Origin of the sequence: Faecalibacterium prausnitzii, assembly GCF_003324185.1 — a bacterium.
Taxonomy (GTDB): domain Bacteria; phylum Bacillota; class Clostridia; order Oscillospirales; family Ruminococcaceae; genus Faecalibacterium; species Faecalibacterium prausnitzii.
The window spans coordinates 1-56,841 of the sequence record NZ_PXUP01000012.1; the positions used below are offsets into that span (position 1 = coordinate 1).

53 protein-coding genes, 3 tRNA genes and 1 riboswitch (1 of these 57 only partly in view) are annotated in these 56,841 nt (G+C 59.3%); of the genes, 28 read left to right on the forward strand and 28 right to left on the reverse strand.

Annotation, left to right across the window (positions count from 1 at the left end):
- From C7J97_RS09170 to C7J97_RS09220, 12 genes are all read right to left on the reverse strand, one after another.
- On the reverse strand, positions 1-1,277 hold a 1,277-nt coding region (locus C7J97_RS09170; protein ID WP_113998222.1), incomplete at its 3' end, for a VirD4-like conjugal transfer protein, CD1115 family.
- Positions 1,274-1,732, reverse strand: a complete 459-nt coding sequence (locus C7J97_RS09175; protein WP_113992840.1) for a PcfB family protein — start codon at positions 1,730-1,732, stop codon at positions 1,274-1,276. The genes C7J97_RS09170 and C7J97_RS09175, both read right to left, overlap by 4 nt.
- A 29-nt stretch (positions 1,733-1,761) precedes the next feature.
- A complete protein-coding gene (locus C7J97_RS09180; RefSeq protein WP_113992841.1) occupies positions 1,762-2,208 on the reverse strand; it encodes a DUF3846 domain-containing protein in 447 nt (148 codons plus the stop codon).
- Complete coding sequence (locus C7J97_RS09185; RefSeq protein WP_113992842.1) at positions 2,132-2,332, reverse strand: hypothetical protein; 201 nt, start codon at positions 2,330-2,332, stop codon at positions 2,132-2,134. Before C7J97_RS09185 ends, C7J97_RS09180 begins: the two co-directional genes overlap by 77 nt.
- Positions 2,333-2,373: 41 nt before the next feature.
- Entirely contained in the window at positions 2,374-2,538 is a 165-nt protein-coding gene (locus C7J97_RS09190) for a hypothetical protein (protein WP_242983485.1), read from the reverse strand.
- A gap of 85 nt (positions 2,539-2,623) precedes the next feature.
- Complete coding sequence (locus C7J97_RS09195) at positions 2,624-3,094, reverse strand: hypothetical protein (protein ID WP_113992844.1); 471 nt, start codon at positions 3,092-3,094, stop codon at positions 2,624-2,626.
- A gap of 66 nt (positions 3,095-3,160) precedes the next feature.
- Positions 3,161-4,090 (reverse strand): ParB/RepB/Spo0J family partition protein, encoded by a 930-nt coding sequence (locus C7J97_RS09200; protein WP_113992845.1) that lies wholly within the window; start codon positions 4,088-4,090, stop codon positions 3,161-3,163.
- Positions 4,047-4,880, reverse strand: coding sequence for a ParA family protein (locus C7J97_RS09205; protein WP_113992846.1), 834 nt, complete (start codon positions 4,878-4,880; stop codon positions 4,047-4,049). The genes C7J97_RS09200 and C7J97_RS09205 overlap by 44 nt, the downstream gene beginning before the upstream one ends.
- Positions 4,880-5,776, reverse strand: a complete 897-nt coding sequence (locus tag C7J97_RS09210) for a DUF6017 domain-containing protein (protein WP_113992899.1) — start codon at positions 5,774-5,776, stop codon at positions 4,880-4,882. Before C7J97_RS09210 ends, C7J97_RS09205 begins: the two co-directional genes overlap by 1 nt.
- On the reverse strand, positions 5,739-5,993 hold the full coding sequence (locus tag C7J97_RS14855; RefSeq protein WP_005924919.1) for a hypothetical protein: 255 nt from the start codon (positions 5,991-5,993) through the stop codon (positions 5,739-5,741). Before C7J97_RS14855 ends, C7J97_RS09210 begins: the two co-directional genes overlap by 38 nt.
- Positions 5,990-6,250 carry a hypothetical protein gene (locus C7J97_RS09215; protein ID WP_113992847.1) on the reverse strand — a complete coding sequence of 87 codons (261 nt, stop codon included), beginning with the start codon at positions 6,248-6,250 and terminating at the stop codon, positions 5,990-5,992. The genes C7J97_RS14855 and C7J97_RS09215 overlap by 4 nt, the downstream gene beginning before the upstream one ends.
- Before the next feature lie 396 nt (positions 6,251-6,646).
- Positions 6,647-6,720 (reverse strand) — tRNA-Arg (locus tag C7J97_RS09220).
- A gap of 627 nt (positions 6,721-7,347) precedes the next feature.
- On the opposite strand from C7J97_RS09220, the gene C7J97_RS09225 reads away from it, so the two are divergent.
- Complete coding sequence (locus C7J97_RS09225; RefSeq protein ID WP_113992848.1) at positions 7,348-8,745, forward strand: TrkH family potassium uptake protein; 1,398 nt, start codon at positions 7,348-7,350, stop codon at positions 8,743-8,745.
- A gap of 105 nt (positions 8,746-8,850) precedes the next feature.
- Here the strand turns inward: C7J97_RS09225 and pepT are convergent, their stop codons facing one another.
- Entirely contained in the window at positions 8,851-10,068 is a 1,218-nt protein-coding gene (gene pepT / locus C7J97_RS09230) for a peptidase T (RefSeq protein ID WP_113992849.1), read from the reverse strand.
- Positions 10,069-10,322: 254 nt separating this feature from the next.
- Entirely contained in the window at positions 10,323-11,402 is a 1,080-nt protein-coding gene (locus tag C7J97_RS09235) for a 6-phosphofructokinase (protein WP_113992850.1), read from the reverse strand.
- A gap of 272 nt (positions 11,403-11,674) precedes the next feature.
- On the opposite strand from C7J97_RS09235, the gene C7J97_RS09240 reads away from it, so the two are divergent.
- Both C7J97_RS09240 and C7J97_RS09245 read left to right on the forward strand, forming a co-directional pair.
- Positions 11,675-11,748: transfer RNA gene (locus tag C7J97_RS09240), tRNA-Gln, on the forward strand.
- 31 nt (positions 11,749-11,779) lie between these two features.
- Positions 11,780-11,855, forward strand: a tRNA-Pro gene (locus C7J97_RS09245).
- 105 nt (positions 11,856-11,960) lie between these two features.
- On the opposite strand, the gene C7J97_RS09250 is transcribed toward C7J97_RS09245, so the two are convergent.
- From C7J97_RS09250 to C7J97_RS09270, 5 genes are all read right to left on the reverse strand, one after another.
- On the reverse strand, positions 11,961-12,611 hold the full coding sequence (locus C7J97_RS09250) for an HAD family hydrolase (protein ID WP_015536844.1): 651 nt from the start codon (positions 12,609-12,611) through the stop codon (positions 11,961-11,963).
- Between the two features lie 15 nt (positions 12,612-12,626).
- Complete coding sequence (locus C7J97_RS09255) at positions 12,627-13,154, reverse strand: QueT transporter family protein (protein WP_005924938.1); 528 nt, start codon at positions 13,152-13,154, stop codon at positions 12,627-12,629.
- A 7-nt stretch (positions 13,155-13,161) separates the two neighbouring features.
- Positions 13,162-13,263, reverse strand: a riboswitch (PreQ1-III riboswitch).
- A gap of 232 nt (positions 13,264-13,495) precedes the next feature.
- On the reverse strand, positions 13,496-14,083 hold the full coding sequence (locus tag C7J97_RS09260) for a flavin reductase family protein (protein WP_113992851.1): 588 nt from the start codon (positions 14,081-14,083) through the stop codon (positions 13,496-13,498).
- Complete coding sequence (locus C7J97_RS09265; RefSeq protein WP_055186158.1) at positions 14,080-15,060, reverse strand: glycosyltransferase family 2 protein; 981 nt, start codon at positions 15,058-15,060, stop codon at positions 14,080-14,082. The genes C7J97_RS09260 and C7J97_RS09265 overlap by 4 nt, the downstream gene beginning before the upstream one ends.
- Before the next feature lie 38 nt (positions 15,061-15,098).
- Complete coding sequence (locus C7J97_RS09270) at positions 15,099-15,779, reverse strand: Crp/Fnr family transcriptional regulator (RefSeq protein ID WP_015536843.1); 681 nt, start codon at positions 15,777-15,779, stop codon at positions 15,099-15,101.
- 187 nt (positions 15,780-15,966) lie between these two features.
- Here C7J97_RS09270 and C7J97_RS09275 point away from each other — a divergent pair, with 187 nt between their 5' ends.
- The 22 genes from C7J97_RS09275 to C7J97_RS09380 all read left to right on the forward strand — a co-directional run bounded on the left by C7J97_RS09275 (position 15,967) and on the right by C7J97_RS09380 (position 41,809).
- On the forward strand, positions 15,967-17,019 hold the full coding sequence (locus tag C7J97_RS09275; RefSeq protein ID WP_113992852.1) for an ABC transporter substrate-binding protein: 1,053 nt from the start codon (positions 15,967-15,969) through the stop codon (positions 17,017-17,019).
- Between the two features lie 133 nt (positions 17,020-17,152).
- The gene (locus tag C7J97_RS09280) at positions 17,153-18,637 is read left to right on the forward strand and encodes a C69 family dipeptidase (protein WP_113992853.1); all 1,485 of its coding nucleotides are present in this window, start codon (positions 17,153-17,155) and stop codon (positions 18,635-18,637) included.
- Between the two features lie 283 nt (positions 18,638-18,920).
- The gene (locus C7J97_RS09285; protein ID WP_015536840.1) at positions 18,921-19,676 is read left to right on the forward strand and encodes a DeoR/GlpR family DNA-binding transcription regulator; all 756 of its coding nucleotides are present in this window, start codon (positions 18,921-18,923) and stop codon (positions 19,674-19,676) included.
- Positions 19,673-20,578 (forward strand): 1-phosphofructokinase, encoded by a 906-nt coding sequence (gene pfkB / locus C7J97_RS09290; RefSeq protein WP_097782447.1) that lies wholly within the window; start codon positions 19,673-19,675, stop codon positions 20,576-20,578. The genes C7J97_RS09285 and pfkB overlap by 4 nt, the downstream gene beginning before the upstream one ends.
- A gap of 30 nt (positions 20,579-20,608) precedes the next feature.
- On the forward strand, positions 20,609-22,537 hold the full coding sequence (locus C7J97_RS09295; protein ID WP_113992854.1) for a PTS fructose transporter subunit IIABC: 1,929 nt from the start codon (positions 20,609-20,611) through the stop codon (positions 22,535-22,537).
- A gap of 262 nt (positions 22,538-22,799) precedes the next feature.
- Complete coding sequence (locus tag C7J97_RS09300) at positions 22,800-24,293, forward strand: DUF1846 domain-containing protein (protein ID WP_015536838.1); 1,494 nt, start codon at positions 22,800-22,802, stop codon at positions 24,291-24,293.
- A gap of 139 nt (positions 24,294-24,432) precedes the next feature.
- Complete coding sequence (locus C7J97_RS09305) at positions 24,433-25,803, forward strand: sodium-dependent transporter (RefSeq protein ID WP_113992855.1); 1,371 nt, start codon at positions 24,433-24,435, stop codon at positions 25,801-25,803.
- A 64-nt stretch (positions 25,804-25,867) separates the two neighbouring features.
- A complete protein-coding gene (gene ade / locus C7J97_RS09310) occupies positions 25,868-27,607 on the forward strand; it encodes an adenine deaminase (protein WP_113992856.1) in 1,740 nt (579 codons plus the stop codon).
- Between the two features lie 181 nt (positions 27,608-27,788).
- A complete protein-coding gene (locus C7J97_RS09315) occupies positions 27,789-28,559 on the forward strand; it encodes a formate dehydrogenase accessory sulfurtransferase FdhD (protein ID WP_097782443.1) in 771 nt (256 codons plus the stop codon).
- Between the two features lie 178 nt (positions 28,560-28,737).
- Complete coding sequence (locus tag C7J97_RS09320; protein ID WP_097782442.1) at positions 28,738-29,655, forward strand: FMN-binding protein; 918 nt, start codon at positions 28,738-28,740, stop codon at positions 29,653-29,655.
- Positions 29,656-29,677: 22 nt separating this feature from the next.
- On the forward strand, positions 29,678-30,322 hold the full coding sequence (locus tag C7J97_RS09325; protein ID WP_055186098.1) for a ferredoxin-like protein: 645 nt from the start codon (positions 29,678-29,680) through the stop codon (positions 30,320-30,322).
- A gap of 12 nt (positions 30,323-30,334) precedes the next feature.
- Complete coding sequence (locus C7J97_RS09330) at positions 30,335-32,491, forward strand: aldehyde ferredoxin oxidoreductase N-terminal domain-containing protein (RefSeq protein ID WP_113992857.1); 2,157 nt, start codon at positions 30,335-30,337, stop codon at positions 32,489-32,491.
- Between the two features lie 26 nt (positions 32,492-32,517).
- On the forward strand, positions 32,518-33,435 hold the full coding sequence (locus C7J97_RS09335; RefSeq protein ID WP_113992858.1) for a hypothetical protein: 918 nt from the start codon (positions 32,518-32,520) through the stop codon (positions 33,433-33,435).
- A 425-nt stretch (positions 33,436-33,860) separates the two neighbouring features.
- The gene (locus C7J97_RS09340) at positions 33,861-35,114 is read left to right on the forward strand and encodes a molybdopterin molybdotransferase MoeA (RefSeq protein ID WP_242983486.1); all 1,254 of its coding nucleotides are present in this window, start codon (positions 33,861-33,863) and stop codon (positions 35,112-35,114) included.
- Positions 35,104-35,622, forward strand: coding sequence for a molybdopterin-guanine dinucleotide biosynthesis protein B (mobB, locus tag C7J97_RS09345; RefSeq protein WP_113992859.1), 519 nt, complete (start codon positions 35,104-35,106; stop codon positions 35,620-35,622). Before C7J97_RS09340 ends, mobB begins: the two co-directional genes overlap by 11 nt.
- A gap of 13 nt (positions 35,623-35,635) precedes the next feature.
- Positions 35,636-36,655 (forward strand): molybdopterin-binding protein, encoded by a 1,020-nt coding sequence (locus C7J97_RS09350; RefSeq protein WP_097782439.1) that lies wholly within the window; start codon positions 35,636-35,638, stop codon positions 36,653-36,655.
- 60 nt (positions 36,656-36,715) lie between these two features.
- Positions 36,716-37,213, forward strand: coding sequence for a cyclic pyranopterin monophosphate synthase MoaC (moaC, locus tag C7J97_RS09355; RefSeq protein WP_112121872.1), 498 nt, complete (start codon positions 36,716-36,718; stop codon positions 37,211-37,213).
- Complete coding sequence (gene moaA, locus C7J97_RS09360) at positions 37,206-38,183, forward strand: GTP 3',8-cyclase MoaA (protein WP_015536829.1); 978 nt, start codon at positions 37,206-37,208, stop codon at positions 38,181-38,183. Before moaC ends, moaA begins: the two co-directional genes overlap by 8 nt.
- A 6-nt stretch (positions 38,184-38,189) precedes the next feature.
- On the forward strand, positions 38,190-39,122 hold the full coding sequence (locus tag C7J97_RS09365) for an MOSC domain-containing protein (RefSeq protein ID WP_015536828.1): 933 nt from the start codon (positions 38,190-38,192) through the stop codon (positions 39,120-39,122).
- 74 nt (positions 39,123-39,196) lie between these two features.
- Positions 39,197-40,081, forward strand: a complete 885-nt coding sequence (gene modA / locus C7J97_RS09370) for a molybdate ABC transporter substrate-binding protein (protein ID WP_015536827.1) — start codon at positions 39,197-39,199, stop codon at positions 40,079-40,081.
- Between the two features lie 10 nt (positions 40,082-40,091).
- Positions 40,092-40,763: a molybdate ABC transporter permease subunit gene (gene modB / locus C7J97_RS09375; RefSeq protein ID WP_113992860.1), complete on the forward strand. Its 672-nt coding sequence runs from the start codon at positions 40,092-40,094 to the stop codon at positions 40,761-40,763.
- Positions 40,760-41,809 (forward strand): sulfate/molybdate ABC transporter ATP-binding protein, encoded by a 1,050-nt coding sequence (locus C7J97_RS09380; RefSeq protein ID WP_113992861.1) that lies wholly within the window; start codon positions 40,760-40,762, stop codon positions 41,807-41,809. The genes modB and C7J97_RS09380 overlap by 4 nt, the downstream gene beginning before the upstream one ends.
- 143 nt (positions 41,810-41,952) lie before the next feature.
- Here C7J97_RS09380 and C7J97_RS09385 read toward each other — a convergent pair whose 3' ends face one another.
- The 6 genes from C7J97_RS09385 to secA all read right to left on the reverse strand — a co-directional run bounded on the left by C7J97_RS09385 (position 41,953) and on the right by secA (position 49,971).
- Entirely contained in the window at positions 41,953-42,300 is a 348-nt protein-coding gene (locus tag C7J97_RS09385; protein ID WP_113992862.1) for a DUF1667 domain-containing protein, read from the reverse strand.
- 5 nt (positions 42,301-42,305) lie between these two features.
- Positions 42,306-43,559: an NAD(P)/FAD-dependent oxidoreductase gene (locus C7J97_RS09390; RefSeq protein ID WP_113992863.1), complete on the reverse strand. Its 1,254-nt coding sequence runs from the start codon at positions 43,557-43,559 to the stop codon at positions 42,306-42,308.
- The gene (locus C7J97_RS09395; protein WP_113992864.1) at positions 43,552-44,997 is read right to left on the reverse strand and encodes an NAD(P)/FAD-dependent oxidoreductase; all 1,446 of its coding nucleotides are present in this window, start codon (positions 44,995-44,997) and stop codon (positions 43,552-43,554) included. The genes C7J97_RS09390 and C7J97_RS09395 overlap by 8 nt, the downstream gene beginning before the upstream one ends.
- A 241-nt stretch (positions 44,998-45,238) precedes the next feature.
- Complete coding sequence (locus C7J97_RS09400; RefSeq protein ID WP_113992865.1) at positions 45,239-45,805, reverse strand: glycerol-3-phosphate responsive antiterminator; 567 nt, start codon at positions 45,803-45,805, stop codon at positions 45,239-45,241.
- Positions 45,806-45,840: 35 nt separating this feature from the next.
- The gene (locus tag C7J97_RS09405; protein ID WP_113992866.1) at positions 45,841-47,058 is read right to left on the reverse strand and encodes a M20 metallopeptidase family protein; all 1,218 of its coding nucleotides are present in this window, start codon (positions 47,056-47,058) and stop codon (positions 45,841-45,843) included.
- 72 nt (positions 47,059-47,130) lie between these two features.
- Positions 47,131-49,971, reverse strand: coding sequence for a preprotein translocase subunit SecA (gene secA, locus C7J97_RS09410; protein WP_113992867.1), 2,841 nt, complete (start codon positions 49,969-49,971; stop codon positions 47,131-47,133).
- A gap of 265 nt (positions 49,972-50,236) precedes the next feature.
- Here secA and C7J97_RS09415 point away from each other — a divergent pair, with 265 nt between their 5' ends.
- The 3 genes from C7J97_RS09415 to C7J97_RS09425 all read left to right on the forward strand — a co-directional run bounded on the left by C7J97_RS09415 (position 50,237) and on the right by C7J97_RS09425 (position 53,836).
- On the forward strand, positions 50,237-51,073 hold the full coding sequence (locus tag C7J97_RS09415) for a CPBP family intramembrane glutamic endopeptidase (RefSeq protein ID WP_113992868.1): 837 nt from the start codon (positions 50,237-50,239) through the stop codon (positions 51,071-51,073).
- Between the two features lie 156 nt (positions 51,074-51,229).
- Complete coding sequence (gene rpsO, locus C7J97_RS09420; protein WP_005925047.1) at positions 51,230-51,484, forward strand: 30S ribosomal protein S15; 255 nt, start codon at positions 51,230-51,232, stop codon at positions 51,482-51,484.
- A 210-nt stretch (positions 51,485-51,694) separates the two neighbouring features.
- The gene (locus C7J97_RS09425; RefSeq protein ID WP_005925050.1) at positions 51,695-53,836 is read left to right on the forward strand and encodes a polyribonucleotide nucleotidyltransferase; all 2,142 of its coding nucleotides are present in this window, start codon (positions 51,695-51,697) and stop codon (positions 53,834-53,836) included.
- Between the two features lie 387 nt (positions 53,837-54,223).
- Here the strand turns inward: C7J97_RS09425 and C7J97_RS15010 are convergent, their stop codons facing one another.
- From C7J97_RS15010 to C7J97_RS09445, 3 genes are all read right to left on the reverse strand, one after another.
- Positions 54,224-55,078, reverse strand: coding sequence for an isopeptide-forming domain-containing protein (locus tag C7J97_RS15010; protein ID WP_113992870.1), 855 nt, complete (start codon positions 55,076-55,078; stop codon positions 54,224-54,226).
- A complete protein-coding gene (locus C7J97_RS09440) occupies positions 55,065-55,910 on the reverse strand; it encodes a class C sortase (protein WP_113992871.1) in 846 nt (281 codons plus the stop codon). Before C7J97_RS09440 ends, C7J97_RS15010 begins: the two co-directional genes overlap by 14 nt.
- A 79-nt stretch (positions 55,911-55,989) precedes the next feature.
- A protein-coding gene (locus C7J97_RS09445; protein ID WP_113992872.1) for an isopeptide-forming domain-containing fimbrial protein crosses the window boundary here: on the reverse strand, positions 55,990-56,841 show its 3' portion. Its footprint extends 747 nt past the window's final position; the window shows 852 of its 1,599 coding nt (coding positions 748-1,599); the start codon falls outside the window, past its right edge — the gene reads right to left on this strand; it ends in the stop codon at positions 55,990-55,992.

Genomic DNA, 56,841 nt, shown 5'->3' on the forward strand with positions numbered 1-56,841 from the left:
ATGGTAGCCACCAGCTTTTCCAGCTGCGGAATCTGACCGATGTTAGCACACTCATCGATCAGGCACCGCACATGGACTGGCAGTTTGCCGCCGTATTGGTCATCTGCCTTATCACAGAGCAGATTGAAAAGCTGTGTGTAGATCATGGAGATCAGGAAGTTAAATGTACTGTCCGTATCGCTCATGATAAGGAACAGCGCCGTTTTCCGGTCACCCAGCTTGTCCAGTTCCAGCTCATCGTACATGGTGGCATCCCGGACTTCCTGAATATCGAAGGGTGCGAGCCGGGCACCGCAGGAAATAAGAATCGACTTGGCCGTTTTGCCGGCAGCTAGCTTGTAAAGTTTGTACTGCCGCACTGCAAAGGATTTTGGTTTTTTCTTACCCAGATCCTCAAACAACAGGTCTATCGGATTCTGATAAGTTTCATCGTCCTCAGACACCTGCATAGTATTCAACATTTCCAACAGTGTTGCGAAGTTTTGCTCCTCAACCGGGGCTTCATAATGCAGATAGGCAATCAATGAAACCAGCAAAAGCCGTTCGGCCTTGTCCCAGAAAGGGTCGCCACCTTGACCCTCACCTTTGGTGTTGGTCATCAGTGCGGTGACAAGTTTCAAAATATCCTTTTCGCTGTGGATATAGGCCATTGGATTGTATTTCATACTCTTGGAAAAGTTGATGGTGTTGAAAATCTTTAGCTTATAGCCCTTTTGTAACAGGGCATTGCCGCACTCGATCACGATACTACCTTTCGGATCGGTGACCACATAGGAACTGTGACATTGTAAAAGGTTGGGCTTGAGCCAAAACCGGGTCTTACCGCTGCCGGAGCCGCCCACCACCAGCACGTTTTTATTCCGGGCATTCTTGGGGTTCGGTGGGCGGTTGCTCATCATCAGCCGTTCCGTTTTGGTTAGGATGATGTTGTCGGCGAACTTTGGTGCCATGAACGGCTCAATGTCCTTCGGAGTGCCCCACCGGGCGGAGCCGTACTCCATGCCGTGACGGTACTTCTTGGCGTTTTTGCCTTTCAGGTACACCGCCAGCCGCATTCCAGCGCCGCAGCACAGACCAATGAACAAGTCAAATGGGTGCAGGCTGGGCAGCGGATTGGCAAACGCTGCCGGGATAGTTCCCATCAGCGATACGATTTTATCGCCCAGTTCCTTGCCCACGGCCAGCCGCCACGCCTCGCCCAGATTGGTGGCTAGCAAGCCAATTACCACATAGGGCAGATAGAGCGCCAGCAGCTTGGAAAGTTTCTTTTTGCTCATAGGCCGCGCTCCTCCTGCTTGTGCCGCACTTTGTCCGGCAGATTTGCAACGGACTGTGCCAGATCATGCAGCTTTGCCAGCACGGAAGGACGCTTGGTTTTATCCAGCACCGATGCCGAATATTCCTTGAATGCTGCGCTCAAAGCGTCCGTGTCCTGTGCCTTGAAGTAGACCAGATACCGGGGCGGCGTGCAGGACAGGTCTTTCTGGATGGAGTAGTCGATGTGATACCGCTTAGCATAGCGGTCAAAATCCTTGATGCCGGTTTTCTGGATCTCCACATTGGTCACGCCACGGTTCTGCCGTACCAGCCGCTTCATGGACTGCTTGCCCTGCGAAGCGTTCTTGTCGTACTGCCGTAGCAGAAACTGCATCCCACGCAGCAGGGTGCGCGCAGACAGTTTTGTGGTCGAGATGGCAAGGTTGACCGTCTTATGCTCGATTTCTTCCTGCATTGTCACCACCTCCCTGAGAGAACCTCAGCTTAACGGTCATGTTCCACCGGGGGCTTACTCACAGCCTTTTCTGCGTCATTCTGAACCGATTCATCCGGAACCGGAATGACCATCAGGCGATGCCCCAGAGGGAGAAAGGCTTCGGGTTGATGGAATTCTTCTTCATACTTCTGCGCCAACTCCGGAGAGAGCGATACAAAATCCTCCTCTCCCAGCCCCACCACCAGAAAGGTTCCGGCAATGACATCGTACATCAGCCCGTCCTCGTCCCACAGGGCACGGTTCAGCGGCAGACCCATGAGCTTGCCGTCATCGTTGTAGACGATGGCAACCGGATCTTCAAAAGGGTAGCTTGCGCCGATGGAGCCGCCGACAGCCTGCTGCAATGCTTTCAGGTCGTTATCGATCTCGACCTGCTGCGGATACTGCCCCGGCGCAATTTTCAGCACCGACAAGGTGTTCTCGGTCTGTTCCATTATCTTCCTCCTCGAATTTGATAGTGATTTCCTGCCCAGCACGGGCGGCGTTCAACAGAGCTGCCACAAAGAGGCCGAAAAAGGCACCAGCTTCAAAAATGATAAACGAATAAATAAAATTCATAGCAAACCTCCTACATTGACTGAACTGTGAGAAGAATCCTCTTAGGGAGGACGAGGAGCGCTAGACGCGGTGACGATATGCTTAGTGGAAACATTGGCATGAGTATGCGGTGCGGCATCGGTAGAAAAATAGTCGTACAGAGCATCCCGCAGAGAATGGAAGCAACGAGCATGGTAGTCGTGCAGACGGAGAACCAGAATCTTCAAAACATCAACGGCGGAACAGTAAAAGTCCTCCGTGACTTCTGCGAAACTCTCATAGCGGGTCATTTCGGTATCCATGCTGCACCTCTCAGTCAATGCAGATGCAGACCATCTTCTCGCGGCCAGCCATCAGAGGGACGCTGTTCTCGCCCAGATAACACTGGATCAGGTACAGGTCGGCGGTGGTAAGTGCAACAAAATTGCCATCGGTGTCGTAGCGTACAAAGATGACTGCGCCGGACAGGTAACGCTTTCCAGCCAGTGTGATGACCTGACGAGGGTCGTAACAGAGAGCCAGCGGCACATCTTCGCTGATGCTGTAGCAGGAATCTGCTTCATCGAAGCAAGGCAGGTAACTGCGAACATTCGCCAGCGGGGTGATGGTCAGTTCGATCTCCGGGGCAATCACGGCGGCGTAAACTTCATCATCGCCGAGCTGCCGCTCCAGCACATCGCTCATCTTGTTGAAGAAGTCGGTCACAGCATTGTCCATGTGGTTGATCTTCTGGTTCATGGCTTCGATGGTCTTTGCGGTCTTGAGATCAATAGTAGTGTTCATAGTGCTTTTTCTCCTAATTTTTGCAAAAAAGAAAGACCCGGTTGGGTCTTACATTCAAAATGTGTGTTAGCGTTCATTCTGCCGCTGCTGTTTGCGTTGCCACTGATCCAGCAGCTTGATGATAGTGTCCTCCATCTGTTTCGGGGTGTAGCTGCGCGGGAAATACTTCCGCAGGGTGTCGTTTTTGATGACCACTTTGTCCAGCTCGTCCTTTTTCTCTTCTCCCATGACCGCAAAGGCAACGTCATACGAGAAGTGCCCTTCCTGCGCCAGCTTTTTAAGCCGCTGCGCTTGGGAAAGGGACGGCGCATTCTGGGTGTCGTTCATCGCTTCTAAAAAATCCCGCTGTTGGCTTTCGTCCAGATAGGACAACTCCACAGCGGGATTGAAGGCAATTTTCTTTTCGTCTACCATGTCCAGCAATTCGGGAATAAGGTTGGTCAGGCGGATAAAACGCTGGACGGTTTTATATCCCTCGCCAGCATCTTCCGCAACCCGTTCAATGGACAACTTCGACTTCTGGACAATTTGTCCAGAAGTTAAATCCGACCTAGCACCTTGATTTTTTATTGCTTCCAGCTTCATTTTGTAGGCGAAAGCTCTTTCACTGGGCAAGATGTTTTCACGTTGGAGATTGCTGTCCACCATGAGCAAAACTGCGGCATCATCATCCATCTGACGGACGATGACAGGCAGGGCATCCAGCCCAGCAAGCTGTGCAGCGTGCTGACGGCGGTGCCCAGAGATGATCTCGTAGCCACCTTCCGGGCGTGGACGTGCAATCAGCGGAGAAAGCACGCCGTACTGTTCTACGCTTTCCACCGTGCGCTGCATGGACTCATCATCCAAGACCTTAAAGGGGTGGTTCTTGAAAGGGAACAGCTCCCCGATGGGAATTTGCTGAACCTGTTCCCGCTGCTGTTCCTGTCGGGATTCTTCGGTGGAGAAGATGTCATCTGCCCCTTTCAGCGACACGTTTAAGCTGTTTTTCGGCATTCGCCATCACCTCCTTTGTCAGAGAGCGGTAGGCTTCTGTCACCTTGCCTTTGGGGTCGTGCTGGAAAATACTCTTACCCACGGCACTGATTTCCGCAGCACGGACAGACCGGGGAATGGTCTGGTCGAACACCTTGATCTTGCTGCCATAGGCACCTCGAATCAGGTTGTCAATCTGCTGCCCGTAGTTGGTGCGGCTGTCGGTCATAGTCAGCAGGATGCCCTCAATTTTCAGCTTGGGGTTGATCTGCCGCCGGACTTTCTGCACAGTCTGCAAAAGCTGCTCCAGACCCTTTGCAGACAGGTACTGCGCCTGCACCGGAATCAGGGTGGTGTCTGCCGCCGCCAGTGCATTTACGGTCAGCATCCCAAGGGAAGGGGTGCAGTCCAGCAGAATGAAATCGTATTCATGCTTCGCACCTTCCAACACCTGTTTCAGCATTTTTTCCCGGTTCATGCAGTTAACGAGAGACACTTCCATCCCTGCCAATTCGATGTTGGCTGGAATCAGGTCAACGCCCTCCGCATGGTGCAGGATGCCTTCACCGGGCGGAATGCTCTGATCGTTCATGGCTTTTGCCATCAGGGTGGAAAGGGTGGTGGGCAGTTCGTCGGGCTGCTGCCAGCCCATGCTGATGGTCAAGCTGCCCTGCGGGTCAGCGTCCACCAACAGAACCTTTTTGCCCTCCATCGCCAGCCCGATGCCCAGATTTTCACAGGTGGTGGTCTTGCCGGTGCCGCCTTTCTGGTTGACGATGGCTATTGTGGTTGCTTTCTTTGAAATTTTCATCACCTCCGCATCGCTAAGTCATGGTTGGTTTGGTTCTGATAGAAAAGCTGCATTGTGGTGGGTGCATTATATAGAGAAGCAAGCAGATACTGTTTCATGTTTCGGATCGGGCTGCTGTTCTCTGCAAGGCACTTCAGCACAAAGCAAATATGGTCGGCGTTCAGCTTCATAAACCGGCTGCGTACCACCTCGGCGGGCTTATCGTCCCCGGCAATGCGCAGCGTCTTGCGGTTGGTGGCACAGGTATCCACCAGCAAATCCACGATTTGGTAGAGGGTATCTTCATCATCCGGGTAAAGCCGGAGAAGAAGGTCCATCTCCAAAGAACGTGAAAAATATTCTTCCAGTTGGGCGCGTTTGCTCATCCAGTCGTTTTCATCGGAATAGATAGGATCAGTATCGCTTACCTCTGTGTTATTTCTATCAGTCTTATTACATCGTAGTTTGGCCGGGTCTTGAAGCGTATTCTGGACGACTCCAGAATCGTCATTATCACGATTCAGAAAGCGTAGTTTTGACGATTCTGACGAAAAATTCTTCACATAGATGAGATCGGGCTTGCCCAGCCCCCTCCGTTTGCGTTCAATCAGGCCGTACTCTTCCAGTTCTCGCAGCAGCTTGGTCGCCTTTTTATCGGCACAGCCCAGTGAATCCTGCACCTCCTGCACAGTATAGATGATGAACACCCGCCCAGCTTTGTCCAACCAACCATTCCGGGCTGAAAGGCTCATGCGGTCCAGCAGGATACCGTACAGGGTTTTGGCATCTGTGGAAAGCGGTTGGAAGCGGCTATCCTGAAACAACAGCTTGGGAATCCGGTAGAAGGAGAACAGCTCGCTGGACTGCCCATAGAAGTAATCAAGGTCTGCGGTTCTTGTCGGCTTTTTTTCGGGCATAGAGAATATCCCATTTTTCAGGTGTGGAACGGAATACATTGACCTGCTTCTTATAAGGGCAGTGGGCATACAGGCAGGTGCGGAACTTGAAATCGGGTCGATAGTACGGGCACAGCTTGCAACTGTCCGGGGCACGGTCGGAACCTTCGCCAGCGGCGATCACATGGTGCATGGAGTGCTGAACATGGCGCAGAGCTTCGTTTCGCTTGTGGCTCACTTGGCATCACCTCGTTTCTCCAGCGGTGCCATCAGGTCTTTGTAGCAGGGAACCAGCACACAGGGCTTTGCCCGCTTGTAGGGGCACCCTTCGCACTTGCTGGGGCCTTTGGGCGGCTCGATCAGGTAGTAGCAGTTCTCTTTGCCGAGAACGCAGCCCTTCTTTCGATTCTTCCAGAAGAAGCAGTGCTGGCAATCTGCCGGGCGGGAAGCATGGTAGCGGATACCGTCGATCGTGACGGTCAGAACTTTTTTCATCGGTAAACCCTCCTTTGGTGGATTCGGGAAGTTCGGCCCGAAAACAAAAAAGCGCGTTCCTCTTTCTGTTCCGAGAGAACAGCGAGTGAACGCGCTATGTATGGAGAAAAGTGTTTTGCACGGCTTCCAGCAGAAAGGTGGAAAATAGATTCACACAGATTATCTTGTATTTACATGGATTTACAGGAAAGCGTTTACCAATCTTAGCAGAGAGCCAGAAAACAGGGTTCAAAAGGCGCTTTATGAGGCTTCATTAGCTGGAAAGCCGATTTTATTAGCTGGAGCTGAAAATTCTGCTAATGGCATTAGCTGGCTAATTTTGGTGATAGGTTCAAAATGAAAAATGCGAAGATCGTCTTTCACATGGAAAAATGACCTTCGCATTTCTTAAAAGGATGTCCCTACCCGGGTTCGAACCGGGGGCGTTTCGCTTAGGAGGCGAACCCTCTATCCAGCTGAGGTATAGAGACATATATGTATTATCGTTGATTTTTGACTTTTCTGCACTTTGTATGGAATGCTTTTCACAACGAAGTGACCGACTGCGTTGCAACCGGAACGGTGTTAAACTTGTTGCATCAAAAATTGTTGAGAAAACTTCGATTCCCGGTCTTGCTTTTGATTAGAGCAATCACTTCTGCCCCCAAGGTATCAGGTTGACCGAATTCTTAGGAGGCGAACCCTCTATCCAGCTGAGGTATAGAGACATATATGTATTATCGTTGATTTTTGACTTTTCTGCACTTTGTATGGAATGCTTTTCACAACGAAGTGACCGACTGCGTTGCAACCGGAACGGTGTTAAACTTGTTGCATCAAAAATTGTTGAGAAAACTTCGATTCCCGGTCTTGCTTTTGATTAGAGCAATCACTTCTGCCCCCAAGGTATCAGGTTGACCGAATTCTTAGGAGGCGGACGCTCTATCCAGCTGAGCTACGGAGACACAGTTCTGCATCCTTGGGGCAGAAAACCCCAAAAATACAGTACCATATTATAATACCGCAACCGAGCTGTAAAATCAAGTTGAACCTGCGGGCAAAATGGTGTATGCTATAAAGGAATGCAAAGCGGCTGTGTGCTGCACAGGGAGGATGCTATGGAAAAGATAAAAAATATCCGCAAAAGGCTGCGGCACCAGAGGTCAGTTCGGCGAAGAAAGCTGGGACTGAGCACCCCGACCCAGATCATCTGCGTCAGCTTTATTATCGTGATCGCGCTGGGCACGCTGCTGCTCACCCTGCCTATTGCCAGCAGGCACGGACGGCTGGATGTGCTCAACGCCATGTTCACAGCCACCAGCGCCACCTGCGTCACCGGTCTGGTGGTGCGGGATACGTGGACGCAGTTCACATGGTTCGGGCAGGCGGTGGTGCTGCTGCTCATTCAGGTGGGCGGCCTTGGTCTTGTTACCCTTACCAGCTTTTTTGCGCTGGCCATGCGCCGGCGCATGGGCTTCCGGGATCTGCGGTTGCTGGGCGAAAGCGTTTCGGCGGACGGCTACGATCAGGCCAAAAGCGTGCTGAAGATCGTGGTGGGGCTGGCAGCGATGTTTGAAGGCATCGGCATTCTGCTGCTGATGTTCGCCTTTGTGCCGCAGTTCGGGCTGGAGGGCGTCTGGATCAGCGTGTTTACCGCCATTTCGGCCTTCTGCAATGCGGGCTTTGACCTGTTCGGCCGGTTCGGGGCGTACTCCTCGCTGGTGCCCTATGTCAACAACTACTATGTGCAGGCGGTGATCATTTTCATGATCATCTCCGGCGGTCTGGGCTTTATGGTCTGGGTGGAGCTGTGCCAGTGGTACCAGAAACGCCGCCTGTCCCTGCACGCCAAGGTGGTGCTGTCCTTCTCGGTGATCCTGTGGCTGGGCGGCGCGCTGGGGCTGGGACTGATGGAGTGGAACAACCCCGCCACGCTGGGCGGACTGTCGGTGCCCGGCAAGGTGATGGCTTCACTGTTCCAGTCGGTATCCACCCGTACCGCCGGCATGAACACCGTGGATCTGGCCTCCTGCGGCACCCTGAGCAAGCTGCTCATGAGCGTGCTGCAATTCATCGGCGCAGCGCCCGGCTCTACCGGCGGCGGCGTGAAGGTGACCACCTTCGCTGTCATCATCCTGACCATCCGCAGCGTGGCGCAGGGACGCGATGACTGTGTGATCGCTGACCATCATATCGAGTCCAAGACCGTCTACCGCGCCCTGACCATTATCGTGCTGGGCGCTGTGGCGGTCATCGGCTCGGCCATTGTGGTGTACTACAACACCTCGGACGCCGTGTCCGTGGTGGATGCCATCTTCGAGTCCTGCTCGGCCTTTGGTACGGTGGGCCTTTCCGTAGGCGTAACCAGCCAGCTGAACAACGGGGCAAAGATCCTGTATATGCTGGTCATGTTCATGGGCCGTGTAGGCCCGGTGGCCTTTGCCATGAGCCTGACTGCCAAACCGGACGACAACAAGCGCAAGATCATGCCGGTGGGGCATATCAACGTAGGTTAAATGAAAACAGGCGGCTGCACAAAGCATTGTGCAGCCGCCGCTTTTATGTTGAACGATAGGGACAGACCGTTTTCACGCTGAAAGTTTTTTCGCAGAAAAAGCAGATCACTCTGCGTACAGGGAGATAATATTCAGCACGATCTCGGTGCAGCGGTCCATCCGCTCCACGGTGGTGCACTCGCATACGCCGTGGAAGTTGAAGCCGCCGGTGCCCAGATTGGGGCAGGGCAGACCCATCCAGCTCAGGGTAGCGCCATCGGTGCCGCCGCGCACGGGCACCTCCACCGGCTCCAGACCGGCCATGCGCACAGCCTTATGGGCGGTCTCGATGAGGTGGAAGTGGGGTTTGATCTTTTCCAGCATATTGCGGTAGCTGTCCTTGATCTCCACTTCCACGGTGCCTGCGCCGTACTTGCCGTTCAGGTAATCGGCAATGTCCTGCATATTGTCCTTTTTGAACTGCAGCTTGGCGGCATCGTGGTCGCGCAGGATGTAGCCCAGCTTTGCGGTGGTAACGTCGCCGTACATCTGGCACAGGTGGTAGAAGCCCTGACGTCCCTCGGTGGTCTCGGGACGTGCCATCACAGGCAGGGCACCGTGGAACTCCATGGCAACGTTGGAAGCGTTGATCATGGTGTCCTTGGCAGAGCCGGGGTGCACCGAGAAGCCGTGGATGGTCACGGTGGCGGCAGCGGCGTTGAAGTTCTCGTACTCGATGTCGCCGGCATCGCCGCCGTCCACTGTGTAGGCAAAGTCTGCGCCAAAGCCGGGGATATCGAACAGGTCGGCACCCTCGCCGATCTCCTCGTCCGGAGTAAAGCCGATGCACAGCTTGCCGTGGGGGCGGCCCTCGCGGATAACGGTCTCCACAGCGGTCATGATCTCAGCCACACCGGCCTTGTCGTCTGCACCCAGCAGGGTGGTGCCGTCGGTGGTGATCAGGGTCTCGCCCTTCATGGAGGCAAGGAAGGGGAAGGCGGAGACCTTCATCACCTTGCCGGTGGCGGGCAGCACCACGTCGCCGCCGTCATAGTTCTCGTGCAGGATGGGGTTCACGTTCTCGCCGCTGGCATCCGGGGCGGTGTCCATGTGGGCGATCAGACCCAGCGCGGGCTTTTCCTCGCAGCCGGGGGTGGCGGGCAGGGAACCGTAGACGTAGCAGTGCTCGTCCACCCGGGCATCCTCTACGCCCAGAGCCTTCAGCTCCTCCACCAGCTTGTGAGCCAGATCAAACTCCCGCACAGCGGAAGGATGGGTGCCGGACTCTGGGTCCGAGGTGGTGTAGACCTTGACGTAATCAAGCAGTCGTTCATAGGCGCGCATAACAAAGCACACTCCTTTAACAATATTGAAGGACCGCAGCTTTGCGATCCAGCTCTTATCATACCCTGTTTTTCCTGTTTTGACAACCTTTTTTGCGCACTTGGGACAGAAAGCGCAGCTTCAACGGCAAAATTTACCGTAAAAAGCCGCTCGCCAACCCTTTTGCGCTGCCCATAACATAAAAAGAGACACCGGAAAGTCAGCAGACTTTCCGGTGTCTCGCTTTTCTCAGTGTTCCCGCTTGCAGGCAGGGCTTAACCCAGACAGACGCCCATGCGGCGTGCCACGCTCAGCAGCTCGCAGTTTTCGGGCACATTGCGAGCCTTACCGGCAATGTCTGCCAAACGGTTCTCGGTCACCCGGCGGTTTACCATGGCCACGGTCACGCCGTAGCGCTCCACCTCCACCAGCTGTGCGGCATAGCTGCCGAACTGGGTGGCCAGCACACGGTCGTAGGCGCTGGGGCTGCCGCCGCGCTGCATGTGACCCGGGATGCACACGCGGGTCTCCATGCCGGTCTTTTTCTGCACGGCCTGTGCAATGCGGTTGGTGGCGGTGGTGCCAAGGCCGGCCTCGGCGCGCTTGGCCATCCAGTCCTTGCGCTTCATGCGGGCTTCCTCGGTGTTGATGGCACCCTCGGCCACGGCAAGGATAGAGAAGTTGGAACCCTTCTTGGCACGGCGCTCCACGGCCTCGCACACGCGGTCGATATCGTAGGGCAGCTCCGGCAGCAGAATGATGTCCGCACCGCCGGCAATGCCGGAGTACAGGGTAAGCCAGCCGGCCTTGTTGCCCATGATCTCAATGCACATCACGCGGCTGTGGCTGCCGGCGGTGGTGTGGATGCGGTCGATGACGTCTGTGGCAATATCCACAGCGGTGTGGAAGCCGAAAGTCACATCGGTGCCGTAGATATCGTTGTCAATGGTCTTGGGCAGGCCGATGATGTTCAGCCCCTCCTGAGAGAGCAGGTTGGCGGTCTTGTGGGTGCCGTTGCCGCCCAGACACAGCAGGCAGTCCAGCTTTGCCGCCTTGTAGGTCTTTTTCATGGCGGCGACCTTATCAATGTTGTCGTCCTCCACCACACGCATCAGCTTGAAGGGGGTGCGCTTGGTGCCCAGAATGGTGCCGCCTAAGGTCAGGATGCCGCGGAAGTCGTCCTCGTTCATTTCACGGTAGTCGCCGTTGATCAGGCCGCTGTAACCGTTGGCGATGCCCACGATCTCCACGTTATCTCCCATGCGGGCGTACAGTGCTTTTGCAACGCCGCGGATGGTGGCGTTCAGGCCCGGACAATCGCCGCCGGAGGTCAGGATACCAACACGTTTTTTCATTCAAATACCCTCTTTCATTATCATTCAGGCAAAGCCGAACGGTCCGGCAAAGGGTGCCGGGCTGACCGGGATCCTACCTTTTTATAGTATTAGAGTATTCCGAAAGGGGAGTGCTGTCAAGAGAAAAACCAAAAAATTACAAGCCTGTGTGCATCGGAAAACCGCTGCGAAAACTTTTGCAGAAAAACTGAAAAAATGGTTGACAAGCAGCCCGCCGGCGTGTATAATATCCCTTGTCAGCAACGCACGGCGCGGCTGACACAACCGAATATTGGGGATTTGCATAGTGGTAGTGCGGTAGACTCTGACTCTACTTGTGGGAGTTCGATTCTCTCATCCCCAACCAGTTACCGCAGCCGAATAAGCTGCGGTATTTTCGGGGCATAGCGCAGTTGGTAGCGCGCCTCGTTCGGGACGAGGAGGCCGTGGGTTCAAATCCCGCTGCTCCGACCAAAAAGACCAGTACACATTTGTGTACTGGTCTTTTTTTGCTTTTGCGAGAACAGGCTGTAAAAAAGTGGCTCGGAAACACCGACAGGCGTTTCTGAGCCACTAATATCATATCGTTTCCAGCAGTGCGGGCAGCTGGGCAAGGTCGTCGATGACGTAGGGACTGACCTTTTCCAGCCGGGCGCGGGACTGGTGCCCGCCGGTGTACAGCACACAAGTTGCACCGATGGCCGCAGCCACTGCGGCATCGTGGTCTGTGTCGCCGACCATCACACAGGCCGCCGGGTCGATGCCGGTGCGGCGCAGATAATCGGTGCCAAGCTGTACCTTGCTTACGCCGTAAATGTCCGCAAGGCCGAGCAACTCGGTAAAAAAGCCTTGCAGACCCCGGGCGGATACCTGCTCGATCAGGTAATCACGGCGGGAGGCGGAAAGCACTGCCTGCTGCCAGCCCATGCGAGCCAGCGTTTGCAGGGTGTCAACGGCGTGTGCCGTTACAGCGCAGCCGGGCACACCGGCGTTGTAGTGCTCCATAAAGCGTGCGGCAAGTTCCGGGTAGGGGTGCCGCGCAAAATCGAACCCGGCACAGCGGTAGTAGTCCTCAATGGGAAAGCCGAACAGCTCCCGGTAGGCTGCCAGATCGTACCGCTGGGGGTAGCCGTGGGTCTCAAGCATCCAGTTCAGGCAGCTGTGGGTAAAATCCACATCGTCCATCAGGGTACCGTTCCAGTCCCAGAAGATCATACCGTTTGGCTGCATGGAAACCTCCTTGCGTTATTCCGTCACAAACACCTTGCGCAGTGCGGCGTTGCTCTCAATCAGCTTTACCAGCACAACGCCCAGCACGGTGCAGCTGATCAGCTCGCCGATGCCCACCGAGATGCCGTTGGTGATGCAGGCCAGCCAGATGGGGGCGCTGGACGTGGGGTCCGGGAACATCACGGCGATCTCAATGCCGATGATCACCGCGTTGAACAGCACCGGGGGCAGGCTGGCGGCAATGGCCAGACCCTTGAAGCGCACATTGCGCAACTTGTAGGTGACAAGGCAGGCCAGCAGGGTAGCCAGTGTGCCAAAGATCACATCCACGATGGTGGAGCCCAGCAGGTTTGCCAGGAAGCAACCCAGCACCACGCCCACGATGTACTCTGCACCGAACACGGGCAGCAGGCACAGAGCCTCGGCCACACGCACCTGCACAGCACCATAGGAAAGGGGCTGCAGTGCCAGACACAGCACCACATAGATGGCTGCCACTACACCGCAGTGCACCAGCTTACGGACGGAAGAATTCTGATTCATGATAATACTCCAGCGGTTTGATTTTGACCGCACAGGAACCGCCAGCTCCTGTGGGTTTTGCCCAGCGCCGCTCGAGTGGCACCGGGGAGCCTAAAATCCTAAGTTGCTCTTTGAGGATACTGTACAAAAAAGCACAGCAGTAGGGAGTATATCACAAAATCGGACGGAATGCAACGGGAATCGGACGATTGAAAATGCCTGCTGCGCTGCTCTGGGCAGATTCGGCAGAAAGAAAGCTTTTATTATAGAGCCGAAGCTGCTGCCTGCGAAAATGGAAAAAGCTGAGCACCTGACTTTCTCGGATGCTCAGCCTTGCTGTACTTGTTTTTGCGGAGTTGCCTTTACTGTTTCTTGCGTTTTGCGGGCTTTTTCTTCCGCACGCTGTAACCAAAGGAACCCAGCTTTTTGCCAAGGGCCAGATACTCGCCGTGGCTGTACACGATGAGGTTTGCCTTGTCCAAGCACAGCTTGCCTTTTTCGTCCAGCAGGCTCTCGTCCACATCGCAGGCCACCACCTCGGCCAAAAACAGGTCGTGGCTGCCCAGCGGGATGCGCTGGGTGATGCGGCACTCCAGATTGACCGGGCTTTCTTCCAGCACCGGGCAGTCGGTCAGCACGCTGCCGGGGGCGGCGTGCAGGCCGCAGGCGGCAAACTTGTCCACCTCGCGGCCGCTCTTCACGCCGCACCAGTCGATGGCGCGCACCAGCTTTTCAGTGGGCAGATTGATGGCAAACTGCCCGCTCTCGCATAGCAGCTGATGGCTGTACCGCTCCGGGCGCACGCTGATGGATACCATGCTGGGCTGGGTGCAGATGGTGCCTGTCCAGCCGATGGTGATAAGGTTGGGCTTATCCAGCCCGCCGCAGGATACCAGTACCGGCGGCTCCGGGTTCAAAAGGGTGCTGCCCTTCCAACTTTGCTTGCTCATCCGTGATATTTCCTTTCGTAGGGAGCCCATGTGCGCTCCGAGATGATATAGCGCGGGCGGGCCTTTGTTTCCATATAGATCTTGCCGATATACTCACCGATCACGCCCAGACACACCAGCTGCACGCCGCCCATAAAGCAGACGATGCAGACGGTGGAGGCCCAGCCTGCCACGCTGCTGCCCATGGCAGCGCACACGATGGCCCAGATGACCCCGATAAAGCTGACAAGGCTCACCACGATGCCCGCTCCGGTGATGATGCGGATAGGCTTGTTGGAAAGGCTGGTAATGCCGTCAAAAGCCAGCGCCAGCATCTTGCTCAGGGGGTAGTGGCTCTCGCCGGCCAGACGCTCGTGGCGCTCGTAGGTGACCACATCGTGGGCAAAGCCCACCAGCGGCACCATGCCGCGTAAAAAGATGTTGACCTCCTTGTAATCCGCAAAGCTTTCCAGCACGCGGGTGCTGATCAGGCGGTAGTCTGCGTGGTTGAACACGATATCCGCGCCCAAGGCGTTCATCACATGATAAAAGCCCTCGGCGGTGAACCGCTTGAAGAAGGTGTCAGTGTCCCGGCGGCTGCGCACACCGTACACCACCTCGGCACCGTCCAGATACTTTTTCACCATCTCGTCCATGGCGTTGATGTCGTCCTGACCGTCGCAGTCGATGGAGATGGTGATGTCGCAGCTGTCGCTGTGCAGTGCCTCCATCAGCCCCGCCAGCACGGCGTTCTGGTGGCCGCGGTTGCGGCTCTGGGAAATGCCGATATAGTGCTCGTCCTGTGCGGCAAAGCCTTGGATCAGCTCCCACGTTTTGTCGCGGGAGCCATCGTTGACAAAGAGCACCCGGCTTTTATCGCTGACCAGCCCCTGTGCGGTCAGACTGTGGATCTTTTCCAGAAACATGGGTGCTGTAATGGGCAGTACCTGCTCCTCGTTGTAGCAGGGAATCACGATCCAGAGTACGGGCTTGGACATTGTTTTATCGCTCCTTATTGATAAAAGTAGTCAGATGGTCACTGCACCATCTGCTGCAAGGCATCCGGCTCCAGCAGCTTGAAGCTGCTGCGGTAGGTGTCGATGAGCCCTTCCTTCTGCATGGTGCTCAACTCCCGGGAAAGGGCGCTGCGGTCGCAGTTGAGGTAATCCGCCAGCTGGATGCGGGAGAAGGGGATGCTGAAGGTCAGGCTGTGGGCGCGGGCGGCCTCGCTGAGCAGATAGGCCGCCACCTTGGCGCGCAGGCTCTTCATTACCAGCAGGTCGATGCGGCGGGAGAGGGAAAAATATTTATCGCTGATGGTGCGCACAAGGTTCTGCACCACCCGCTGGTGGGCGGGGCTGCCGTCCGAGAGCAGCAGCCGCTCGTAGGGCAGCAGCAGCACCTCACAGGGGGCGGCAGCCAGCACGGTGACCGGGCTGGACAGGCTGGAGCCTCCCAGCACGTCCCCGAACACCCCGCCCGGCTCTACCTGGGCGATGGGGATGCGCACCCCGCCCGGTGCCGGGCGGTAGGCCTCCAGCTCGCCGGACAGCACGATGCCCACCCGGCGGCTGGGCTCCCCCGCCAGCACAAGGGCTTCGCCCTTGCCGTAGCTGCGCACACTGCCCCCCAGCCTGGACAGCAGCGTGCTGAGCTCCGCAGCGGAAAGCCCCGCGAACAGCGTGGTGGTTTGTAACAGCGGCAGATAATTATTCATCGCAACTCCGCAGAGAAAATAGCGTTCTCCGCAGCCTCCTGCAATTACGTTGCGCACGCAACGGTATTTTTACCCCTATTATAGTAAACTGGAACGCGCAAAGCAAATGATTTTGCAAAATTTTTCAAAAAAAGACCGGTTTCCGCTTCCCGTACTGGGGCGTGCCGGGTGTGAAAAGGAGTATTTCATGAAAAAGATCCTGTCCTTACTGCTGGCGTTCAGCCTTGCACTGAGCCTTGCAGCCTGCGGCGGCAGCGCAAGCTCTGCCGTTTCCAGCACGGTGGTGTCCGAGGCTGCTTCCTCTGCGGCTGCTTCTGAGAAAGAGACCGCAGCGCCGCTGTCTGCCACCGAGCCGCTGCGCATTGCGGGCCTGAAGGGCCCCACCACCATGGGGCTTGTCAATCTGCTCTCGATGGAGCAGGCCAGTACTGCCGCCATGGACTACGATCTGCAGCTTTACGGCGCTGCGGATGAGATCGTGCCGCTGCTCATCAAGGGCGAGCTGGACATGGCTGCCATCCCGGCCAATCTGGCTGCGACCCTGTACCAGAAAACCAGCGGCGGCATTCAGGCCGTGGCGGTGAATACTTTGGGCGTTTTGTATGTGGTGGAGCAGGGCGACACAGTCCACAGTATGGCCGACCTCAAGGGACGCACCATCCTGTCCACCGGCAAGGGCACTACCCCGGAGTATGTGCTGCGCTATCTGCTTACCGCCAACGGCCTTGACCCGGACAAGGATGTGGACATCCAGTATTACAGCGAGGCTACCGAGGTGACCGCCCAGATGGCAACCACGCAGGATGCCATTGCCGTTTTGCCCCAGCCCTATGTGACCGCTGCCGGGCTGAAGGACGACACCCTGCGGGTAGCCCTTGACCTGACCGCCGAGTGGGACAAGGTGGCAGACACCCAGCTGATCACCGGTGTGACCGTGGTGCGCAAGGCCTACGCCGAGGAGCACCCGGACGTGGTAGCCGCCTTTCTGGCAGACTACGCCCAGAGCGTGAACGCCGCCAACACCGATCTGGACGGCACCGCCGCCCTGTGCGAGGAGCAGGGCGTGGTGGCAAAAGCCGCCATTGCCAAAAAGGCACTGCCCAACTGCAACATCGTCTGCTTGACCGGCGAGGAACTGAAAGCAGACGTCTCCGGTTACCTGCAGGTGCTCTACGATGCCGACCCTGCCGCCGTGGGCGGTACGCTGCCCGGCGAGGATTTCTACTGGGCAGCCCAGTAACAGCCTGAAAAAAGCATTCCATCTCCCGCCGCTCTGCCGTGGTACGCAGCGCGGCGGTTTTTGTTTCCCGGTTGCAATTCCGCTGCAAAAGTTCTACAATAGAGTCACATTATAGAATATGGAGGGAAAACCTATGGCTTGCACTACCATTCTGGTCGGCAAGGCAGCATCGTACGATGGCTCTACCATGATCGCCCGCAACGATGACTCCGGCTCCGGCCATTTCACCGCTAAAAAATTTACCGTGATCCACCCGGAGGATCTGCCCAAGACCTACCGCAGCGTCCTCTCCCATGTGGAGATCCCCCTGCCGGAAGGCGCTCTACGGTTTACCGCTATGCCCAACGCCGTGGAGGGCAAGGGCATCTGGGCGGCTTCCGGTGTCAACGCCGCCAATGTGGGCATGACCGCCACCGAGACCATCACCTCCAACCCCCGCGTGCTGGGCGCAGACCCGCTGGTGGAGTATCAGCCCGCCAAGGGTGAAAAGCCCGAGGTGCCCGGCGGCATTGGCGAGGAGGATATCGTCTATCTGGTGCTGCCCTATATCCACTCTGCCCGTGAGGGCGTGCTGCGTCTGGGCAGCTTGCTGGAACAGTACGGTACTTACGAGATGAACGGCATCGCTTTTCAGGACGTAAACGAGATCTGGTGGCTGGAGACCATCGGCGGTCACCACTGGATCGCCCGCCGCGTGCCGGACGATGTGTATGTGGTCATGCCCAACCAGCTGGGCATCGACACCTTTGATCTGGAAGATGCCTTCGGTGCACAGGAAAACTACCTCTGCTCTGCCGACCTGCGGGAGTTCATTGCCAAGAATCACCTCGACCTTTCTTTGGACGGCGCGCTGAACCCCCGGGACGCCTTTGGTAGCCACGATGACGCCGACCACGTTTACAACACCCCCCGTGCATGGTATATGCTGCGCTACCTCAACCCCCGCACATGGGTGTGGGAGGGTGCCGACGCCGACTACACCCCCATGTCTGACGACCTGCCGTGGTGCATGGTGCCGGAGCGCAAGGTGACCCCGGAGGACATCAAGTATATGCTGTCCAGCCACTATCAGGGCACCCCCTATGATCCCTACCTGAGCTACGGCGACAAGTCCGCAAAGGGTGCGTACCGTTCCATCGGCATCAACCGCAACGACTTTATGGCGCTGTTGCAGATGCGTCCCGACCAGCCGGAGGAATCCCGCGCTGTGGAGTGGGTGGCCTATGCCTCCAACGCCTTCAACACCATGGTGCCCTTCTACGCCAACGTGGAGCGTACCCCGGAGTATCTGGCCAACACCACCGGCACCGTGTCCACCGATAACTTCTACTGGACCAGCCGTCTGATTGCCGCCATGGCAGACGCCTCCTATAATAAATCCCTCTTCCACCTCGAGCGCTATGAGGAGGCCGTGCTCTCCGAAGCCCGTGCACTGGTGAACGGGTACGATGCAAAGCTTGCCGCCGAGCCGGACGCTGCCCGCCGCGCTGCCCTGCGGGAGGAAGCCAACACCGCCATCGCCGCCATGCTGCAGGAGAAGGCCGCCGACACACTGGACAAAGTCCTGTTTGAGCTGAGCAGCCAGATGAAGAACGCCTACTCCCGCTCGGATGCCTGAGGTAAACCAGCCGGAGCACAAAAACCGGTCGCGACCGGTCACATAAACGCAGAAAAGACCACCGCATACACAAGTGCGGTGGTCTTTTTGCGTGCAAAAAGCTCTTGTATCCAAGGCGTTGGAAATTCTGCACAAAAATGATGAAAATTCTTTGTGATCGAAAATGACCGAAGCTGATTGATTTTGACAAGATTTTTGCTATAATAAAGATGCAAACAACCAAAACACGCCAAGACCGTGCGGAAACGGTCAGGCGTGGGAAGGAAAGAAGGAAAAAGACACCATGCTGGCGGAGGAACGTTTTGCGCTGATCCTAGAGCAGCTGAACGAGCAGCGCACCGTGACGGTGCAGCAGCTGTGTGAGGCGCTGCACACCAGCGAATCCACGATCCGGCGTGACCTGACCGAGTTGGACCGGCAGGGCAGGCTGACCAAGGTACACGGAGGGGCCACCCTGCCGGACAGCCGCTTTCTGGCAGACGAGCCTACCATGGAGGCTAAGGAGACGCTGGCGGTAGCCGAAAAGCGCAGCATTGCCGCAGCCGCCGCAGCGCTCATTGCTGCCGAGGATTTTGTATTCATTGATGCAGGCACCACCACGCTGGAGCTGGTGCGGGCGTTGACGGGTGTGGCGCTCAAAGCCACCTATGTGACCAATGGCGTGGCGCACGCCCGGCTGCTGGCGCAGAAGGGTTGTCGGGTGTATCTTCCCGGCGGGCTGCTGCGCCCCCAGACCGAAGCCATCGTGGGCGCTCCGGCGGTCAGCAGCATCCAGCAGTATAACTTCACCAAAGCGTTCATGGGTGCCAACGGCGTGGCGCTGGAGGCGGGCTTTACCACCCCGGACCCCGAGGAAGCAGCGGTAAAGGCCGCTGCCGTCCGCCGCGCCCGGGAAAGCTGGTTCCTTGTGGATGACGCCAAATTTGCTAAAATTTACCCGGCGGTCATCACGGACCTGCACGGCGGTGCCATCCTGACCAACCGCTGCCCGAACCCGAAATATAAGCAGTATACGTTCGTAAAGGAGGCAGAAGCATGATCTACACCGTTACTTTTAACCCGGCTATTGATTACGTTGTGCGTCTGGACGCACCGCTGGAGGTGGGTGAAGTGAACCGCGCCCAAGGCGAGGATTGCGTGCTGGGCGGCAAGGGCATCAACGTGTCCGGCGTGCTGGCGCAGCTGGGCTGCGAGAGCGTGGCACTGGGCTTTGTGGCCGGGGAGACCGGCGCATGGCTGGAGCGCGGTCTGGCGGCACAGGGGCTCAAGACCGACTTTGTGCATCTGGAAAACGGCATGACCCGCATCAACGTCAAGATCAAGGCCGGGCAGGAGACTGAGCTGAACGGCGCAGGCCCTGCCATCCCGGAAAGCGCTTTGCAGCAGCTGGAAGCCCAGCTGGACAAGCTGGCCGAGGGCGATATCCTTATTCTGGCAGGCAGCATCCCGGCAAGCCTGCCGCAAAGCGTCTACGAGCGGCTGCTGGCGCGGCTGCAGGGCAGGGGCGTGCGCGCGGTGGTGGACGCCACTCGCGACCTGCTGGTAAACGTGCTGCCCTACCACCCCTTCCTCATCAAGCCCAACAACCATGAGCTGGGCGAGATCGTAGGCAAGGTACTGACCACTGACGCAGAGATCGTGGCAGCTGCCCGCACTTTGCAGGAAAAGGGCGCGCGCAACGTGCTGGTAAGCATGGCCGGGGACGGTGCGCTGCTGCTGGACGAACAGGGACAGGTGCACCGCATCGGCTGCCCCAAGGGCAAGGTGGTCAACAGCGTGGGCGCAGGCGACAGCATGGTGGCCGGTTTTGTGGCCGGGTATCTGCAAAGCCGCAGCTACGCGCAGGCACTGCGTCTGGGCACGGCCTGCGGCAGCGCAACGGCTTTCAGCCTTGGGCTTGCCACAAAGGAAAAGATCGACGAGCTGCTGGCGCAGCTTTGATAGGATAAAAGGAACAAAGGAGGAACGTTTATGCGCATTACCGAGTTATTTACCGCACAGTCCATTGCGCTGGACGAGGCGCTGCAGACGCAGGAGGAGATATTGAGCCGTCTGGTGGAACTGCAGGCCACCCACGGCAACATCACCGACAAGGAGGCTTACAAAAAGGCGCTCTACGCCCGCGAGGCCGAGGGCTCTACCTATGTGGATAACGGCATCACCGTGCCCCACGCCAAGACCAATGTGGTTACCCGCCCCAGTCTGGCCGCCCTGCGGCTGAGCACCCCGGTGCAGTACAACGCCGAAGATGACGGCACCACCGACCTGCTGTTTGCCATTGCCGCACCGGAAAACGGCAGCCTGCATGTGGATATGCTGGCCCGCATGATGCAGATGCTGATGAACGAGGACTTTGTGGAAAAGCTTAAAGCCGCCAAGACCCCCAAGGAGTTCTTGGAGTGTATCGACGCGCAGGAAGAAGCACAGTTTGGTGCAGAGAGCTTTACCCAGCAGGCTATCCCGCAGGACGGCTACCGCATTCTGGCTGTGACCGCCTGCGTCAACGGTATTGCCCACACCTACATGGCCGCCGAGGCACTGACCAAGGCCGGTGACAAGCTGGGTCTGCCCACCAAGGTGGAGACCAACGGCTCGGACGGCGCAAAGAACATCCTGACCCGCGCCGAGATCGCCGCCTGCGATGGCATCATCGTAGCAGCGGAGAAAAAGGTGGAAACCGCCCGTTTCGACGGCAAACCGGTGCTGTTCACCCGCGTGGACGACGGCATCCATAAGCCGGAGGAGCTCATCAAGAAGATTGCCCACGGCGAGGTGCCTGTGTTCCACGCCGAGGGCGGCGCAGCAGCCGAGGACGACACCGCCGGTAAGGACAGCTTTGGCCGCAGCCTGTACAAGAACCTGATGAACGGCGTTTCCCATATGCTGCCCTTCGTGGTAGGCGGCGGCATCATGATCGCGCTGGCCTTCCTGCTGGATGATTACAGCATCAACCCCGCAAACTTCGGCATGAACACCCCCGTTGCCGCCTTCTTCAAGACGGTGGGCAACGCAGCCTTCGGCTATATGCTGCCCATTCTGGCAGGCTTCATTGCCATGTCCATCGCCGACCGTCCGGGCCTTGCCGTAGGCTTTGCAGGCGGCGTGCTGGCTATGAACGGCACCAACTTCACCGACCTTGCCGCAGGCAGCACCACCGGCATCTCCGGCGGCTTCCTTGCAGCGCTGCTGGCCGGTTTTGCAGCGGGCTACATCGTGCAGTTCCTCAAAAAGATCACCGAAAAGCTGCCCGCCAGCCTGAACGGTATCCGGCCCATGCTCATCTACCCGCTGGGCGGCATTCTTATCGTAGGTGCGATGATGTGCGCCGTGAACCCGGTCATGGGCATGATCAATACCGCCATGACCGACTGGCTGAACGCACTGGGCGGCAGCTCCAAGGTGCTGCTGGGCGCTATCGTGGCCGGTATGATGAGCGTGGATATGGGCGGCCCGGTCAACAAGGCAGCCTACGTCTTTGGCACCGCAGCCCTTGCCTCCGGCAACTACGAGGTGATGGCCGCCGTCATGGTGGGCGGCATGGTGCCTCCCATCGCCATTGCTCTGTCCACCACCTTCTGCCCCCGCAAGTGGACGTTGGACGAACGCCGCAACGGCATTGTGAACTACGTCATGGGCCTGTGCTTCGTGTCTGAGGGCGCTATCCCCTATGCAGCAGCCGACCCGCTGCGCGTCCTGCCCAGCTGCGTTGTCGGTTCTGCGGTCGCCGGTGCGCTGTCCATGACCTTCGGCTGCGCACTGCGCGCACCCCACGGCGGCATCTTCGTGTTCCCGGTGGTGGATCACGCCGTGCTGTACTGTGTGGCGCTGGCTGTGGGCAGTGTGCTGGGCGCAGTGATCCTGAGCCTTGTCAAAAAGACCCAGCCCGCCGAGGCAAAATAACAAGCCATTCTCTTCTCCATACGGATAGTTCTTCATAAGAGCAAAGGGGACTGCCGCACACTGCGGCGGTCCCTTTTGCGTTTTGCGCAGGCACCATTTCCACAAAAAACAGGACAATATACCGCCCAAAACGGCCTATCCTGCCGGAATTGCGTTCAGCGCTTTGTTTTGCATTGCACCCCACCCCGGGCTGTGGTATACTTATATTCGTGATTTTAAAGCCCGGGTATGGTGTGCCGGGCCACCAGAGAGGAAACGAACGATGAAAATAGGATTTGACAACGACAAATATCTTGCGATGCAGTCCGAGCATATCCGCGAGCGCATCAAGAAGTTTGACAATAAGCTGTATCTGGAATTCGGCGGCAAGCTGTTCGACGATTACCACGCCTCCCGCGTGCTGCCCGGCTTTCAGCCGGACTCCAAGCTGCAAATGCTTTTGCAGCTCAAGGAGCAGGCCGAGATCGTCATCGTCATCAGCGCCGAGGACATCATCAGCAGCAAGGTGCGCGGCGACTACGGCATCACCTACGATCTGGACGTGCTGCGTCTCATCGACGCTTTTCAGGAGATGGGGCTGTATGTGGGCAGTGTGTGCGTGACCAAGTACACCGCCGCCGCCGAGGTGGAAGCCTTTGAAAAGCGGCTGAGCAGTCTGGGCATCCGCACCTTCCGCCACTACAAGATTCCCGGCTACCCCAACGATGTGGCCCGCATTGTCAGCGACGAGGGCTACGGCCGCAACGAGTACATTGAGACCGAGCGCCCGCTGGTGGTCATCACTGCGCCCGGCCCCGGCAGCGGAAAAATGGCCGTCTGCCTGTCCCAGCTGTATCATGAATATAAGCGGGGCGTCAAGGCTGGTTACGCCAAGTTCGAGACCTTCCCCATCTGGAACATTCCCCTGAAGCATCCGGTCAATTTGGCCTACGAGGCTGCTACCGCCGACCTGAACGATGTGAACATGATCGACCCCTTCCATCTGGAAGCCTACGGCGTGACCACCGTGAACTACAACCGCGACATCGAGATCTTCCCGGTGGTGAACGCGATGTTCGAGTTGATCGCAGGCCAGAGCCCCTATAAGTCTCCCACGGACATGGGTGTGAACATGGCCGGCAACTGCATCGTGGACGACGCAGTCTGCTGCGAGGCCTCCCGCAAGGAGATCGTGCGCCGGTACTACAAGTGCCTGTGCGAGCAGAAGATCACCGGCACTGCCAAGGAGAGTGAGCGCTACAAGCTGGAGCTGCTGATGAATCAGGCCGGGCTGACCATGGGTGCACGTGAGGTGGAAAAGCAGGCACACGCCCGCAGCGAGGCCACCGGCGGCGCACCGGCTGCTGCCATTGAGCTGAGCGACGGCACTGTGATCACTGGCAAGACCGGCCCGCTGCTGGGCGCTACCGCAAGCGCCCTGATCAATGCGCTCAAGTATCTGGCGGGCATCCCGCAGGAGACGGATCTGGTCAGCGCCGCTGCCATCGAGCCTATCCAGACCCTCAAGACCAACTATCTGGGTGGCAAGAACCCCCGTCTGCATACCGACGAGATCCTGATCGCCCTGTCCAGCTCTGCTGCTTCCAGCGAGCTTGCCGCAGCAGCCATGCACCAGCTGCCCAACCTCAAGGGCTGTGATGTACACTCCACCGTGCTGCTTTCCAGCGTGGACAGCAGCACCCTGAACCGTCTGGGCATGTACCTGACCTGTGACCCCGTCTACGAGGAAGAGGATCGCAAGTATCATAAGCTGTAAAAATAAAAAGAAACTGGTAAACACCCCGGTCAGCGCCGTCAGGCGCTGACCGGGGTGTTATTGCTTGCCAGTTGTACGCAGTTGTGGTACACTTGTTCTGCTTAATTTTTATAGCAGATAGGAAAAGAGGAACAACAACATGGAACAACAACACAAGCGCAGCGCATTCTCCGGTAAGATCGGGTTCGTGCTGTCAGCCGCAGGCGCTTCGGTGGGGCTGGGCAACATCTGGCGCTTCCCGTATCTGGCAGCCAAATACGGCGGCGGCATTTTTCTGCTGGTATACATTCTGCTGGCAGTCACCTTTGGCTATACCATGATCGTGGCCGAGACCGCGCTGGGCCGTATGACCCACAAAAGCCCGGTCAGCGCCTACGCCCACTTTGGCAAGGGGAAAGGCATCCGCTTCGGCGGCTGGATCAACGCCATCATCCCCATTTTGATCGTGCCGTATTATTCGGTCATCGGCGGCTGGGTCATCCACTATCTGGCCGAGTATCTGTGCGGCCGCGGCAGTAATCTGGCAGCAGACGGCTACTTCTCCGGCTTTATCACCAACGGCTTGCAGGCAGAACTAGCCTTTTTGCTGTTCAGCCTGTTCACGCTGGGCATTATCTTTGCCGGTGTGCGCAACGGCGTAGAGCGCGTCTCCAAGGTGATGATGCCGGTGCTGGTGGTGCTGTCGCTGGTCATTGCGGGCTACTCTGTCACCCGTCCCGGTGCACTGGCGGGTGTGAAGTATTTTCTGGTGCCCAACCCCAAAAACTTCTCTTGGATGACCGTGGTCACCGCCATGGGGCAGATGTTCTATTCTCTGTCCATTGCCATGGGCATTCTGGTCACCTTCGGCTCCTATATGAAGAAGGACGTCTCTATCGAGGAGTCCACCGAGAACGTGGAGGTGTTTGATACCGCCATTGCCATCATGGCGGGTCTGATGATCATCCCGGCGGTGTTCGCCTTCTCCGGCGGCGACCCGGACACCCTGCAGGCCGGTCCTGCGCTGATGTTCATCACCATCCCCAAGGTGTTTGCCAGCATGGGTCTGGGCACCGCTGTGGGTGTGCTGTTCTTTGTGCTGGTGCTGTTTGCAGCCATTACCAGCTCCATCGCCCTGACCGAGAGCGCTGTCTCCACCTTTGAGGACGAGCTGGGCTGGGACCGCACCCGCTCCACTGTGCTCATCGGCGCCATCATGGTGGCACTGGGCAGCCTGTCGGCACTGGGCTACGGCCCGCTGGCCGGGGTGACGGTGTTCGGGATGCAGTTTTTGGACTTCTTCGACTTTTTGACCAACTCGGTCATGATGCCCATTGCAGCCATTGCCACCTGCCTGCTGGTGTCCCGCGTCATCGGCGTGGAGCAGATCGCGCAGGAGGTGGAGCAGGACGGTCAGCGCTTCCGCCGCAAGCCTGTGTTCAATTTTATGATCCGCTGGCTGTGCCCCATTTTTGCAGCCATTATTCTGGCAAGTTCGGTGGCAAACGCCTTTGGCTGGATCGCCATGTAAAGTAAAGAAAACAGTTCTTTCAAGCAGCAGAACGCAGGCTTTTTAACAGGATAAGGGGGTTCTTATGAAAATGGAAACCTTGAAGCAGCAGATCCTGACAGCAAAGGGTGACGTGCGGGCAGAGCTTGTGCTGAAAAACGCCCGGGTCATCAACGTGTTCACAAACGAGATCGAGCAGGCCGATGTAGCCATCCGTCAGGGGGTCATCCTTGGCGTGGGACACTATGCCGGCGAGACTGAGCTGGACTTGCAGGGCAGGTATGTCTGCCCGGGGCTTGTGGATGGGCACATCCACATTGAAAGCTCCATGCTCTGCGGCCCGGCCTTTGAACAGGCAGTGCTGCCCCACGGCACCACGGCGGTGGTCACCGACCCGCACGAGATCTCCAATGTAGCCGGTACGGCGGGGCTGGACTTTATGCTGGAGACCACAAAAGATCTGGCGCTTTCGGTCTACTTTATGCTGCCCTCCTGCGTGCCTGCCACCGGGCTGGACGAGTCCGGCGCGGTGCTGGAAGCGGAGCAGCTGCGCCCCTACTATCAGCAGCCCCGGGTACTGGGACTGGCTGAGCTGATGAACTCCTACGGCACAGTGCGCGCGGACGAAAAGATCCTGCAGAAGATATGCGACTGCACCGCTGCGGGTAAACGCATCGACGGGCACGCCCCCTTCCTCAGCGGGGAGGAACTGAACGCTTATATCGCCGCCGGGGTGCAGTCCGACCATGAGTGCTCGGACATCCATGAAGCCATGGAAAAGCTGCGGCGCGGACAATACATCATGGTGCGGGAGGGTACCGCAGCCCAGAACATGGACAGCCTGCTGCCTCTGTTCCGGGAGCCCTATTGCAGCCGCTGTATGCTGGTGACCGATGACAAGCATCCCGGAGACCTGTTGCAGGGCGGGCACATCGACTATATCATCCGCAAAGCCATTGCTGCCGGGGTAGACCCGGTGGTGGCGGTGCGGATGGGCACCCTTGTCCCGTGCCAGTACTTCGGTCTTGCGCACAGCGGCGCGGTAGCCCCGGGCTATACCGCCGATTTGATCGTGCTGTCGGATCTGGAAAAGTTCACGGTGGAGCAGGTGTACAAAAAGGGCAAACTGGTGGCGCAGCAGGGCAGAATGCTGCACCCCGCCGCCCTTACTGTGGACAAGGCACGCTTTGCGAGGGTGTTCGATTCCTTCAACATGGATGAGATCACCCCGGAGCAATTGCAGCTGAAGCAGACCGGCACCCGGCAGCGCGTGATCTGCCTGACCCCGCACGCCCTGCTGACCACGGAAAAAATCGTTCCGTTCTGCCAGCATCCGGGCACAGCGCCCGGCGTGGATGTGGCGCAGAAAATCGTCAAACTGGCGGTGTTCGAGCGGCATCACCGCTCCGGCCATGTGGGCTTGGGCTTTTTGGGTAACTACGGCCTGCAATGCGGCGCGGTGGCTTCCAGCATCGCCCACGACTCCCACAACCTCATCGTGGCGGGCACCAACGATGCCGACATGGTGCTGGCGGGCAACACGGTGCGCAAAAATAAGGGCGGCCTTGCCTTTGCACTGAACGGACAGGTGGTAGGGGAGCTGCCGCTGCCGGTGGCAGGGCTTATGAGCACCGAGAGCGCCGAATCCGTGGAGGAAAAGCTGCAGGCGCTCAAGGCGGCACTGAAAGCCCACGGCATCTCGGAGGACATCGACGCTTTTATGACCCTTGCTTTTGTAAGCCTGCCGGTCATCCCGAAGCTGCGGCTGAACACCTACGGCATCGTGGATGTGGATGCCCAGCGGATCGTCCCGGCCGTGTTCTGAGAGCGATGCCTGAGAGGGCAAACTGTAAATCTGACGTTTTGATCGCAATGCCGGACAGTCTGCGGGCTGTCCGGCGTTGTGTTTTTACGGCAAGATAGCTCTTGACTTTTTGACACAGAACCGGTATGTTGATACTGTCCGTCTGACACACAGCATTGCATTTATAATATAAGGAAACTTTATGGAAAAACGCAGTACACCCTCTTTGCAGATCACCGACCGCTTTGGCGCGCAGACGGCCTTTGCCAGCCTGCGCCTGCCGGACGGCACCGAAGCCACCATACCGGCAGAGCACGCCGCCGCCATTTATGTCAACGAGCAGCCCGCCTTCCGGGTGGTATGCACCCCGGCGCTGCTGCCGCAGCTGGCCTTGGGGCGGCTGCTCACCGAAGGATGGATCGCGTCTGCGGACGAGGTGGAGCAGATCGCCGTCTGTGCCGAGGGCGCAAAGGTGCAGGTATATCTGCGCCACCCGCTGCCTACCCGCCGCGCCGCCGCGCAGGAGGTGGCCAGCTGCTGCACCGATAATATCGCGCTGGGCAGCCCGGTGGAACTGCAGCCCCTGCGCCCTGTGCCGGGGCTGGCCTTGCAGTCGGAATGGGTGGAGCGCCTGACCGCCGCCATGCACGCCGGGCTGCCGCTGTACCGCGCCACCCGGGCGGTGCACAGCTGCTTTGTGCTGCACAAAGGGGAAATTGTTTTTGCCTGTGAGGATCTGGGGCGGCACAACGCGCTGGATAAGGCGGTGGGCTGCGCGGTGCTGGCAGGGCTTCCGCTGGCAGAATGCGTGCTGTACACCAGCGGCCGAGTGCCGCTGGATATGGTGCGCAAGGCCATCCGCGCCGGGGTGCCGGTGCTGGTAAGCAAAAGCATGCCCACCGTGCAATCCGCAGAACTTGCTGCGGAATACGGCCTGCAGCTGGTGTGCGGACGCAAATTCCCTAAAGTTTAAGCAAATATTACAAAAACAATAGTTACAAAACGGAAAAGCCTGTCTGTTTCTGTTGACATACTCCGCGCACGCATGTTAATATATTATCGAAGAGACCGCTCCGCTGTTGCAGCAGCCAGAGCGGCCTCAATTGCTGTCCGGGGTTACCCGGCAAAATAAAAAACAGGCAGGTGATAACATGAAGCAGGCAACCAACCCGTTTGCGCCCGTACCGCTGTGGCGTAAGCGGCTGCCGGGCTATGCAGCCATGGGCGTTGCGACCATCGCCTTGGCGGTCGGTCTGACCACCTTGCAAAGCGCACGCACCACGGTTGCCGGTACCCTGCTGCCGGTGTCGGAGGCGGATGCAGCCGCCTACGGCATCAGCGCAGTGTACCAGCTCGACGATGGCAGCTACCGCGTGGAGGGCTCTCAGAAGGGCTTCCAGAGCGATGTGCAGGCTGCCGTGACCATTGACGCCGAGGGCAATGTTTCCGCAGTGGAGATTCTCTCTCAGGACGAAACGGAAAGCCTTGGCGGCCAGTGCGTCAATCCGGAGTTCACGTCCCAGTATCAGGGCGCAGCTCCCTTCACGCTGGCGGGCAAAAGCTACACCGTAACGGACCCCGTTACCGGTGCCGCCTATGCCGCTGCCGGTGCAGCGGAGGAGCAGCCCGCTGCTGCCGGGGATTTTGACCCCGCACAGTGGCGCACCTTCGATACCTCTCCCGAGGCCGAGGCTACCCGCAAGATGTATGCTGCGGGGCTTACCTTCTCGGCGTTGAAGGGCGAGGCACTGGGCGATGAGCTGGCTCCGCCGCTGGATTCCAGCGCAGAGGCCGTGGCACGGCGCAAGCTGTACGCAGCCATGCTCAGCAAGAGCGCACTGGACGGCGAGCCGATGGCGATCCCCTTTGCGGATCTCTCGGCAGAGGAGCAGTCCAAGGCGCGTCTGGAGCAGGCCAGCCTGACCACCACCGGCAATGCGTCCGGTGCCGTCAGCGCAGACCTGACCGAGGTGGACGCCCTTTCCGGCGCGACCATCACCTCTTCGGCTGTGACGACCATCGTCAACAACTCGTATTTCTATGTGACCGGGGTACTCTGCGCAGAGTGACCTCAACGGAGGAATGGAACCTATGGCAAAAACTGATTTCCTGACGGCTGACATGACCCGCCGTCAATTCATGAAGATCTCGGGCAAGAGCCTTGCAGGGCTCACCCTGTCCGCTTCCATGCTGTCCCTGTTCGGCTGCTCTCAGCAGCAGGTGGATTCCGGCGCAGTGGCCACTTGGGCACTGCCGCAGGGCCTGCTGGTGGTCAACGCAGACCTGTGCACCGGCTGCCAGCGCTGCGAGATCAACTGCACCCTGACCAACGATGGCGTGTGCTCCTCTTATATCAGCCGCGTCAAGATCCAGCGCCGTCTGAATCTGGACGGCGCAGGCAACGGCCTGCTGTCCGGCACCGATAACTGCTTTGTCTACTTCCCGGACACCTGCCGCCAGTGCGAGGACCCCGCCTGCGGCAATGCCTGCCCGCAGAAGGCCATCACCACCGACGACCGCGGCATCCGCGTAGTGGATACCGACAAGTGCATCGGCTGCGGTGCCTGCCATGATGCCTGCCCGTGGCACATGCCCACCGTCAACCCCGAGACCGGCAAGTCCTCCAAGTGCATCGCCTGCGGTGCCTGCGTGGCAGGCTGCCCGTCCGGCGCTCTGTCCATCGTGGATTGGGATGCCGTTACCAGCGCAGCACAGGCTGCATACTTGGATCTGTAAGGAGGAACTACAATGGCTGAAAGTTATGGCTGGGCAGGCAAGATCCTGCGCGTCAACCTGACCACCGGCGAGATCACCACGCAGGATGACGAAAAGTACCATAAGTATATCGGCGGTATGGGCATGGCCTACCGCATTATGTATGAGGAAGCTCCCATGGAGCTGGACCCCTATGACGAGAAGGCTCTGGTCATCTTCGGTGTCGGCCCCCTGACCGGCGCAGGCGTGCCCTGCTCCGGCCGTATGAACGTGACCTTCCGCTCTACCTGGTCCAAGGGTCACTCTATCATTGACGCACACATGGGCGGCCACATCGGCTCCATGCTGAAGTATGCCGGTTACGATGGCATCGTGGTCAGCGGCATCTCCGAAAAGCCCGTCTACCTGCGCATCGAGGACGGCAATGTCTCTCTGGAGGACGCAAGCGAGATTTGGGGCAAGGGCACCTTTGCTGCCAATAAGTGGATGGTAGAGCAGAACGGCCGCGAGTTCGAGACCGCTTCCATCGGCCCTGCCGGTGAGAATCTGGTGGACTACTCCACCCTGAACACCAGCTTCGGCAACTCCGGCGGCGCCGGTCTGGGCGCTGCCATGGGCAACAAGAAGCTGAAGGGTCTGGCCATCCGCGGCACCGGCAGCGTCAAGGTGGCTGACCCCAAGAAGGTGCTGGAGCTCTCCAACTACATGATGGGCAACCTGATCGGCGGCAACAACAACCACAACGTGCCCGCACAGCCCCAGAGCTGGGCAGAGTACAGCGCCACCTCCGGCAAGAACCGCTGGTCCGGCGCCCCCGGCCGTATGTGGAAAAAGGCTCCCGGCGGCCCCGTGGATACCGGCGAGCAGCCCTACAACGATATTAACAAGGTGGCTCTGCGCTGCTTCAAGGGCTACTTCGACTTCGGCGCTCCCGCTGCCGAGTACACCGTGAAGAACGGCGGCTGCTCCTCCTGCCCCATCCGCTGCTACACCGAGTATGATGTGGATCCGCTGGCAGATTACGATCTGCCTACCCACAACTCCAACACCTGTATGCCTGTGCTGTACGGCACCCGCGTCTACCCGGATGGCGTGCACGACTTCAAGTACGAGGGCGATGGCACCATGGTCATCAATCTGGCATGGTCTCATGCAGTGGACGATATGGGTCTGTGGGACAACTACGGCAACCTGAACCGCGACCTGCTGTGGATCCTGCGGATGCCCCGCGAGGAGGCCACCAAGTACATCAGCGAGGCCGAGTACGACTCTCTGCCCTGGGAGTGGGAGAAGGCCGGCGATCCCCGCTGGGAGGTCGAGCTGATCCGCCGCATGGCTTACGGCGAGGGCGACCTGTCCGTCATTGCCAAGGGCACGCTGGCCATGATGGAAAAGTTCGGCCTGCCCAAGAGCTGGCTGGACCGCGACGATGGCGCGACCAACTCCAACCTGATCTACAACGGCTTCCCCAACCACCACGGCCCTGCTGAGGCATGGCAGGTAGGTATGCTGTACAACCTCGTCTATAACCGCGACTGCATGATCCACGAGATCGTCTGCGAGACCGGTTCCGGCGCTCCCTATGAAGTGACCAAGAAGGTCATGGAGGACTTCTTCGGCGAGGGCTGCTACGATAAGGCCAAGGCCTACACTCCCATCAACGAGAACAAGGCAAAGCTGGCTGCCTACTGCGTCAACGATAAGAACTTCCACGACTCCGCTACCCTGTGCAACTGGATGTGGCCCATGACCCAGTCTCCCTCCAAGGAGCGCGACTACCACGGCGATCTGGACCTGCAGGCAGACTTTATGACTGCTGTTACCGGCGAGACCTATACCCAGGCCGGTCTGCAGGAGGACGGCGCCCGCATCACCCAGATGCTGCGCGCGATGACCGCCATCAGCTTCCAGCAGAACTGCGGCAGCGCAAACCTGCGTCAGGAGCACGATGCCATCTGCGATTGGGTGTTCGATAAGGACCCCGACTTCAAGGCATTCGAGGAAGGCACCACCAAGCTGGATCGCGCCGACATGGAGAAGGCAAAGGATCTGTTCTACGACGTCTTTGGCTGGGACCGCACCACCGGTGTGCCCACCCGCGAGACGCTGGAGAAGTATGATCTGGCTGACATGGCCGATGATCTGGAAAAGCGCGGCATCTACGCCCAGAACACCGCAGCAGCTGAATAAATCCCATAGAAAGAGGAAAGATCGTCATGTTGTTTGGCAGACGTAAACCCGGCTACACCACCACGGTGGATGGCAGCGTAGACCCGGAACAGGCCGTTCTGGAACTGCAAAAGGCAGAGCTGGCCGCCAAGAAAAAGCCCAAGGCAGAGGTGTTCGACATCGATGCCGCAAGCGAGACTGCCCGCCGCCTGAAGGAGACCGGCAGCACCTTTGACGGCAGCGCCGCCAAGACTGGCGAGGACGTAATCGCCGCAGTGGAGCGGGAGACCGCCGAGCTTGCCGCAAAGCAGGCCGCCGAGGCCGCACCCGAAGCCGCCGAAGCTGCGCAGCCTGATGCTGCAAAGCCGGAGCTGCTGGATTTTCTGGCCGGTGAACCGGAGGCAGAAAACGATCCCTTTGCGGATCGGCCCACCAAGACCGCCCCGGAGCTGCCGGAGCTGACCCCTGCACAGGAGCTGGCCGGTTACATCCGTGCCCGCTCTGCGGCTGCGCTGATTACCCCCCACGCTTTGCTGCTGGAGGAAGTGGAAAACGCCGACGAGCTGCTGGCGCAGATGCCCGCAGACCCCCAGTGCACCGATATCGTCACCCGCGCGGGTGCAAAGGACACCTACTACTATTCCAACGCCAACATGAGCGATAACTACGCCATGATCGCGCAGCTCATCGAGGACAAGGATCTGTGTGTGATGTTCGCCGAGATGGTGCGGTTCAACGCCCGCATCTACCCCAGCGCCACCCCGCTCAAGTACTTCCAGCGCTCCCCCTACGGCCTTGCACCGGAGGTCATCGAGCAGACTTGGAAGGCCATGCAGGAGAACCCGGAGTATGCCGATATCGAGGAGCTGACCAACAACCAGAACGAGCGGTTCCTCTTTTCCACCAAGCACCTCACCCGCCGCTACGCCAAGGCTATCAGCGACGTGGACGATTTCTGCGATTAAACCAACCTACAATTGAATCAGGGTATAAGAGCTTCTTTGAGCAAAGGCGTCTAAACTCTCACAAAGAGCAGGACACCGCGCCGCAATGCTGCACCCGCAAGGGCGGGCATTCAAGGGTGGCGGGGGAAACCCCACCGCCTTCCCGCAGAAGAAACGCTGCAATTTGAAAAAAAGAACTCCTCCCATCTTCACAGGTGCTTTTGGGCTGTGTGCTGCCGCTGCAAGGGCGGCGCATAGCCAAAGGCTGCCACCGGCGTAGCAGACTGCAAGCTGTCGCAGCCGGTTTTGTGGGGATATTCTGCGGAGGCGTTTTGATTTTCCGGTCAAGACGTCTCCGCTTCTTTTTCACCTGCCTTTTTTGAAAAAAGAATACCCCCGCCGGTGTCCCTGTCTGAGCCATAGCAGAAGGGGAGAGCGGCGGGTCTATGGAGGAAGTTACAATGAACCAGCCTTTCTGCTCCCCCGTTCAGGCGCTGCGCAGCGTGCTGGACGCGGCAGCGCTTCTGCCTTCTCCGTCCCCGGAGACCATCCCGCTGGAAGCCGCCTGCGGGCGTATTGCTGCCGCCGACCTCTGCGCCCGGATGGACCAGCCCCCCTTTGACCGCAGCCCGCTGGACGGCTACGCCCTGCACAGCGCGGATACTGCCGGTGCAAGCCGGGAGACCCCGGTCACCCTGCCGGTGGTGATGAAGCTTTACGCGGGCGATGCCCCGGCTGCGGCGCTGCCCGCAGGCTGTGCCGCCCGCATCATGACCGGAGCCCCCCTGCCGGAGGGTGCAGACTGCGTCCTGATGCAGGAGCTGACCGACAGCGGCGAAGAGAGCGTACAGCTCTATGCTGCCGTAAAACCGCTGCAAAACGTAGTGTTCCGGGGGGAAGATGTAGCCGCCGGTGCGGTCATTGCGCCCGCCGGGACGGTGCTCACCCCCGCCCATCTGGGCGTGCTGGCCGGGCAGGGCTACGCCGAAGTAGCCGTCTGCCGCCCGCTGACTGTGGGGATCCTTTCCACCGGCAGCGAACTGCTGGAACCCGGCGCACCGTGGACACCCGGTAAAATTTACGATGCCAACGGCATCCAGAACGCAGCCCGGCTGCGTCAGCTGGGCTTTGCCGTGGAACGGCAGCAGTGCTCCGACGACCCGGAGGTCATCACCGGTAAAATGCAGGAGCTGCTGACCCGCTGCGATGCCGTCATCACCAGCGGCGGCGTCTCCGTAGGGCAGAAGGATTATCTGCCCCTTGTGCTGGAAAAGCTGGGCGCACAGCTGGTGGTGGAGGGCGTAGCCCAGAAGCCCGGCAGCCCCATGCTGGCGGCAACGCTGGGCGGCAAGCTGGTGTTCTGCCTGTCCGGCAACCCCTTTGCCGCCGCTGCCACGCTGGAGCAGTACGCCATCCCTGCGCTGCTGCGCGCCGCCGGGCGGCGGGAGGAGAGCTGCATCCCCGCCCGCGCCGTCTGCACCCTGACCAATGGCTTTTCCAAACCCAGCAAGGGCAACCGCTACCTGCGGGCGACTGCCTGCGGCGGCAAGGTGACCCTGCCCGGCGCGGGCAACACCGAGGCGCACTCCTCCGGTGCGCTGTCCGCCATGATGGGCTGCAACTGTCTGGTGGAGATCCCCGCCGGCAGCGGGCCGGTAGAACCCGGTACAGAAGTGGAGGTGCTTTGCTTTGTACAGTGAACAAAAACAGGCACTGGCCGAGACACAGGCGCTCAAGCGCCCGGCGGTGCTGGCGGTCAGCGGGGTGCACAACAGCGGTAAGACCACTCTGCTGGAAAAGCTGCTGCCCGTGCTGCGCAGCCGCGGGCTAAAGGTAGGCGTCATCAAGCACGACGGCCACGATTTTACCCCGGACGTGCCCGGCACCGACAGCTACCGTCTGCGGGAAGCCGGTGCCGGGGGCGTGGCGGTCTACTCCGGCATGCGCTACCTGCTGACCGAGGAATTCCGCCTGACTGAGCAGGACCTGCTTGCCCTGTTCGAGCGTCACGGCTACGACCTTGTGCTGCTGGAGGGGTTCAAATCCAGCGGCTGGCCGAAGATCGAGGTGGTGCGCAGCGCCATCTCGGATGCGCCCGTCTCCTTCCAGCCGCTGGCGGTGGTGGGGGATATCCCCGGCGCAGATTTTGACCTGAACGATATTCCGGCACTGGCAGACTGGATCGAAGCCCAGATGCCCGCGCTGTAAGGAGAATGCCATCATGAAACTGATCCGTACTGTTGACGCTGCAGGGCAGGTGCTCTGCCATGATATCACCCAGATCATCCCGGGCGAGTACAAGGATGCCCGCTTCCGCAAGGGGCACGTCATCCAGCCCGAGGACATCCCTGTGTTGCTTTCCATCGGCAAGGAAAACCTCTACGTCTGGGAAAAGCACCCCGGCATCCTCCACGAGGACGAAGCAGCCGCCCTGCTGTACAAGGCCGCTGCGGGCAAAAATATCCACGGCACTGCGCCGAAAGAGGGCAAGATCGAGCTGATCGCGGACTGCGACGGCCTGTTGAAGATCAACCGCAAGGCGCTGATGGCTGTGAACAGCACCCCGCAGATGATGATCGCCACCATCCACGGCGACCTGCCGGTGAAAAAAGGCCAGAAGCTGGCCGGTACCCGCATCATCCCGCTGGTCATCGAGCAGGAGAAGATGGACGCCATGCAGGCCGCTGCCGGGGCAGAGCCTATCCTGAACGTGTTGCCCATGCAGGCCAAGAAGGTGGGCATCATCACCACCGGCAGCGAGGTGTTCAAGGGACGCATCGAAGATAAATTTACCCCCATCCTGCAAAGCAAGCTGGCGGTTTACGGCTGCGAGATGGTTTTCCACAAGGTCTGCGATGATGACCCCGCCGGGATCACCGCTGCCATTCTGGAGGCCAAGGCCGCAGGGTGCGAGCTGATCTTTACCACCGGCGGCATGAGCGTGGACCCCGATGACCGCACCCCGCTGGCCATCAAGAACACCGGGGCGGACATCATTACCTACGGCGCGCCGGTGCTGCCGGGAGCCATGTTCCTTGTCAGCTATCTGGACGGTGTGCCGGTGTGCGGCCTGCCCGGCTGCGTGATGTACGCCAAGCGTACCATTTTTGACCTGCTGCTGCCCCGTCTGCTGGCGGATGACCTCATCACCGCCGAGGATATCGCCCGCTTGGGCGAGGGCGGCCTGTGCCTGAACTGCGAGGTGTGCCACTGGCCGAACTGCGGCTTTGGACACTGCTAAGAAAGTCATTCCACCAAAGTTTCGAAATACGTTGAAAACTGCGGGAGTTAAAATAGATTTATGAACGAAAATAATCTGACACATTTTGATGCCGCCGGCAACGCCGTGATGGTGGATGTGAGCGCAAAGCCCGTCACCGCCCGGGAAGCTACTGCACACGGCATTATTACCATGAACGCCGAGGCCTTTGCCGCCGTGCAGAGCGGCACCGTGAAAAAGGGCGATGTGCTGGGCGTGGCACGCATTGCAGGCATCATGGCCACCAAGCGCACCAGCGAGCTGATCCCCCTGTGCCATCCGCTGCCCCTGACCAAGGCTGGCATCGAGTTCCGTCTGCTGCCCGAGCGGCAGGCGGTAGAAGCCCTGTGCACCGTAAAAACCAGTGGTGTGACCGGCGTGGAGATGGAGGCGCTGACCGGTGTTTCCACCGCGCTGCTGACCATCTATGATATGTGCAAGGCCGTGGACAAGGGCATGGAGCTGGGCGAGATCCATCTGGTGGAAAAGACCGGCGGCAAGAGCGGCCACTATATCCGGGCGGAGGGCGGCTATGTTTGATCGTTACCAGCGCGAGATCCATTATCTGCGCCTGTCGGTGACCGACCTGTGCAACCTGCGCTGCCGCTACTGTATGCCGGACGGCGTGGAAAAGCTGGAGCGGGAAGCTGTGCTGACCTACGAAGAATTTCTGCGTCTGGCCGCGCTGTTTGCCCAGTGCGGCATCGACACCGTGCGGGTGACCGGCGGCGAGCCGCTGGTGCGCAAGAACGTGGCGCAGTTGGTGGCAGGACTTAAAGCGACCCCGGGCATCCGGCGGGTCACCCTGACCACTAACGCCGTGCTGCTGGCAGAGCAGCTGCCCGCATTGCTGGACGCCGGGCTGGACAGCGTGAACATCAGTCTGGACACCCTGCGCCCGGAGGTGTTCCGGCAGATCACCGCCCGGGACGATTTTGCCGCCGTGCAGACGGGCTTGCAGGCGGCGCTGGAAAGCGGCCTGCCGGTCAAGCTGAACTGTGTGCCGCAGGCTGGCGTCAATGAGGGCGAACTGGAACAGCTTGCCGCGCTGGCAAAGGACAACGCCCTGCAGGTGCGCTTCATTGAGATGATGCCCATCGGCTACGGCGCTGCCATGCCCTGCATCTCCGGCCCGGAACTGCGGGCGCGGTTTGCCAGGCGCTGGCCGGAGCTTGCGCCCCTTTCCACTGCGCAGGAGCACGCCTTGGGCGACGGCCCGGCGGTGTACTACACCGTGCCGGGCTGGCAGGGCAGCATCGGCTTTATTGCAGCGGTGCACGGCAAATTCTGCGCTTCCTGCAACCGGGTACGGCTGACCAGTCAGGGCTTTTTGCGCCCCTGCCTTGCCAGCGAGACCGGGTGCGACCTGCGCACCCTGCTGCGCAGCGGCGCAGACGATGCGCAGCTGCTGGCCGCTATCCGGGAGACCATCTGGGCAAAACCCCGGGAACACCATTTTAACGACAGTTCCATGCCCGCTACCCGCGGGATGTATCGCATTGGAGGATAAATAACTATGGGTAAGCTTCTGGCAATCTGCACCAGCCCCAAGCGGGGCACCGTAAAAACTGAGGTGCCCAGCGCCGTCCTGACCCCGGAATGGGGCATCGTGGGGGACGCCCACGGCGGCAACTGGCACCGTCAGGTCAGTATGCTCAGCGCCGAAAAGATCGAGGCCTTCCGCAAGAAGATCTGGGTGGACTACGGTGCCTTCGGTGAAAATCTGGTCATCGAGGGCTTCGATTTCCGCAATCTGCCGGTGACCAGCCGGTTTGCCATCGGGGATTTGGTGCTGGAAATGACCCAGATCGGCAAAGAATGCCACAACGACTGCGTCATCAAGCAGCAGACCGGCGAGTGCATCATGCCTCACGAGGGCGTGTTTGCTCGGGTACTGACCGGCGGCGAGATCCATGTAGGGGACGAGGTGACCCTGCTGCCCGCACTGGAAAACCCGCCCCTGCGTGCCGCCGTCATCACCCTTTCCGATAAAGGCAGCCGTGGTGAGCGGGAGGATAAAAGCGGCCCGCTGATTGTGGAAATGCTCACCGCCGCAGGCTATGTGGTGGAGGAGACCATGATCCTGCCGGACGAAGCCAAGGCGCTGAAAGCGCAGCTCATCCGCATGGCAGACGGCCGTCAGGTGAACCTTGTGCTTACCACCGGCGGCACCGGCTTCTCCCCCCGTGACATCACCCCGGAAGCCACCTGCGCTGTGGCCGACCGCAACGCCCCCGGCATTGCCGAAGCTATGCGCTACCACAGCCTGAGCATCACCCCGCGCGGGATGCTGAGCCGCGGCGTCAGCGTGCTGCGCGGCAAGACTTTGATCGTCAACCTGCCGGGCAGCCCTAAGGCAGTGCAGGAGAACCTCGAGTACATCCTGCCCAGCTTGGAGCACGGAGTACGCATCGCCGCGGGTCTGGACGGCGAGTGCGCCCGTAAGTAAGGTTTCTTGCCCTGTTTTCCTTGACTGGGCGTATAAATATACTATTTTTTTACTTAAAGTAAGGAGAAACAGAGATGAACGACCATCGCATTTCCCGCCGGAGTTTTCTGGCCGCTGCCGGTATGGCCGGTGCAGCCGCTGCCCTCACCGCCTGCGGCGGTGCTGCTTCCAGCGCAGCATCGTCCGTGGCTTCCTCTGCCGCCGCTTCCTCGGAAGCAGCCCAGAGCGTGGAGCTGATTGTGTTTGCCGCCGCCTCTCTCACCGAGACGTTGAACGCTATCGGTGAGAGCTACACGGCAGAGCACCCGGAGGTGACCTTCCGGTTCAACTTCGACTCTTCCGGCACCCTCAAGACCCAGATCCAAGAGGGCGCGGATTGCGATCTGTTCATCTCTGCCGGTCAGAAGCAGATGAACCAGCTGGACATCACCGCTTCTGCCGATGTGAACAAGGACGGCCTTGACTTTGTGGATGCCGACAGCCGTGTGAACCTGCTGGAAAACAAGGTAGTGCTCTGCGTGCCAGAGGGCAGCGACAAGGGCATTGACAGCTTTGACGCACTGGCCGAGCACCTGAAGGCACAGGATATCCTGTTCTGCATGGGCAACAGCGATGTGCCCGTGGGACAGTATACCCAGAAGATCCTTACCTACTACCAGTTGGACGAGGCTGCGCTGGCTGCTGCGGGCGTGATCACCTACGGCTCCAACGTCAAGGAGGTGACCACACAGGTCACCGAAGGCAGTGTGGATGCAGGTGTCGTTTACTGCACCGATGCGTACAGCGCCGGTCTGACCCCCGTGGACGAGGCCACCAAGGAAATGTGCGGTCAGGTCATCTACCCCGCCGCCGTACTGAAGGCCGCCCCCAACGCCGAGACTGCCAAGGAGTTTTTGGCTTACTTACAGACCGACAAGGCCATGACCGTGTTCGAGGGCGTGGGCTTCAGCGCCGTATAAAGGAGCAGACATGGACTGGTATCCGTTGTGGAACAGCCTGCGCATTGCTTTGATCAGCTGCGCGGCGGTGTTCTTTCTTGGCATTTTTGCAGCCTACTATATCGCCCGTCTGCCTCGGGTGGTCAAGGGTGTGCTGGATGTGCTGCTCACCCTGCCCATGGTGCTGCCGCCCACGGTGGTGGGCTACTTTCTGCTGCTGCTCTTCGGCGCAAAGCGGCCGCTGGGCATCTTTTTCATGCAGCATTTCGGGGTAAAGCTGGTCATGAACTGGTACAGCGCCATCTTTGCCTCCATCGTGGTGGCATTTCCACTGATGTACCGCACCGCGCGCGGCGCGTTTGAAAGCTTTGACGAAACGCTGGCGTGGTCGGCGCAGACGCTGGGACAGTCCGATACATGGATCTTCTGGCGGGTGCGGATGCCCGCCTGCCGTCAGGGCATTCTGGCGGGCACGGTGCTGGCTTTTGCCCGGGCACTGGGCGAATACGGCGCTACCAGCATGATCGCGGGCTACACCCCCGGCAAGACCGCCACCATTGCCACCACAGTCTACCAGCTGTGGCGCACCAACGATGAACTGGGTGCCATGCGGTGGGTGCTGGTGGATATTGCCATCTCGGCGGTGGTGCTGCTGGCTGTGAACCTGCTGGAGAAAAAACAGAAAGCGGGTGCCCGGAAATGAGCCTTGAAGTCAACATTGAAAAAAAGCTGGACGGCTTCACCCTCCGCGCCGCCTTTACCGCCGGCAACACCTCCACCGCCCTGCTGGGCGCTTCCGGCTGCGGCAAAAGCATGACATTGCGGTGCATTGCAGGCATTTTAAAGCCGGATCGCGGACGCATCGTGCTGGACGGGCGGGTGCTGTTTGACAGTGCGCAGCACATCGACCTGCCGCCGCAGCAGCGGGGCGTGGGGCTGCTGTTCCAGAACTACGCCCTGTTCCCCAATATGACCGTAGAACAGAATATCCTCTGCGGTCTGAAGGCAGAAAAAGACCCCGCCGCCCGCCGCGCTGCCTGCGCCGAAATGCTGCGTGCCATGCGGCTGGAGACGCTTGCCAAGCGCTATCCCGCCCAGCTTTCCGGCGGGCAGCAGCAGCGCGCCGCGCTGGCACGCATTCTGGTGGGCAAGCCCCGCATCCTGATGCTGGACGAGCCCTTCAGTGCGCTGGACAGTTACCTGCGGGAAGAGGTAGAGGGCGAGGTAGGCAGCCTGCTGGCAAACTTTGCGGGCACCGCTCTGCTGGTGACCCACAACCGGGACGAGGCCTACCGCCTTTGCAAAGAAATGATCGTGCTGAACGAGGGGCAGGTGCTGCGCGCCGGTAGAACAAAAGAGGTTTTTGCCGACCCGCAGAGCATCGCCGCCGCGCGGCTGACCGGCTGCAAAAACATTCTGCCCTGCACCCCGCTGGACAGCCGCACCGTCCGGATGGACGGCTGGGGCACCACCTTGCGGCTGACGCTGCCCGTCCCGGCGGGCTGCACCGCCGTGGGCATCCGCGCCCACGACTTTACGCCCTGCGCTACGGATGCGCCCAACGCCATCCCGGTAAAGGCGGTCTCCACCAGTGAAAACCCCTTTGACTGGAACCTCATCTGCACCTCGCCGGAGGGTACGGCGCAGCTGTGGTGGAAGGTGGGCAAAACCAGCCTTTCTGCCGCCGCCCCGGAGCCGCCCCAGTATCTGTGTGCCGCCCCGGAGAGCATCATGCCGCTGAAAGGTTGAGAAAACGAATGGCCTGCACTGCGTTCCGGCCATATTCAGCGGAAAGAATCATTTGAAAATAGGGGATTTCCCCACACGCAAAGCAGCCGCTGCACGGTAAGATGCAGCGGCTGCTTTGCTTATTTGTGTAAAAAGGGGAGTGCTTATGCCATATCGCGGCAGGTCACAATGTCAGCCCCGGTGCCGCAGACGTCGGTCAGCACCACATCGCCCACATGGATGGGAGCGTGCAGCACCACGCTGTCCAGCGCTGCGACTACCTCGGCCATCTGTCCCTTGGGCACAGGCTTGGAAGTCTTGACCGGGCAGCGGGAGTGCAGGCAGCCCTTGGCGCGCACGGTGCTGGTGATGATGCGGGTGGGGTGGGTCAGCTCTTCCTTGCCGTAGGCAATGCCGTTGGGGCAGCCGTTACCGGTCACTTTATAGTCGTTGGCTTCATCCACCTGCAGATGGCAGCCCTGCGGGCAGCAGGTGCAAATTACTTCTTTCATCTCGCTCATGCCTCCTCGATCTCAATGGTCACTTCGTCCATGGGGGCTCTGTCCAGCAGCACTTTGGGCAGGGCAATGTGCTCCATCTCGCCGGGGGCAAGGCGGTCACGCTTGAAGCGTGCGATCACCGTATCACCGCTCTTGACAAGGATGGTGCTCTTGCCGCAGATGCGGCGGACGCGGAAGGACACGTTGGTGCTCTTTTCCACGCCTTCCAGACGGATGCGCTGCGGCAGGGTGTAGCCGAGGTCTGCGCCGGGCTTCACGGTCAGCACACGCCCCACAGCCACAGGGCCGTTCTGGATATAGTTGGCAGCGGCTGCGCCGGCCAGCTCGCTCTCGCCGGAAACAAAGTCCACCAGATCATGCACCTGCACCACGTTGCCGCAGGCAAACACGCCGGGGATGCTGGTCTCCATGTTTTCGTACACGATGGCGCCCTTGGTGCGGGGGTCCATCTCGATGCCGGCCTGTTTGGTCAACTCGTTTTCGGGGATCAGACCCACGCTCAGCAGAATGGTGTCCACATCGAACTCCATCTCGGTGCCGGGGATGGGCTTGCGGTCGGGGCCAATCTCAGCCACGATGGCCTTTTCCACGCGGTCCTTGCCCTGAATATCCACGATGGTGTGGGAGAGATACAGGGGAATATCAAAGTCGTTCAGACACTGCACGATGTTGCGGGTCAGGCCGCCGGAGTAGGGCATTACCTCTACGCAGGCCAGCACCTTTGCGCCCTCAAGGGTCATGCGGCGGGCCATGATCAGGCCGATGTCGCCGCTGCCGAGGATCAGCACCCGCTTGCCCACCAGATAGCCTTCCATGTTCACATAGCGCTGTGCGGCACCGGCGGTGTACACACCGGCAGGGCGGGTGCCCGGGGTACCAATGGCACCGCGGGTGCGCTCGCGGCAGCCCATGCCCAGTATGATGCTCTTGGCTTCGATGATCTGGTAGCCGTGCTCCTTGGAGACGCAGTGCACCTTTTTGTCCGGGGTCACTTCCAGCACCATGGTGTCCAGCTGCACCTTTACGCCGGTGTCCTTGAGCATCTCAATAAAGCGCCCGGCATACTCCGGGCCGGTGAGTTGCTCGCCAAAGCGGTGCAAACCAAAGCCGTTATGGATGCACTGGTTCAGAATGCCGCCCAGTTCCTTGTCGCGCTCCAGAATAAGGATGTCGCGCAGACCGCTTTCCCATGCCTTGCAGGCAGCAGCAAGGCCCGCAGGGCCGCCGCCAATAATGACCAGATCAACCATTGTTCTTTCCTCCTACCTTCGTTTCGCTGAGCAGAACGTTCGAGCCGTCCTTGTCCTGCAGGATGTCCAAGGGGTCTATGCCCAGCTCGCGGCTGATCAGCTCCAGCACGCGGGGGCCGCAGAAACCGCCCTGGCACCGACCCATGCCTGCACCGGCGCGGCGCTTGACGCCGTCGATGGTGTTGGCAGGCACCTCGCTGTGGAGAGCTGCCAAGATCTCGCCCTCGGTGATGGTCTCGCAGCGGCAGATCACGCGGCCGTAGGCGGGCTGCTCCTTGACCAGTGCTGCCTTTTCCTCTGCGGAAAGCTCCTTGAAGCGGATGTGGCGGCGGCCGTCCTTGTAGTCGGCCTTTTCTGTGCCCAGAACACCGCGCTGCTGCAGGATGGCAACGGCTTCCTCCGCAACCGCCGGGGCAGCGGACAGGCCGGGGCTCTTCATGCCGGCCAAATCGATCCAGCCGGGTGCTTCCGGCTCTTCGCCAATGATAAAATCGTCCACGTCCAGATTGGCGCGCACGCCTGCAAAGCTGCGGATGGACTCGCCGAAGTTGATACTGGGCACACTGCGCTGGGCAGTGGCCTTGACAAATTCCAGACCGCTGCTGGTGCAGGAGGTGTCGTTGCCCTTCACAGGCTCTGCGTTGGGGCCGACGAGCAGGTTGCCGTGCACGGTGGGTGCCACCAGAACGCCCTTGCCCAGCTCGTTGGGGCACTGGAAGATGACGTGGCTCACACGGGTGCCCTCGCTCTTGTCCAGCAGATAGTACTCGCCCCGGGTGGGAATGATGTGGAAGTTGGCGGGCTCCACCATGGAGTGTACTTTGTCTGCCCAGATACCGGCAGCGTTGATGACGCAGCGGGTCTCCACCGTGCCGCCGGGCACGGTCAGGCGGTAGCCGCCCTCGATGGCTTCGGCATTGGTCACTTTGCAGCTGCGGCGCAGCTCCACGCCGTTGCGTACCGCCACCTCGGTCATGGCCAGTGCATACTCCCACGGGTTCACGATGGCGGCGCTGGGTGCCCACAGTGCACCGCAGACCTTTTCAGAAAGGTTCGGCTCCATGGCAAGGGTCTCTTCCTTGGAAAGGATCTTCATGTCGGGCACGCCGTTTGCGGTGCCGTTCTCGAACAGATGCTGCAAATGGGGCAGTTCCTTCTCGTCCAGTGCCAGCACCAGCGAGCCGCACTGCTTATAGGAGACATCCAGCTTTGCGCAGATCTCCTTTGCCAGCGCCACGCCGCGCACGTTCAGCCGTGCCATGCGGGTGCCGGGGGCGGGGTCGTAGCCTGCGTGGAGAATGGCGCTGTTGGCCTTGGTGGTGCAGTCTGCCACATCGTTCTCGGCCTCAAGAATGACCACCTTGTTGTCGTAGCGCGACAGTGCGTAGGCGGTAGCGGCACCGATGACGCCACAGCCGATGATTGCTACATCATACATTGTTCTTTTCCTCCTGTCCGTTCTGCCTTGGCCCGTCGGGAGCTGGGCAGCTGTTGATGGCACAAAAAAAGAGCGAACCAAAACAAAGGCAACTGCCCTTGTCCGTTTCGCTCATATCTCCTGAAACAAACAGCACTTGTTTACTCTTATGATACCCTGTCCCTGCACAAAAAGCAAGGTGTTTTGCACTTTTTGTGAAACCCTTACAAAAAACACCGGTTGCTTTTGCGCAGAATGCGGGTCACATATCCCATACCGCCTGATTGGTGGTGGAAATGGCAGTGATTCCGGCTTCCAGCGCGGCCATCACGTCCTCTTTATCAGCAATAAGGCCGCCGGCGAGCACCGGCACTTTGGCGGTAGCGCACACCCGGCGCAGGATCTTGGGCATGGTGCCGGGCAGCAGGTCCAGACAGTCCGGCAGATTTGGCGGAATCTTATCCAAGCTTTCCAGTGCGATGGAATCCAGCAGGAATACCCGCAGAATGGCGGCCAGCCCAAGCTCCTTGGCACGGCGGATGAAGGACTGCCGGGTGGAGATGATGCCGTCGGCCTCGGTGGTGCTGCGGATAAAGTCCACCGCCACCTCCTTACCAGCAAGCCCTGCGATAAGGTCTACATGCACTGCGGCAAAGCGCCCGGCTTCGTGGATGCGGCGCACAATGGAGGCAATATTGCAGATATCTCCGTATAATACGAATACCACCCGGATGTTCTCGTTGGTCAGCGCATTGCAAAGCCCGGCATCGTCCTTGACGGCCGCAATGACCGGTGTTTCCTGAATGGCATCCATCAGCTCCTGCTTCATAGCTTTCCTCCTGCCCGGCGTTCTGTGGGGCAATTTTACTGGTGCTCTGCCAGCCAGCGCAGCGCCATATAGGTGTAGGCTGCCGTGCCGCGGTACAGGATGCTGTCATCAAAGCGCACCTTGGGGTGGTGCTGGCCGTAGGTGTAGCCCTCCTTGGCGTTGCCAGCAGCTAAGAACATGCTCACGGTGGGCACCTCGTGGCTGACAAAGGCGAAGTCCTCGCTGCCGCCGCCGGGCTTGCCGCCGGTGAGCGGGGTCATATCCATAGCGCCCTTGCCCAGCAACTCGGTCATATAGGTCAGGGCGTTACCCGCCAGCGGGGTGTCCACCACCATGCAGGGGCAGTAATCGCTGAACTCCACCTCGGCGGTGCAGCGGTAGGCGGTGGCCACGCCCTGCGCAATTTCGGTCATGCGCTGATGGATAAGGGCACTGACCTTCTGCTCCGGGTCCACGGTGCGGATGGTGCCCCACATATCGGCAGTATCCGGGATGACGTTGGAAGCCTTGCCTGCCTCGAACCGGCCGGTGGTGAACACGCCAAAGCCTGCGGGGTCCAGCTCGCGGCTGTTGATCTCCTGCAGGGCAATGTGGATGTGCGCCGCTGCGGTGATGGGGTCGATGCAGGCGTTGGGCATGGAGCCGTGGCCGCCCTTGCCGTGCACAACGATGTGATACTGCTCACAGCTGGCCATGGTGATGCCGCCGCCCGGCACCAGCACCATACCGGCGGGCAGGGGCATCCCGGCCAGCACATGGAACATGACCGCTGCGTCTACCTTGGGGTTCTCCAGCAGGCCACTGTTTATCATATCCAGCGAGCCCTGAAAGATCTCCTCTGCGGGCTGGAACTCCAGCTTTACCGTGCCTTCGATCTCGTCTTCATGCTCCTTGAGCAGCTTGGCTGCGCCCAGCACCATGGCAGTGTGCATATCGTGGCCGCAGCCGTGCATCTTGCCGGGCAGCTCAGAGGAAAACTCCTCGCCGGATTCCTCCTGCAGGGGCAAAGCGTCCATGTCGCCCCGCAGCAGGATCACCTTGCCGGGGCGTTTGCCCCCTGCAAGCGCCACCACGCCGCACTTGCCGCAGTCCTGCGGGGTGTAGCCCATCTCGGTCAGCGCTTTTTTGACCAGTGCCTTGGTCTGGGGCAGGTCAAAGCCCACCTCCGGGTGACGGTGCAGTGTGCGCCGCCATTCCTGCAGCTGCGGTTCCAGCGCCTTGGCGGTTTCCAACAGTTTTTCCGGTGCGATCATTGTAAAATCAACTCCCTCTGAATTTATGCGGAAAGCCCTCTCGGCCACGGCAGGGAGGGCTTTGCCTTACGGTTATTCTTCCCCGCCGTTATTGCCAGTCGGGTGGTACTGGGCACAGGTGCACTTTTTGAACTTCAGGCCGCTGCCGCAGGGGCAGGGGTCGTTGCGGCCAATTTTGACCACACGCACCGGCTGACCCTTGGGGCTGCCCTTGACGCCGGGTGCACCGTTGCCGGGCACAAACCCCTCGCCGGTGGGCTTTGCCACCTGCTCACGCTTGGGGGCGGAACCGGCGGCGCGCAGCTCGATGGTAAGCAGCATCTTGACGCTGGACTCCCGGATGGAATCCACCATCTGGTCGAACATATCAAAGCCCTCGATGCGGTATTCCACCACCGGGTCCTTCTGGCCGTAGCCGCGCAGCGCGATGCCCTGCCGCAGCTGGTCCATGTTGTCGATGTGGTCCATCCACTGGCGGTCTACGCACTTGAGCAGGCAGATGCGCTCCAGTTCGCGCATGACGGGTGCACCGTAGCGCACCTCCTTGGCCTGCAGGATCTGCATCCCGCGGTCGTACAGCATATCTGCAATACCCTGCTGGGAAAGGTTATCAAAGTCGGCTACGGTATAGTGGAAGTCGGCATCGGTGGTCAGCCAGCCCTGATAGTGGCGGCGCAGGGCACCGAAATCCCACTCGTCCTTCACATCGCCGGAAAGGAACTGGGCACAGCTGGAATCGATGTTCTCCCGCAGCATCTTGTGCATCTCGGTGCTGATGTCCTCGCCGTCCAGCACCTTGCGGCGCTGCCCGTAGATGATCTCGCGCTGCTGGTTCATCACGTCGTCGTACTTCAGCACATTTTTACGGATCTCAAAGTTGCGGCCTTCCAGCTTCTTCTGGGCGCTTTCCAGCGTATTGGTGATCATGCGGTTCTCGATGGGAGTATCCTCGTCGATCTTCAGGGTGTTCATCAGGCTGGACACCCGGTCGCCGCCAAACAGGCGCATCAGGTCGTCCTCAAGGCTCAGGTAGAAGCGGGAAGCGCCCGGGTCGCCCTGACGGCCGGCACGACCGCGCAGCTGGTTGTCGATACGGCGGCTCTCGTGGCGCTCGGTGCCAATGATGAACAGGCCGCCTGCGGCGCGCACCTCGTCGGCCTCTGCGTCAATGGCGGGCTTGTACTGGGCGTACAGCTGGTCAAAGCGCTGACGTGCGGCCAGAATGTTGGCATCGGTGGTCTCACCGTGGCCGTTGGCTTCGGTCAGCAGCAGCTCCACAGCTGCCGGGTCGGCGTCCTGCGGGGTGTCGGGGTTGAGCAGGTTCTCGCAGAAGTGCTCCTTGCGCATCTGAGCCTTTGCCATGAACTCGGCGTTGCCGCCCAGCATGATATCGGTACCACGGCCTGCCATGTTGGTGGCGATGGTGATGGCACCCTTTTTACCGGCCTGCGCTACGATCTCGGCTTCGCGCTCGTGGTTCTTGGCGTTCAGCACGTTGAAATCCCGGGTATGGCGCTGTAACATTTTGGCGAGGATCTCGCTCTTTTCCACGCTGACAGTACCCACCAGCACAGGCTGACCGTTCTTGTGGCACTCCATTACCTGCTCGATGACGGCGCGGTACTTGCCCTCCACGGTCTTGTAGATGGCGTCCGGGTAGTCCTTGCGCTGCACCGGGCGGTTGGTGGGCACGCTGACGATGTTCAGGCCGTAGATCTCGGTGAACTCGGTGGCTTCGGTGCGGGCGGTACCGGTCATACCGGACAGCTTTTTGTACATACGGAAGTAGTTCTGGAAGGTGATGGTGGCCAGCGTCTTGCTCTCGGCGGCGATCTTCACGCCCTCCTTGGCCTCGATGGCCTGATGCAGACCCTCGTTGTACCGGCGGCCGATCATCAGACGGCCGGTGAACTCGTCCACGATGATGACCTGACCGTCCTTGACCACATAGTCGATATCCCGCTGCATCACGCCGTAGGCCTTGATGGCCTGATCGATGTGGTGGGCAAGGGTCATGTTCTCGGCGGCGGCAAGGTTCTCCACCTTAAAATAGGCTTCGGCCTTTTTGATGCCGGCGGCGGTCAGGGTACAGGTCTTGTGCTTTTCGTCCACAACGTAATCGCCATCGGCCTGCTCATCGGTGGAGACCTTATCTTCCAGCTCCACCACCACGCTCTTGTGCAGGGTGCGCACAAAGCGGTCCACCTGGGTATACAGGCTGGAGGAGTCCTCGCCGCGGCCGGAGATGATCAGGGGGGTGCGGGCTTCATCGATCAGGATGGAGTCCACCTCGTCCACGATGGCGTAGGCGTGGCCGCGCTGCACCATGTTGGCCTTGTAGGTCACCATGTTGTCGCGCAGGTAGTCAAAGCCGAACTCATTGTTGGTGCCGTAGGTGATATCGGCATTGTAGGCGGCCCGGCGGGCGTCGCCGTCCATGCCCTGCACGATCAGACCGACAGTCAACCCCAGCCAGCGGTAGAGCTTGCCCATCCACTCGCTGTCGCGCTTGGCCAGATAGTCGTTGACGGTAACAATGTGCACCCCTTCGCCGGTCAGGGCGTTCAGGTAGGCGGGCAGGGTAGCCACAAGGGTCTTGCCCTCACCGGTCTGCATCTCGGCAATATCGCCGCGGTGCAGGGCAATACCGCCGGTCACCTGCACCGGGAAGTGCTTCATGCCCAGCACACGCCATGCGGCCTCGCGGCAGACGGCAAAGGCATCCGGCAGGACATCATCCAGCGTTTTGCCCTCGGCCAGCTGCTGCTTGAACATGGCAGTCTGCGCCTGTAAGTCGGCATCGGACATGGCCTGATACTTGGGCTCCAGCGCCAGCACCTGTTTGGTGATGGGGTTCACCTTTTTCAGCTCTCGGTCAGAGAAGCTGCCAAAAAGTTTTTCAACAAGGGACATAGGTCACACCTCATAAATCTTAAAAATCGGGCTGTGATGCGCCCGGAATCGCGCATAACAATACAAGTATATGATACACCAAAGCAGCAGACACGTCAAACCTGCAAGGCTATTTTAGCCCGTTTTTACATGAACTTTCTGTAAAAAGATGCTGCAAGCCGTTCACAGATCCCCGATCTCCCGGCAGCACACTTTATTTTCGCCCTATCGCTTTGGGGAGAATCGTGGTAGAATAGGGCTATCATTGATAGGGAGGGCTGTACTTATGCTCAAACGGCTGCGCACTGCGCACCCCATTCTTTATTGTATCCTGTCCGAGGTGCTGTTCCTTGGCAGCATGGTTTTGTTCAGCCTGCTGGCTACCATCGGGCTGGCAGCGGCAGGCGCGGATTTTGACACCATGGACGGCTATCTGCTGGGTTCTGTGCAGGAGGCTGTGGGGCTGGCGGTGGCGCTTTTGCTGCTGGCCCGCACCGGCAGACTTGATCTGTTGCACCGGCGCGGCTGCGGCTTTCTGAACGGAATGCTGGTGGGCATGTACCCGCTGTTCTTCATCGGGTATACGACCGTTGGGACGCTGGCCTTTGACCGCCCGGACACGCCGCTGCTGCCGCTGCCCCGCATCCTGACCTTTATGCTGAACATGATCCTTGTGGGCGTGGCTGAGGAGCTGGTGTTCCGTGGCATCATTGCCCAGACCCTGCTGGAGCGCTACGGCACCGCCCGTGCCGGGGTGTGGAAGGCCTGCCTTGTGTCCGGCGTGCTGTTCGGCGCGGCGCACCTGAGCAATCTGCTCGGCTCGGAAGCCTTTGGCGTGCTGATGCAGTGCGTGTTTGCGGCCTCGCTGGGCGTGATGTTGGCCGCCATCTACTTCCGCACCGGCAATCTGTGGGTGACGGTGTTCCTGCACAGCGCCATGGACATTGCCGCCATGCTCATCGGTGGGCTGTACGGCACCACCAGTGTGGCCGAGAGCGTGAGCGGCTACGATGCCTCGCGGCTGCTGTCGGTGGCGGTGTACCTGATCCCCACCCTGTTTCTGCTGCGCAAAAAGAAGCTGCCGGAGGTGCAGCTGTACTGGGGCGGCATTGTAAAAAATTAAGGCTTGCGGACAAAAATCTTCTTGCAATCTGCTGTGCAATCTGGTATACTGTATCTGTTACCGTGGCACGGGGCTGGGAGTATGCCCGTTTTTGGGAGAACCGTTTCCCGCCGCTGTGCCATAGGCAGATAAATTACTTGAAAGAGGTACTGTATTATGAATAAGCAGGAAGTTATGGCCAAAGTCGCTCTGACCGAGAAGGACACTGGCTCCCCCGAGGTTCAGGTCGCTCTGCTGACCGCTCACATCAACGAGCTGAACGAGCACCTGAAGAAGAACCCTAACGATCACCACAGCCGCCGCGGTCTGCTGAAGATGGTTGGCCGTCGCCGCAATCTGCTGGCTTATCTCCAGAAGAAGGACATCGAGCGTTACCGTGCTCTGATCGCAACTCTGGGTCTGCGTAAGTAATTTTAACGGAGGGCAGGTACCGCAAAGGTACCTGCCCTTTGCTTTATGTATAGCTCCATGTATCCCATGCGCACAAAATAGCGGTGGCAGCGTATTGCAGCAGTAAATCGAACGCCCGTGCCTGCGGGCAGGGACGCTGGATTTATTGCTATAATGCGCACGCCACGGCTTTTTGGATAGAACGATCCGAAAAACAAGGAGGCAGAAACAATGGCAATCGAATTTGGTTCCCGCAAAGAGACCTTTGACAACTTCAAGGTCTACGAAACCATGCTGGCCGGCCGCCCGTTCAAGGTTGAAATGGGCAAGATGTGTGGCCTGTCCAATGCCAGCGCACTGATCCGCTACGGCGAGACCTGCGTGATGTGCAACGTGGTCATGAGCCCCAAGCCCCGCGAGGGCGTGGATTTCTTCCCGCTGAACGTGGAGTACGAGGAAAAGCTCTACGCCGCAGGCCGCATTCCCGGCAGCTTTATGCGCCGTGAGGGCCGCCCCGGTGAGCGCGCTATCCTGACCAGCCGCGTGGTGGACCGCCCCATGCGCCCGCTGTTCCCCAAGGAGATGCGCAACGACGTGTGCATCACCATGACCGTCATGAGCCTTGACCCGGACTGCAGCCCCGAGATCGCCGGTATGATCGGCGCTTCTCTGGTGACCGCCGTGTCCGACATCCCCTGGAACGGCCCCATCGGCGGCGTGCAGGTGGGTCTGGTTGACGGCGAGATCGTGCTGAACCCCACCCAGGAGCAGCGCAAGGTGAGCGACCTTGCTCTGACCGTTGCCGCCACTATGGATAAGATCGTGATGATCGAGGCCGGCGCCAACGAGGTGGACGAGGACACCATGCTGACCGCCATCAAGACCGCACACGTTGAGATCAAGAAGATCATCGAGTTCATCAACAAGATCGTGGCCGAGCGCGGCAAGCCGAAGATCGACTTCCAGGTGGTGGGTCTGGACATGGACGTGTTCCACGCCATCCAGAATAAGTACTTGGACGATTTCAAGGCCGCTATGGACACCGACGACAAGAACGTGCGTGACGCAGCCCTGCTGCCCATCATGGACAAGATCGCTGAGGAATACCCCGACCTGTCTGCCGCCGATCTGGATCTGGTAAGCTACAAGATGCAGAAGTTCGTGGTGCGCCGCTGGCTGCTGGATGAGGGCAAGCGCGTGGACGGACGCGGCATCAACGAGATCCGCCCGCTGGCCGCAGAGGTGGGCATCCTGCCCCGCGTGCACGGCTCCGGTATGTTCACCCGTGGTCAGACGCAGGTGCTTACCACCTGCACGCTGGGCGGCACCAAGGACAACCAGTTGATGGACGACCTGACCGACGAGCAGACCAAGCGCTATATCCACCACTACAACTTCCCGCCGTACTCTGTGGGCGAGGCACGCGCACCGCGCAGCCCCGGCCGCCGCGAGATCGGCCACGGCGCATTGGCTGAGCGTGCTCTGGTGCCGGTGCTGCCCTCCTTGGAGGAGTTCCCCTACACCATCCGCTGCGTGTCCGAGGTGCTCAGCTCTAACGGCTCCACCTCTCAGGCTTCCATCTGCGGCTCTACGCTGGCACTGATGGACGCTGGCGTGCCCATCAAGGCTCCGGTTGCCGGTATCTCCTGCGGCCTGATCACCGAGGGCGAGCGCTGGATGACCATGCTGGACATTCAGGGCGTGGAGGACTTCCACGGCGATATGGACTTTAAGGTTGGCGGCACCCGCAAGGGCATCACCGCCATCCAGATGGACATCAAGATCGACGGCCTGACCTACGACATCATTGCCGAGGCCTTCGAGAAGTGCCGCAAGGGCCGCCTGTATATTCTGGACGAGATCATCAAGCCGGTGATCGCCGAGCCCCGTCAGGAGCTGAGCCGCTGGGCACCCAAGATGTTCAGCATGATGATCCCCACCGACAAGATCAAGGACGTGATCGGTAAGGGCGGCAAGGTCATTCAGGATATCTGCGCTACCTGCAACTGCAAGATCGACGTGCAGGAGGACGGCCATGTGTTCGTCTCCGCTGTGGATCAGGAGGACGCAAAGCGCGCCATCTTTACCATCAAGACCATTGTGGAGGACCCCGAGATCGGTGCCATCTACAAGGGCAAGGTGACCCGCCTGATGAACTTTGGTGCCTTTGTGGAGATCGCTCCGGGCAAGGAAGGCCTTGTGCATATCTCCAAGCTGGACACCAAGCGCGTGGAGCGGGTAGAGGACGTGGTTGCCGTGGGCGATGCCATCGTGGTCAAGGTGACCGACATCGACCAGCAGGGCCGCATCAACCTGAGCCGCCGCGACGCCATTCTGGCTCTGGAAGCCAAAAGGGCCGCCCAGCAGCAGTAAAAACCTAATACAGATTGCATAAAACAAGAGCCGCTGTACTTTTTGTACGGCGGCTCTTTTGCGTGTACCCCCTCAGGCTCACTGCGTTCGCCAGCTCCACCCCAAAAGCTCCCCCTTCGGGGGAGCTGGCATCGAGCAAAGCGAGATGCCTGAGAGGGTTCGTGCCTAAACCCCACCCGTGAAAAGGCAATTCTGGAAAATCCGCAGATTTTCCAGAATTGCAAATTTAAAAATATATTTTCCGCTGATTATGCGCAGAGCAACGCGGAGCGCATTCAAAATCGTGCTGCGCCCGGCAGGGGAAAGGGCACAAAAAATGCTCCCCCTTGCGGGGGAGCAAATTCGGTACACAACGCCACGCTGTGCCGAAAAGAAAGGAGTGCAAAGTCAGTTTTCCTTTTTGCCCTGACGGTTCAGCACCCAGCCTGCGGCAAACAGCAGCACGCCGCTGCAGGCCAGCACCGGCACGGGCCAGTTCAACTGGCCGGTCTGGGGCAGAACAGGCTTATCGGGGTTGGAAGGGGAGACCGGGTTATCCGGATTTTCGGGGCTTACGGGGTTGTCCGGGTTGCCGGGACTTACCGGGTTATCAGGGCTGTCCGGGCTCACCGGCGTATCCGGGTTATCCGGCTGCTCCGGGAGATCGGGGGTGTCCGGTGTGTCGGGCGTATCGGGCACATCCGGGGTGTCGGGGGTGTCCGGCGTTTCCGGGATGGTAGCGCCTACCTTGGGGGTGGCGTCCACATCGTAGATCCAGTTGTCGCCATCGGGCATGGGGATGGACACAAGGAAGGGCTTGATGGCCTCGTAGCCGTGGGATGCCTCGGTCTGCACGACCAAGTACAGACCCTGCGGCAGCTTGGTAATGTTGGCATAGCCCTCTTCGTTCACGTCCTGCTGGGCGGCAATGGCGGGCACAGCGGGCAGATACTTTACCAGCTGGTCTGCCAGCGTGCTGTCGGAAAGATCGCCCAGCACGACACCGCAGCCCGTAAAATCGCCGGTATAGTCAAAGTACAGGTTGCCGTTGGTGCGCTTGACGGTGGCCACCTGATACAGGGTAAGCTCGCCGCCGCGCAGGGGCACATCGTTGTGGGTGTCGTACAGACGGACGTGGAGCGAGCCCAGACGCCCCAGTACAATGTTGGCACTGGTGGCAAACGCCGGCAGGGCGCAGCATACCACAAGGCACATAGCCAGCAGCACAGCCGCCAGACGATGACGCAAATCAATGCTTTTCATGTTCTTCACCTCTCGTTTTCTTGGGTTTGCGTGTGGAAATCAGCATACCGATCAGCAAGATCAGCAGCATGGGCAGCGCCATAATGGGCGCAACAATAATGGGTTCAATTTTAAGCGCTTCGGCGGTAACGCGGAGGTGCTTGTACTGATCCGGGGTCTCTACGCGGCGGCCGCGTACCAGCAGGCGGTGGGTGTTGATGCCGTAGGGGGTGCAGGTCATCAAGGTGACGTAGTCCTTGCCTTCGGCGATCTTCAGCTCATCGGTCTCGGTGGGCAGCACGATGGAAATTTTGTCCACCTCGTAGGTGAGCACCCGGTCCAGCACGGTGATGGTAAAGGTATCGCCCACTTCCAGCTGGTCGAGGTTGGTAAACAGCTTTGCGCTGGGCAGGCCGCGGTGCGCCGAGATGACCGCGTGGGTGCTCTCGCCGCCCACCGGCAGGCTGGTGCCCTCCAGGTGGCCTGCGGCGATCTGCAATACGCCGTCGCTGGTGCCGTGGTAGATGGGCAGCTCCACGCCGATTTTGGAAATGGTGATGTAACCCATAATGCCGGTGCCGGTAATATCCAGCGTGTCGTTGTAGCCGGTAAGCTGATCCGGGCGGTAAAGGGCGTTTTTGTTGGCGGCCACCTGTGCGTTAAAGGCATCGGCGGCGTCAAAGTAGGCGCTGTAGTCGGCATCGGTCAGATTGTCCACATCCTCGGCATAGGTGGCCACAGCACGGGACTGATGCAGTTGGTTGACGTAATCGCTGAGGGTAGGGTATAACATCACGGATAGACCCACGAAAAAGACGAGGATCAGGATGATGGTGCTTTTGTTCTTTTTCATGGGCTACTCCCTAATGTTATAAGGATAGGAGCGGGGGCCTTGCAGCCCCTTTGCTCCGGGTTCTTGGGGGAAATGGAGCTTACTTGTTCTCCATGCGCTTCTTGGTGACCAGCAGAACGATGGCCGCAACCATTAGGCCGCTGCCGACCACATAGAACAGGGTAGTGCCGATGCCGCCGGTGGAGGGCAGGGTAATGCCGCTGGCTTTGTTGATGATTTCATTATTCAGGTTGGATTCACCGGACAGATTAACATCGTGTTCGTCGTGCGTTGCAGAAATGACGATTTTAGTTTTGTCACAGGCACTGTAACCGGTGGGAGGGTTGGTCTCCTTCAGGTAGTAGGTGCCAGCGTCCAGACCTTTAACGTTGAACGTGCCATCAGCGGCGGATTTCATTTCAACAGCGGTTTTACCGGTTGCGTTCTTGATGGGGTAGTAGAATTTGCCGTCTTGGTAGAGCTCCACTTCATTCGTACAATCCGCATCGCTGTACAGACGGAAGCCAGCGCCCTCCAGCTTGTTGTTCTCGTTAACTTCATCGCGGTACTTGGTGTTGTTCAGCTGGTAGGTGTACACACGGACTTCGCTTTCGGGAGTGAAGCCCCAGTATGCGCTGTTTCTGGGGTTATTAGAGTACTGGAGCTGTACTTTGTTTTTGTTATCGGTAGAGCCACTTGTAGAATTGACAGCGGCTTTGTCGTTCAGGTGTGCAGTATAGGTGACCGTAATAGTCGCGCCGTCATTCAAATTGAACCTTGGATCTTCAACACAGGTTTTGACATCAGGAATGCCTACCACAAAATAGTTATGACTTTCAAGATCGGTAGTATCAATGGTATACTTCGAAGAATCGCCGGTGATATCATAGGGAATGCCATTGGATTCAATGACTACACTATCGAGTCTGTCATAAGTAATGCCCTTGGACAA

What these genes read in the sequence shown, in the direction of transcription:
- C7J97_RS09320 (WP_097782442.1), top strand. Translation starts at nt 28,738, where the DNA reads ATGAAGCAGGCAACCAACCCGTTTGCGCCCGTACCGCTGTGGCGTAAG.
- C7J97_RS09425 (WP_005925050.1), top strand. Translation starts at nt 51,695, where the DNA reads ATGGCAATCGAATTTGGTTCCCGCAAAGAGACCTTTGACAACTTCAAG.
- moaA (WP_015536829.1), top strand. Translation starts at nt 37,206, where the DNA reads ATGTTTGATCGTTACCAGCGCGAGATCCATTATCTGCGCCTGTCGGTG.
- C7J97_RS09200 (WP_113992845.1), bottom strand. Translation starts at nt 4,090, where the DNA reads ATGCCGAAAAACAGCTTAAACGTGTCGCTGAAAGGGGCAGATGACATC.
- C7J97_RS09330 (WP_113992857.1), top strand. Translation starts at nt 30,335, where the DNA reads ATGGCTGAAAGTTATGGCTGGGCAGGCAAGATCCTGCGCGTCAACCTG.
- moaC (WP_112121872.1), top strand. Translation starts at nt 36,716, where the DNA reads ATGAACGAAAATAATCTGACACATTTTGATGCCGCCGGCAACGCCGTG.
- C7J97_RS09210 (WP_113992899.1), bottom strand. Translation starts at nt 5,776, where the DNA reads ATGCCCGAAAAAAAGCCGACAAGAACCGCAGACCTTGATTACTTCTAT.
- C7J97_RS09250 (WP_015536844.1), bottom strand. Translation starts at nt 12,611, where the DNA reads ATGCAGCCAAACGGTATGATCTTCTGGGACTGGAACGGTACCCTGATG.
- C7J97_RS09275 (WP_113992852.1), top strand. Translation starts at nt 15,967, where the DNA reads ATGAAAAAGATCCTGTCCTTACTGCTGGCGTTCAGCCTTGCACTGAGC.
- C7J97_RS09405 (WP_113992866.1), bottom strand. Translation starts at nt 47,058, where the DNA reads ATGATCGCACCGGAAAAACTGTTGGAAACCGCCAAGGCGCTGGAACCG.
- pepT (WP_113992849.1), bottom strand. Translation starts at nt 10,068, where the DNA reads ATGCGCGCCTATGAACGACTGCTTGATTACGTCAAGGTCTACACCACC.
- C7J97_RS09305 (WP_113992855.1), top strand. Translation starts at nt 24,433, where the DNA reads ATGGAACAACAACACAAGCGCAGCGCATTCTCCGGTAAGATCGGGTTC.
- C7J97_RS09295 (WP_113992854.1), top strand. Translation starts at nt 20,609, where the DNA reads ATGCGCATTACCGAGTTATTTACCGCACAGTCCATTGCGCTGGACGAG.
- C7J97_RS09335 (WP_113992858.1), top strand. Translation starts at nt 32,518, where the DNA reads ATGTTGTTTGGCAGACGTAAACCCGGCTACACCACCACGGTGGATGGC.
- ade (WP_113992856.1), top strand. Translation starts at nt 25,868, where the DNA reads ATGAAAATGGAAACCTTGAAGCAGCAGATCCTGACAGCAAAGGGTGAC.
- C7J97_RS09265 (WP_055186158.1), bottom strand. Translation starts at nt 15,060, where the DNA reads ATGTCCAAGCCCGTACTCTGGATCGTGATTCCCTGCTACAACGAGGAG.
- C7J97_RS09195 (WP_113992844.1), bottom strand. Translation starts at nt 3,094, where the DNA reads ATGAACACTACTATTGATCTCAAGACCGCAAAGACCATCGAAGCCATG.
- C7J97_RS09400 (WP_113992865.1), bottom strand. Translation starts at nt 45,805, where the DNA reads ATGAAGCAGGAGCTGATGGATGCCATTCAGGAAACACCGGTCATTGCG.
- C7J97_RS09365 (WP_015536828.1), top strand. Translation starts at nt 38,190, where the DNA reads ATGGGTAAGCTTCTGGCAATCTGCACCAGCCCCAAGCGGGGCACCGTA.
- C7J97_RS09390 (WP_113992863.1), bottom strand. Translation starts at nt 43,559, where the DNA reads ATGGTTGATCTGGTCATTATTGGCGGCGGCCCTGCGGGCCTTGCTGCT.
- C7J97_RS09380 (WP_113992861.1), top strand. Translation starts at nt 40,760, where the DNA reads ATGAGCCTTGAAGTCAACATTGAAAAAAAGCTGGACGGCTTCACCCTC.
- C7J97_RS09340 (WP_242983486.1), top strand. Translation starts at nt 33,861, where the DNA reads ATGGAGGAAGTTACAATGAACCAGCCTTTCTGCTCCCCCGTTCAGGCG.
- C7J97_RS09325 (WP_055186098.1), top strand. Translation starts at nt 29,678, where the DNA reads ATGGCAAAAACTGATTTCCTGACGGCTGACATGACCCGCCGTCAATTC.
- C7J97_RS09315 (WP_097782443.1), top strand. Translation starts at nt 27,789, where the DNA reads ATGGAAAAACGCAGTACACCCTCTTTGCAGATCACCGACCGCTTTGGC.
- C7J97_RS15010 (WP_113992870.1), bottom strand. Translation starts at nt 55,078, where the DNA reads ATGAAAAGCATTGATTTGCGTCATCGTCTGGCGGCTGTGCTGCTGGCT.
- C7J97_RS09215 (WP_113992847.1), bottom strand. Translation starts at nt 6,250, where the DNA reads ATGAAAAAAGTTCTGACCGTCACGATCGACGGTATCCGCTACCATGCT.
- rpsO (WP_005925047.1), top strand. Translation starts at nt 51,230, where the DNA reads ATGAATAAGCAGGAAGTTATGGCCAAAGTCGCTCTGACCGAGAAGGAC.
- C7J97_RS09440 (WP_113992871.1), bottom strand. Translation starts at nt 55,910, where the DNA reads ATGAAAAAGAACAAAAGCACCATCATCCTGATCCTCGTCTTTTTCGTG.
- C7J97_RS09180 (WP_113992841.1), bottom strand. Translation starts at nt 2,208, where the DNA reads ATGGAACAGACCGAGAACACCTTGTCGGTGCTGAAAATTGCGCCGGGG.
- C7J97_RS09205 (WP_113992846.1), bottom strand. Translation starts at nt 4,880, where the DNA reads ATGAAAATTTCAAAGAAAGCAACCACAATAGCCATCGTCAACCAGAAA.
- C7J97_RS09395 (WP_113992864.1), bottom strand. Translation starts at nt 44,997, where the DNA reads ATGTATGATGTAGCAATCATCGGCTGTGGCGTCATCGGTGCCGCTACC.
- C7J97_RS09225 (WP_113992848.1), top strand. Translation starts at nt 7,348, where the DNA reads ATGGAAAAGATAAAAAATATCCGCAAAAGGCTGCGGCACCAGAGGTCA.
- modB (WP_113992860.1), top strand. Translation starts at nt 40,092, where the DNA reads ATGGACTGGTATCCGTTGTGGAACAGCCTGCGCATTGCTTTGATCAGC.
- C7J97_RS09300 (WP_015536838.1), top strand. Translation starts at nt 22,800, where the DNA reads ATGAAAATAGGATTTGACAACGACAAATATCTTGCGATGCAGTCCGAG.
- C7J97_RS09260 (WP_113992851.1), bottom strand. Translation starts at nt 14,083, where the DNA reads ATGAGCAAGCAAAGTTGGAAGGGCAGCACCCTTTTGAACCCGGAGCCG.
- C7J97_RS09280 (WP_113992853.1), top strand. Translation starts at nt 17,153, where the DNA reads ATGGCTTGCACTACCATTCTGGTCGGCAAGGCAGCATCGTACGATGGC.
- C7J97_RS09255 (WP_005924938.1), bottom strand. Translation starts at nt 13,154, where the DNA reads ATGAATCAGAATTCTTCCGTCCGTAAGCTGGTGCACTGCGGTGTAGTG.
- C7J97_RS09350 (WP_097782439.1), top strand. Translation starts at nt 35,636, where the DNA reads ATGAAACTGATCCGTACTGTTGACGCTGCAGGGCAGGTGCTCTGCCAT.
- C7J97_RS09415 (WP_113992868.1), top strand. Translation starts at nt 50,237, where the DNA reads ATGCTCAAACGGCTGCGCACTGCGCACCCCATTCTTTATTGTATCCTG.
- C7J97_RS09270 (WP_015536843.1), bottom strand. Translation starts at nt 15,779, where the DNA reads ATGAATAATTATCTGCCGCTGTTACAAACCACCACGCTGTTCGCGGGG.
- C7J97_RS09385 (WP_113992862.1), bottom strand. Translation starts at nt 42,300, where the DNA reads ATGAAAGAAGTAATTTGCACCTGCTGCCCGCAGGGCTGCCATCTGCAG.
- pfkB (WP_097782447.1), top strand. Translation starts at nt 19,673, where the DNA reads ATGATCTACACCGTTACTTTTAACCCGGCTATTGATTACGTTGTGCGT.
- C7J97_RS09235 (WP_113992850.1), bottom strand. Translation starts at nt 11,402, where the DNA reads ATGAAAAAACGTGTTGGTATCCTGACCTCCGGCGGCGATTGTCCGGGC.
- C7J97_RS09175 (WP_113992840.1), bottom strand. Translation starts at nt 1,732, where the DNA reads ATGCAGGAAGAAATCGAGCATAAGACGGTCAACCTTGCCATCTCGACC.
- modA (WP_015536827.1), top strand. Translation starts at nt 39,197, where the DNA reads ATGAACGACCATCGCATTTCCCGCCGGAGTTTTCTGGCCGCTGCCGGT.
- secA (WP_113992867.1), bottom strand. Translation starts at nt 49,971, where the DNA reads ATGTCCCTTGTTGAAAAACTTTTTGGCAGCTTCTCTGACCGAGAGCTG.
- C7J97_RS09285 (WP_015536840.1), top strand. Translation starts at nt 18,921, where the DNA reads ATGCTGGCGGAGGAACGTTTTGCGCTGATCCTAGAGCAGCTGAACGAG.
- C7J97_RS09185 (WP_113992842.1), bottom strand. Translation starts at nt 2,332, where the DNA reads ATGAATTTTATTTATTCGTTTATCATTTTTGAAGCTGGTGCCTTTTTC.